At 25.4% G+C, this 57,671-nt stretch carries 51 protein-coding genes and 1 tRNA gene; 9 read left to right on the forward strand and 43 right to left on the reverse strand.

Annotated elements, in window-relative coordinates; genetic code table 4:
• From AAHM99_RS00200 to fib, 15 genes are all read right to left on the reverse strand, one after another.
• On the reverse strand, window positions 1-705 hold a 705-nt coding region (locus tag AAHM99_RS00200; RefSeq protein ID WP_342274799.1), incomplete at its 3' end, for a DNA topoisomerase.
• Between the two features lie 136 nt (window positions 706-841).
• Entirely contained in the window at window positions 842-1,429 is a 588-nt protein-coding gene (locus AAHM99_RS00205; protein ID WP_342274800.1) for an ATP-binding protein, read from the reverse strand.
• A gap of 19 nt (window positions 1,430-1,448) precedes the next feature.
• The gene (locus tag AAHM99_RS00210; protein WP_342274801.1) at window positions 1,449-1,766 is read right to left on the reverse strand and encodes a hypothetical protein; all 318 of its coding nucleotides are present in this window, start codon (window positions 1,764-1,766) and stop codon (window positions 1,449-1,451) included.
• Window positions 1,767-2,001: 235 nt separating this feature from the next.
• On the reverse strand, window positions 2,002-2,565 hold the full coding sequence (locus AAHM99_RS00215) for a DDE-type integrase/transposase/recombinase (protein ID WP_342274793.1): 564 nt from the start codon (window positions 2,563-2,565) through the stop codon (window positions 2,002-2,004).
• A gap of 278 nt (window positions 2,566-2,843) precedes the next feature.
• Complete coding sequence (locus AAHM99_RS00220) at window positions 2,844-3,140, reverse strand: transposase (protein WP_342274802.1); 297 nt, start codon at window positions 3,138-3,140, stop codon at window positions 2,844-2,846.
• A 506-nt stretch (window positions 3,141-3,646) separates the two neighbouring features.
• On the reverse strand, window positions 3,647-5,089 hold the full coding sequence (locus AAHM99_RS00225; protein ID WP_342274803.1) for a hypothetical protein: 1,443 nt from the start codon (window positions 5,087-5,089) through the stop codon (window positions 3,647-3,649).
• A gap of 157 nt (window positions 5,090-5,246) precedes the next feature.
• Window positions 5,247-7,568: a RelA/SpoT family protein gene (locus AAHM99_RS00230; RefSeq protein WP_339031161.1), complete on the reverse strand. Its 2,322-nt coding sequence runs from the start codon at window positions 7,566-7,568 to the stop codon at window positions 5,247-5,249.
• A 132-nt stretch (window positions 7,569-7,700) separates the two neighbouring features.
• On the reverse strand, window positions 7,701-8,213 hold the full coding sequence (locus tag AAHM99_RS00235) for an adenine phosphoribosyltransferase (protein ID WP_342274804.1): 513 nt from the start codon (window positions 8,211-8,213) through the stop codon (window positions 7,701-7,703).
• 13 nt (window positions 8,214-8,226) lie between these two features.
• Window positions 8,227-11,991 carry a protein translocase SecDF, variant type gene (locus tag AAHM99_RS00240; protein WP_342274805.1) on the reverse strand — a complete coding sequence of 1,255 codons (3,765 nt, stop codon included), beginning with the start codon at window positions 11,989-11,991 and terminating at the stop codon, window positions 8,227-8,229.
• 8 nt (window positions 11,992-11,999) lie between these two features.
• The gene (locus AAHM99_RS00245) at window positions 12,000-12,386 is read right to left on the reverse strand and encodes a post-transcriptional regulator (RefSeq protein WP_342274806.1); all 387 of its coding nucleotides are present in this window, start codon (window positions 12,384-12,386) and stop codon (window positions 12,000-12,002) included.
• Window positions 12,387-12,950, reverse strand: coding sequence for a DDE-type integrase/transposase/recombinase (locus tag AAHM99_RS00250; protein WP_342274807.1), 564 nt, complete (start codon window positions 12,948-12,950; stop codon window positions 12,387-12,389). It lies immediately after the preceding gene.
• Window positions 12,951-13,228: 278 nt separating this feature from the next.
• Window positions 13,229-13,525: a transposase gene (locus AAHM99_RS00255; protein ID WP_342274808.1), complete on the reverse strand. Its 297-nt coding sequence runs from the start codon at window positions 13,523-13,525 to the stop codon at window positions 13,229-13,231.
• A gap of 89 nt (window positions 13,526-13,614) precedes the next feature.
• Window positions 13,615-15,330, reverse strand: coding sequence for a YitT family ABC transporter (locus tag AAHM99_RS00260; RefSeq protein WP_342274809.1), 1,716 nt, complete (start codon window positions 15,328-15,330; stop codon window positions 13,615-13,617).
• Between the two features lie 48 nt (window positions 15,331-15,378).
• Window positions 15,379-15,813 carry a hypothetical protein gene (locus AAHM99_RS00265; protein ID WP_342274810.1) on the reverse strand — a complete coding sequence of 145 codons (435 nt, stop codon included), beginning with the start codon at window positions 15,811-15,813 and terminating at the stop codon, window positions 15,379-15,381.
• 100 nt (window positions 15,814-15,913) lie between these two features.
• A complete protein-coding gene (gene fib / locus AAHM99_RS00270) occupies window positions 15,914-17,449 on the reverse strand; it encodes a cytoskeletal motor fibril protein Fib (RefSeq protein WP_342274811.1) in 1,536 nt (511 codons plus the stop codon).
• A gap of 238 nt (window positions 17,450-17,687) precedes the next feature.
• On the opposite strand from fib, the gene AAHM99_RS00275 reads away from it, so the two are divergent.
• A complete protein-coding gene (locus tag AAHM99_RS00275; protein ID WP_342274812.1) occupies window positions 17,688-19,091 on the forward strand; it encodes an ISNCY family transposase in 1,404 nt (467 codons plus the stop codon).
• Window positions 19,092-19,140: 49 nt separating this feature from the next.
• Here AAHM99_RS00275 and AAHM99_RS00280 read toward each other — a convergent pair whose 3' ends face one another.
• The 9 genes from AAHM99_RS00280 to rdgB form a co-directional block, all read right to left on the reverse strand.
• Window positions 19,141-21,144: a lipoprotein gene (locus AAHM99_RS00280; RefSeq protein ID WP_342274813.1), complete on the reverse strand. Its 2,004-nt coding sequence runs from the start codon at window positions 21,142-21,144 to the stop codon at window positions 19,141-19,143.
• Window positions 21,145-21,146: 2 nt separating this feature from the next.
• Window positions 21,147-22,451, reverse strand: a complete 1,305-nt coding sequence (locus AAHM99_RS00285) for an SGNH/GDSL hydrolase family protein (RefSeq protein WP_342274814.1) — start codon at window positions 22,449-22,451, stop codon at window positions 21,147-21,149.
• A 23-nt stretch (window positions 22,452-22,474) separates the two neighbouring features.
• On the reverse strand, window positions 22,475-23,371 hold the full coding sequence (locus tag AAHM99_RS00290) for a hypothetical protein (protein ID WP_342274815.1): 897 nt from the start codon (window positions 23,369-23,371) through the stop codon (window positions 22,475-22,477).
• A gap of 95 nt (window positions 23,372-23,466) precedes the next feature.
• The gene (locus tag AAHM99_RS00295; RefSeq protein ID WP_342274816.1) at window positions 23,467-23,829 is read right to left on the reverse strand and encodes a PCC domain-containing protein; all 363 of its coding nucleotides are present in this window, start codon (window positions 23,827-23,829) and stop codon (window positions 23,467-23,469) included.
• A 15-nt stretch (window positions 23,830-23,844) separates the two neighbouring features.
• Entirely contained in the window at window positions 23,845-25,512 is a 1,668-nt protein-coding gene (locus tag AAHM99_RS00300) for a vWA domain-containing protein (protein WP_342274817.1), read from the reverse strand.
• Between the two features lie 18 nt (window positions 25,513-25,530).
• Entirely contained in the window at window positions 25,531-27,096 is a 1,566-nt protein-coding gene (locus tag AAHM99_RS00305) for an AAA family ATPase (protein ID WP_342274818.1), read from the reverse strand.
• 60 nt (window positions 27,097-27,156) lie between these two features.
• Window positions 27,157-28,524: a DEAD/DEAH box helicase gene (locus tag AAHM99_RS00310; protein ID WP_342274819.1), complete on the reverse strand. Its 1,368-nt coding sequence runs from the start codon at window positions 28,522-28,524 to the stop codon at window positions 27,157-27,159.
• A gap of 39 nt (window positions 28,525-28,563) precedes the next feature.
• Entirely contained in the window at window positions 28,564-29,082 is a 519-nt protein-coding gene (locus tag AAHM99_RS00315; RefSeq protein ID WP_342274820.1) for a tRNA (cytidine(34)-2'-O)-methyltransferase, read from the reverse strand.
• 13 nt (window positions 29,083-29,095) lie between these two features.
• On the reverse strand, window positions 29,096-29,701 hold the full coding sequence (gene rdgB, locus AAHM99_RS00320; protein ID WP_342274821.1) for an RdgB/HAM1 family non-canonical purine NTP pyrophosphatase: 606 nt from the start codon (window positions 29,699-29,701) through the stop codon (window positions 29,096-29,098).
• Window positions 29,702-29,765: 64 nt separating this feature from the next.
• On the opposite strand from rdgB, the gene AAHM99_RS00325 reads away from it, so the two are divergent.
• On the forward strand, window positions 29,766-30,557 hold the full coding sequence (locus tag AAHM99_RS00325) for a phosphotransferase family protein (protein ID WP_342274822.1): 792 nt from the start codon (window positions 29,766-29,768) through the stop codon (window positions 30,555-30,557).
• Here AAHM99_RS00325 and AAHM99_RS00330 read toward each other — a convergent pair.
• The 8 genes from AAHM99_RS00330 to truB all read right to left on the reverse strand — a co-directional run bounded on the left by AAHM99_RS00330 (window position 30,554) and on the right by truB (window position 36,260).
• Window positions 30,554-31,261: a DxFTY motif-containing membrane protein gene (locus AAHM99_RS00330; protein ID WP_342274823.1), complete on the reverse strand. Its 708-nt coding sequence runs from the start codon at window positions 31,259-31,261 to the stop codon at window positions 30,554-30,556. The two genes, AAHM99_RS00325 and AAHM99_RS00330, sit on opposite strands and share 4 nt — an antisense overlap.
• A 72-nt stretch (window positions 31,262-31,333) precedes the next feature.
• Window positions 31,334-31,407: transfer RNA gene (locus AAHM99_RS00335), tRNA-Gly, on the reverse strand.
• Window positions 31,408-31,493: 86 nt separating this feature from the next.
• On the reverse strand, window positions 31,494-32,246 hold the full coding sequence (locus AAHM99_RS00340) for a MurR/RpiR family transcriptional regulator (RefSeq protein WP_339029338.1): 753 nt from the start codon (window positions 32,244-32,246) through the stop codon (window positions 31,494-31,496).
• A 35-nt stretch (window positions 32,247-32,281) separates the two neighbouring features.
• A complete protein-coding gene (gene miaA / locus AAHM99_RS00345; RefSeq protein WP_342274824.1) occupies window positions 32,282-33,202 on the reverse strand; it encodes a tRNA (adenosine(37)-N6)-dimethylallyltransferase MiaA in 921 nt (306 codons plus the stop codon).
• A 195-nt stretch (window positions 33,203-33,397) separates the two neighbouring features.
• A complete protein-coding gene (locus AAHM99_RS00350; protein ID WP_339029342.1) occupies window positions 33,398-34,075 on the reverse strand; it encodes a hypothetical protein in 678 nt (225 codons plus the stop codon).
• Window positions 34,076-34,222: 147 nt separating this feature from the next.
• A complete protein-coding gene (gene rpsO / locus AAHM99_RS00355; RefSeq protein WP_339029344.1) occupies window positions 34,223-34,489 on the reverse strand; it encodes a 30S ribosomal protein S15 in 267 nt (88 codons plus the stop codon).
• A gap of 120 nt (window positions 34,490-34,609) precedes the next feature.
• Window positions 34,610-35,347, reverse strand: coding sequence for a nucleotidyl transferase family protein (locus AAHM99_RS00360; RefSeq protein ID WP_342274825.1), 738 nt, complete (start codon window positions 35,345-35,347; stop codon window positions 34,610-34,612).
• Complete coding sequence (truB, locus tag AAHM99_RS00365; protein ID WP_342274826.1) at window positions 35,340-36,260, reverse strand: tRNA pseudouridine(55) synthase TruB; 921 nt, start codon at window positions 36,258-36,260, stop codon at window positions 35,340-35,342. The genes AAHM99_RS00360 and truB overlap by 8 nt, the downstream gene beginning before the upstream one ends.
• Before the next feature lie 131 nt (window positions 36,261-36,391).
• On the opposite strand from truB, the gene AAHM99_RS00370 reads away from it, so the two are divergent.
• From AAHM99_RS00370 to AAHM99_RS00390, 5 genes are all read left to right on the forward strand, one after another.
• Window positions 36,392-36,688 (forward strand): transposase, encoded by a 297-nt coding sequence (locus tag AAHM99_RS00370; RefSeq protein ID WP_342274827.1) that lies wholly within the window; start codon window positions 36,392-36,394, stop codon window positions 36,686-36,688.
• A gap of 278 nt (window positions 36,689-36,966) precedes the next feature.
• Window positions 36,967-37,530, forward strand: a complete 564-nt coding sequence (locus AAHM99_RS00375; RefSeq protein ID WP_342274807.1) for a DDE-type integrase/transposase/recombinase — start codon at window positions 36,967-36,969, stop codon at window positions 37,528-37,530.
• Window positions 37,531-37,640: 110 nt separating this feature from the next.
• The gene (locus tag AAHM99_RS00380; protein WP_339029349.1) at window positions 37,641-38,171 is read left to right on the forward strand and encodes a hypothetical protein; all 531 of its coding nucleotides are present in this window, start codon (window positions 37,641-37,643) and stop codon (window positions 38,169-38,171) included.
• 110 nt (window positions 38,172-38,281) lie between these two features.
• Window positions 38,282-38,647, forward strand: coding sequence for a helix-turn-helix domain-containing protein (locus tag AAHM99_RS00385; protein ID WP_342274828.1), 366 nt, complete (start codon window positions 38,282-38,284; stop codon window positions 38,645-38,647).
• On the forward strand, window positions 38,626-39,501 hold the full coding sequence (locus AAHM99_RS00390; protein WP_342274829.1) for an IS3 family transposase: 876 nt from the start codon (window positions 38,626-38,628) through the stop codon (window positions 39,499-39,501). The genes AAHM99_RS00385 and AAHM99_RS00390 overlap by 22 nt, the downstream gene beginning before the upstream one ends.
• A gap of 131 nt (window positions 39,502-39,632) precedes the next feature.
• Here AAHM99_RS00390 and AAHM99_RS00395 read toward each other — a convergent pair whose 3' ends face one another.
• From AAHM99_RS00395 to AAHM99_RS00415, 5 genes are all read right to left on the reverse strand, one after another.
• A complete protein-coding gene (locus tag AAHM99_RS00395; RefSeq protein WP_342274830.1) occupies window positions 39,633-42,605 on the reverse strand; it encodes a lipoprotein in 2,973 nt (990 codons plus the stop codon).
• Between the two features lie 169 nt (window positions 42,606-42,774).
• Window positions 42,775-45,762: a lipoprotein gene (locus tag AAHM99_RS00400; protein ID WP_342274831.1), complete on the reverse strand. Its 2,988-nt coding sequence runs from the start codon at window positions 45,760-45,762 to the stop codon at window positions 42,775-42,777.
• Window positions 45,763-45,882: 120 nt separating this feature from the next.
• A complete protein-coding gene (locus tag AAHM99_RS00405; RefSeq protein WP_342274832.1) occupies window positions 45,883-47,217 on the reverse strand; it encodes a hypothetical protein in 1,335 nt (444 codons plus the stop codon).
• 1 nt (window position 47,218) lies between these two features.
• Window positions 47,219-48,400 (reverse strand): hypothetical protein, encoded by a 1,182-nt coding sequence (locus AAHM99_RS00410; RefSeq protein WP_342274833.1) that lies wholly within the window; start codon window positions 48,398-48,400, stop codon window positions 47,219-47,221.
• A 2-nt stretch (window positions 48,401-48,402) separates the two neighbouring features.
• Window positions 48,403-49,119, reverse strand: coding sequence for an RsmE family RNA methyltransferase (locus AAHM99_RS00415; RefSeq protein WP_342274834.1), 717 nt, complete (start codon window positions 49,117-49,119; stop codon window positions 48,403-48,405).
• Between the two features lie 97 nt (window positions 49,120-49,216).
• Here AAHM99_RS00415 and AAHM99_RS00420 point away from each other — a divergent pair, with 97 nt between their 5' ends.
• The gene (locus tag AAHM99_RS00420; protein WP_342274835.1) at window positions 49,217-49,891 is read left to right on the forward strand and encodes a hypothetical protein; all 675 of its coding nucleotides are present in this window, start codon (window positions 49,217-49,219) and stop codon (window positions 49,889-49,891) included.
• A gap of 33 nt (window positions 49,892-49,924) precedes the next feature.
• Here the strand turns inward: AAHM99_RS00420 and rbfA are convergent, their stop codons facing one another.
• From rbfA to nusA, 5 genes are read right to left on the reverse strand one after another with little or no spacing between them, the layout of a single operon-like run.
• Window positions 49,925-50,269 (reverse strand): 30S ribosome-binding factor RbfA, encoded by a 345-nt coding sequence (gene rbfA / locus AAHM99_RS00425; protein ID WP_339029362.1) that lies wholly within the window; start codon window positions 50,267-50,269, stop codon window positions 49,925-49,927.
• Window positions 50,270-50,271: 2 nt separating this feature from the next.
• Window positions 50,272-52,137: a translation initiation factor IF-2 gene (gene infB / locus AAHM99_RS00430; RefSeq protein WP_342274836.1), complete on the reverse strand. Its 1,866-nt coding sequence runs from the start codon at window positions 52,135-52,137 to the stop codon at window positions 50,272-50,274.
• Window positions 52,138-52,153: 16 nt separating this feature from the next.
• Window positions 52,154-52,462, reverse strand: a complete 309-nt coding sequence (locus tag AAHM99_RS00435) for a L7Ae/L30e/S12e/Gadd45 family ribosomal protein (RefSeq protein ID WP_342274837.1) — start codon at window positions 52,460-52,462, stop codon at window positions 52,154-52,156.
• Window positions 52,453-52,722 carry an RNase P modulator RnpM gene (gene rnpM / locus AAHM99_RS00440; RefSeq protein WP_342274838.1) on the reverse strand — a complete coding sequence of 90 codons (270 nt, stop codon included), beginning with the start codon at window positions 52,720-52,722 and terminating at the stop codon, window positions 52,453-52,455. Before rnpM ends, AAHM99_RS00435 begins: the two co-directional genes overlap by 10 nt.
• A 9-nt stretch (window positions 52,723-52,731) precedes the next feature.
• Window positions 52,732-54,081 (reverse strand): transcription termination factor NusA, encoded by a 1,350-nt coding sequence (gene nusA / locus AAHM99_RS00445; RefSeq protein ID WP_342274839.1) that lies wholly within the window; start codon window positions 54,079-54,081, stop codon window positions 52,732-52,734.
• A gap of 210 nt (window positions 54,082-54,291) precedes the next feature.
• Between nusA and AAHM99_RS00450 the strand changes: the two genes are divergently transcribed.
• Window positions 54,292-54,867: a DNA-3-methyladenine glycosylase I gene (locus AAHM99_RS00450; RefSeq protein WP_342274840.1), complete on the forward strand. Its 576-nt coding sequence runs from the start codon at window positions 54,292-54,294 to the stop codon at window positions 54,865-54,867.
• A 10-nt stretch (window positions 54,868-54,877) separates the two neighbouring features.
• Here AAHM99_RS00450 and AAHM99_RS00455 read toward each other — a convergent pair whose 3' ends face one another.
• Entirely contained in the window at window positions 54,878-57,595 is a 2,718-nt protein-coding gene (locus AAHM99_RS00455; protein ID WP_342274841.1) for a DEAD/DEAH box helicase family protein, read from the reverse strand.
• Between the last annotated feature and the right edge of the window lie 76 nt (window positions 57,596-57,671).

The following is a 57,671-nucleotide window of genomic DNA, read 5'->3' on the forward strand; positions in this document are numbered from 1 at the left end:
GAGTTTGCTTATTTTATTTATCTCATTTTCATCATAAATTTTATTTATTAAAAATTTGTTTTCTTTATTATAAAAATAATTTTTAAAAACCATGTTTTTATACTCGTCTTGAAGATAAAAGTATTTCTTTTTATCAAAGTTACTAATTTGCTTTTGTCTGTTACACAAAATTCTTAAAACAGCACTTTGAACCCTTCCAGCACTTGCTGCACCAATAAGTTTTTGTAAAATAGGTGATATTCTAAAACCAACCATTCTATCTAATATTTGTCTTGTTATGGCACTATTTACATAGCTTTGATTAATTTCACTTAGATTTTGTAATTCCTTTTGAACACTCTCTTTTGTGATTGCGTTCAATCTCATTCTCTTAAAATTTTTAGAATAATTCTTTAATATCTCAAATAAGTGAAAGGCAATAGCTTCTCCTTCTCTATCTGGGTCAGTTGCAATTATAACCTCGTCTACTAATTTAGCTTGTTGGATTAAATCTGAAACTACTTGTTTTTTATTAAGTGAAATTCTATAAATTGGATTCATTTTCTCAATATCAATTCCCATGTTATATTCATTTTCATTTGAAAGTTCTCTTATATGTCCAATTGAAGCTTTAACAATATAATTGTTAACTTTATCAATTTCTTTTAAAAATTGACTTACTTTTTTAATTTTACCTGGTGATTCTAATATTACTAGTTTATTCATTCAATTATATTCTTTCTATATTTTATTTTGTTAAAATTTAATTAATTAGAGGTTATTTTTGTTTTATAAATTTTATGTTTGCAACCATTATACGTAAACATACTTTCACCTATTATCTCTTATTTTTTTATTTATATTATCTCTCTAAATTATTTTTTTCTTTTCTTTTATCTTTACCAATAAACCTTATTTCCTTATCAATAACACCATCAATTCTGGAAAATAATCTTTCAATAGCAGCTTTATCTTGAACAAGATTTGAATATTTATCTTTTAATTCATCCAAAGAATAATTTGATGTAATTAGTGTTATAGAATTATTTCTATTTTTTTGAACATGCTCATATCTTTCTTCAAATAAATTTAAAATTGAGGGCATGGTAGACTTATGAAAAAACTCACTACCTAAATCATCAATTAATAAAATATTAGCTTGTGTATTAATTTTTATTGATCCTTCGAAAGTGTTTTCTTCTTTTCATGTTTTTTGTACGTCTTTAATTCAATCATTAACATTAAAAAACATTATATTAAATTTTGGAACTTTATATCCTGAAATTTCAACCTTTTGATTATTAATTTTTTTAGAAAAATCATATAAAAAGGTGGTTTTACCAACACCAGGTTTACCATAAATAAAAATATTTTTATTCTGAGTTTGTAAAGTCAATAATTTATCAAATGCTTGATAATTTTTATCTAAATCAACATTGAATGGTTCCATAATTACTCCTTATCTAGTACTAATCATCTTTAAACTGTGTTTTTCTAGATTCATAGCTGCTTTTATATCTAAATGAAATAATTCTAATTTCCTTAGATATATCGTTAAAATTGGTTTCTTTACAAATATGAGTTAATACTGCAAATTGGTTTCTTTCCAATTTATTAGCAATATTATAATCTTTATACAATTCTCATATTTCAGTTTTTCTTTTATTCAAAAATAAGATTTTTGCTACAATGTCTAAAAGACTTTGAATATCTTTTTTAAACCAAAAATCTTTTACTATGAGACAAAACATTTTGTAATCTTTTCTTGTTATATTTTCTTTATTCATATTTTTTCCTTTCTTTTATTGTCAATAGGTTGAATAATTCTTTTAGTTCGTTCTGAGATATGTAAATATATAAATATTTAAGCAACAATGATTATTGACAACAAAAAAAGTACTCTCGCAAGTACTATCATATTTTATTTAATTTTGCAACTTTTTACCCCCCACATTTTTTATACAACCGTAAGTACGGGTTGTATAAAAAAAATTTATTGTACTGTTCCTTTTTTTCGGACACCTATATTTTATAACTAACTCTATTATTATTATAAAAATATTGATACATTTTCAAATTATAAATATATTCATTTACAACATTGTATTTATAACCTTCCTTGATCGCTTCTCTTTTAAGAGTACTTCAAAAACCTTCAATATATCCATTGTCCGTTGATCTACCAATTCTAGACATACTTAAGCCAAAATCAAATCACATTGTAGCTAAGCGATATTGATAAGATTTAAATTCTGAGCCATTATCAGAGTGAATAATTGAGTTTGGTTTAAATGTTCCAAATTCATTAACCATATTAAAAAATGACTCTAATACTAATTTCATACCTTTAATATTTTTAGTTACCAAACCATAAACTTTTTTAGTGTTTACATGATAAAAGGCGCAAGTGTATAGTTTGCATCCTGCTATTATTTTCTCGGTAATATCAACAGAGAAAATATCTCCATAATTTTTCAAATCTGTTTGATATTTAAATAATCTAGGATACTTACCATTTTTTTCTGGAGTAACTGATTTATTCTTTTGTATTTTATAGTTATTAGGTTTTAACTTTAAAAACTTCATTATTCGCAAAACTTTTTTATGACTACAATTTAGATCTAAATACTTCATTAATCTTCTAGAACCATAGATTTTAACTTCATTTTTATAAACATCATTAATTCTCAAAACCAAACCTCAATTAATTGCCTTAATTTTTGGTTTACCTTTTGATAATCAATCATAGTAAGTACTTTTTGCTAAGTCAATTATTCTACAAAGTCTTCTAATTGCAATATTTGGGTATTTAATTGTAAAGTTATAAACTACTTTTGATTTAAATGTATTTAACTCTCACTTATTTACTTCTTTCTATCAATCATTTCTCTTAATTCTTTAAACATTTCATCTCTTAATTTTAAGTCTTCACTCTCTCTTTTTGATTTTTTAAGCTCTCTTTTTAAATTTATAATCTCCTCATTATTGGCTTTAAAGGATTTTTTAAATCCACTTCTTCCATTTTCGTCATAAATTTTTATTCAGTTTTTCAATCTTGATTTATCAATTCCTACTGCTTTTGAATACTGTGCTAATAACAAATTAGATTTGTAAAAATTTAATACTAATTCAATTTTTTGATTGATTGAATACTTAGTCAAAATAAAACCTCTCTTCGTTCACAAATATTTTATATCAATATATAAAGTATTTTTAAAATGTGTCCGAAAAAAGGTTACACTACAATAAAAAAAATTTAACTCTATATATATCTGGACTTCAATTTCTACAAATCATTAAATATTTGGTTAAAATATTCATTTAATTATAATTAGATAATATATATTTAATTTATTAATAATTTATTAAATTAGAAATTAATCTAGTAATACAGATTAGAACCATACATCTTTAATCAATATTTATATATATTTTAGCAATAAATATTTTATTTAATTAGATAAATTTAATTTAGTTATAGTTAACCTTGTATTTTAAAAAAAACCTATTTTAAATGTTTTTAAATACTATATAAAAAAGATATGGAATTAAATTACTAAAAATATTTTTTCAATAAAATGCAAAATTACAAGAACTATTTATTAATTCTTGTAATTTAAATTATAATTGCTTATTGCTTAAAAAAATGCTTTATATACCCTTTGAATTATTGTCAAGGTTCCAAATAATATACAGTTTCAGCACCTCCATAAGTTCCAGTTCTAAATTCTAAACCATAATTTGAACCAACTCATTGAGGATTTTGATAATATGCAGCAACTAATCCTGTAATTCCTCTTCCAGGAAAGTGATAATCTAAATTTTCTGACATCATATTAATAATGATATTTCTTTCAGATTCTGTGGAACCGACATATTGAGAAAATAACTTTCTAAATATTTGATCAAATGCTAGTTCTGTTGACAAATTACTTACTACACATAAAGCTGAACTCAATGTATGAATAATTGCATGATTTAATTTAACACTAATTTTTCTTACATCATTTGGATTACTTACTTGAAAAAAAGCTGTTGATAAAGCACTGCTTCCACCAGTAGGGGGAAGTTGTCTTTGAATTAATGATTTCTCAAGATTATTATAATTTTCTAAAATTGATTTTACTTCTTTATGATTTAATAAAACAAAGTAGTCACCAAAATCAATATTAAGACCGTATTTTGTATTTGCAGGCATTAATGCAAGGACATCTGCCTCTGTAACTATATTTATTGTCTCATAATCTACCAATACCTTATAAGTTGTTTTAAGTCTAATTCATTGGTTACCATTCTGATCAAAGTTTTCTTGTTTAAAGTATGTGGGTTGATCAAAATTAAAGACAGTTGTTGGAAAAATATCATGTTTTCATTGAAGAAACATTTTTGTTTCATGATTTATATGATATGAGACATTTGCAAATGGTAATGTAAAATATTCAAAATCTCTTTTTAACTTATTAATATCACCATATCTGTTATATTTTGGCATTCCATATTGTCTTGTTGTTTCTATATCATTTTCTACTTTTTGTTGTCAAAGAAATTGTACTTTATAAGATTCACTAGGCCTTTGTCCTCCTTCTAGAGGACTATTTTTCCAAGTATCAAATATACCATATCCAACAGTTCGAATTGAACCAGGTCAAGACATAAATCAGCTTAATGAAATATACATACCACCAATATTTTTATTTGCATATTGTAAAGACTCTGTCATAAAAGTCTTTACAAATACTTCTTTTGCCCTCTCATTCATTTCCTTCTTAAAATTAGGAATAGAAGATTCTAAAAAAAGTAAAACACTTTTATAATTATATTCGCCACTTTCAGGACTTTGACTTCAATCATAATGAGAATTTACAACTCACTCATCAATATACATAGTTCTTACTTCATACCCAATTTGAATTTCTTGCCTAATCTCATATTTAGAAGTATTTTCATTGTTACAAGTTTGATTAAAATTAGCTAATTCATCTGTAATATTACATTTATTTTTTGAAAAATTATTATATTTTTCAACTTTACTAATTGAACCACCTAATATTGAAGCTGATGAAGCAACTGCAATACTAAATATTCCAAACAAAGACAATGTTTTTTTCATTGTTTTTCCTTTCTTCTAACACCCTCCCTACCAACCTTTATTTTATACATTTACTTTTATAATTAATTATAAACTTCAGGGAATTAAAGTACTTTAAAAAAATAAAAGCACTTTGAAAAGTGCTTTTATTTAATATTTTTTTATAAATTAAAAATAATTATGCCATTGGATTTTCTGATGAAGTTGCTCTTGTAACTCCAATCACTCCAGGTATTTCTGAAAGTGATTTTAATATCACATTTAACTGATCAGCATTATTGACACTTATAATCATACTTCCCTTACCTGAATAATCTTCTTCTTGAGAAATAACTTTAACCTCATTTAGATTTACTCTTTGAGCATTAAAAACATTAATTATATCCAATAAGATTCCTGGTCGATCATAGGTTGTCATTCTTATTTTAGCATTATAGTTTCTATCCTCAGTTTTTGCTTCAATTCACTCTGTTTCTAATAAGTTTTTTACTCTTTTAATATTGGTAATATTTAAACAATCACTGCGATGAACTTGAATTCCTTTTGTTTTTGACATAAAACTAGTAACTGGTTCAACAGGAACTGGATAACAGCATTGTGCAAGAGTACAATTAACTTTTTCAATTCCATTAATTCTTAAGTCATCTCTTCCCTTAGCTGACTTATATTTTCTAGTTTTCATATCATTGATTACTTCAATATCTTTTAGTTCTTGTTTTGATACATATACAATTTCAACTGCTTCTGGAATAGTAAAGTCACCATTACCAACTGATAATAAAAACTCATCAATATTTTTATAATCTAAAACATTTAATTTTTTTTGAATTTCATCAATTGATTTTACTTGTCATTTTAAGTTATGAGCAATTATATATCTATCAACTTCACGTTTAACATTTCTAATAATTTTTTGATTCGTAATTTGTTCTTTTGCTTGTTCTTTTACTTTTTCAGTATTTAAATAATCTTCAATAGCTCTTCGCGCTGTTGAAGTACGTACAAAACGCAATCATTTTTCATGAGGATTTGTTTCTTTTGAAGTTTGTATTTCAACCATTTCTCCTGAGTTTAATGTTGAGTTATAAGGTGAAAACACCCCATTAATTTTAGCTCCAATAGTTTTATTCCCAACTTCAGTGTGAATTTTATATGCAAAATCCAAAACAGTTGATCCAAATGGTAAATTAACAACATTTCCATCAGGAGTTAAAATATAAATCATTGGTGCTAAATAATCTGATTTAAAAGCTTCTTCAACTACTTCTCCACTTAAATCAATTTTTTGTGATTCTTCATCGTAATCTAACTCTGCAGCTTCTGATGCTAATTTTTCTAAGTCCATTAATCTTGTAAACATATCTACTTTTAAATCAATTTCCTTTTGTTTCTCAGCAATATCAATATTTTTTTCACCCTCTTTATATTTTCAGTGGGCAGCTGCTCCGTTTTCAGCAATATCGTCCATTTCATATGTTCTTATTTGTGCTTCAAAAATAACTCCATCTTTACTTGCTAATGTTGAATGCAATGATTGATATAAATTGTTTTTTGGTGTTGCAATATAGTCTTTAAATCTTCCTGATAAAGGTGTAAATAGTTGATGTAATCAACCAAGAATTCTATAACAATCATCTTGTTTTTCAGTAATAATTCTTACAGCCAAAATATCGTGAATATCACTAAATGACTTACCAAATTGAGTTAATTTTCTATAAATTGAATAAATTGTTTTTGATCGACCAAAAATTGTAACATTTGAGATACCACCAGCTTTTAATTTTTTATTAACTTCAGAAATAATTTCAGTAATTATTTCCTTTCTTGTACTTTTGTCTTCTTCTAAAAGACTTTTAACCCTTTTAAATTCTTTTGGATTTAAATACTCAAATGAGTAATCTTCTAAAAGATTTTTAGCATTTTTCATACCAATTCTATGAGCAATTGTTGAGTAAATTTCTAATGTTTCTTTAGCAATCACTTTTTGCTTTTCAGGTTTCATATGTTGAAGAGTTAATAAATTATGCATACGGTCAGCAATTTTTACAATAATAACTCTAATATCTCTAATCATTGATAAGAATAGTTTTCTTAAATAATTAGCTTTCATTTGCTCACGATTTTCTTTTGTAAAGTAACTTACTTTTGTTACAGCTTCAACAATATCTGCAACTTCAACACCATATAATTCTTCAATTTCTGAGAAAGTAACAGGGGTATCTTCAATTACATCATGTAAAAGACCAGCAATAATAGTTTTTGGTCCCATTCTTCATTGAGCTAAATAATATGCAGTTGAAAGTGGATGTATTATGAAAGGATCTCCACTTTTTCTTTTTTGATTTTTATGTTTTTCTTCAGCATAATAGTATGCCCTTTTAACTTCATCAATTAATTTTTTATTTTTAATATATTTTTTCATTTCTGAAACAAGAACTTCGACATCACGACATTCAATAAAATTAAATTCTTGTTCACTCATTGAGGCTCTTGACTGCATAAAATTCCCCTTGTCTTTGATAATTTATTATTAACTATATTATATATAAATTAAACTAATAATAGTAAGTTGGCTATGATTTTTTTACATTTAAAAAAAAGACAAAATATTATAATATTTTGTCTTTTTATACTAATAAGTTACTAAACTTTTTGAATCAAATTCTTTAAATAAATCTGGTTCATGTAAGAATGATAAATCAGCTACAAATACTATTCCTCCAACTTTTGCTTTTTCTTGATTAACAAGCTCCACAATCGCTTTCATAGTACCACCAGTTGCTAAGACATCATCTACAATAATTACATTATCGTTTTCTTTTAAGTCTCCCACATGCATTTGAATATGACCTTTACCATATTCTAAAACATATTCAACATCTTTTACTTTTCTTGGTAATTTTCCAGGTTTTCTTACTAAAACAAATCTACAGTTTGCTGCATATGCAACTGCTGATGCAAATAAGAAACCCCTAGCTTCTGGAGCAACAATAACAGTTGCTTTTTTTGCTTTGACATAATCAACCATTTTATCAATTACATATTTAAAAGCATCTTTATCATTTAATAACGGAGTAATATCTTTAAAGGTTACTCCCTCTATTGGGAAATTATGAACATCTAAAATATATTTCTTTATATCCATATTTATTTACCTCTTAATCATTTATTCCTTCTATGATTTGTTCTTCTTTTGAAACATATAAACCATTTATGAAACGTTTTCTTGCTAATTGATTTCTTATTCTTATTTGTTCAAATACTACCCACAATGGTAATGAAATAAACAATACAAATACACTTGAAACAAAAATCCCAATTATCATTGAAGCTCCAAATGATCAAATACTTGACATTGATGAAGCTAAGATGATTCCAAGACCTGTATATAAAACAATTAATAATAAAGATCTTACTAACCCAAATCTAAATGTTTTTACTAAAACTTCTGATAAATAGTTATTTTGTTTTGCAACTCTATTTATTTTAATTTTATTAGCTTTTTTAACTTTTCTAAACTCTATTTTTTTAGCATGCTTAATTTCTTTAAATTCTAATTTTAATTTTTTCTTCTCTTCTTTTGGTAAATTATTAGTTCTAATATTTAGTCTCATTTCATTTTTAAGATTAAATAACTCATCATTCATTTTTTTCTTAACTGACTTTGTATCATAAATAATTTCAATTTCTTGTTTAAAGAAGTTTATTAATGATTTTTCATCTTTTGATGCAATTAGAGTTCTTGCTTTACCAAAGATAATGAATAAAGAAATAATTGTAAAGAATATTGAACCTACTATTGCAATGATTGCAACATTTCCTAAAGGAATTTGCAATGCTGTAATTGCTGCAACTGCAACTAGTGGTGCCAAAACTATTGATATAATCATTGCTATATAATATGTTCATTTAAATCTAATAAGTATATAAATAACTAATGCTGCAATAATTATTAAAATAGAGATTGCTATTTCTTTAATTGATCAGAACATTGTAGCAGGTTTAATAGATTTTGTTATAAATCCATTGTTTGAAGTTGAATTTATATTTTTATCCACACCTAAATTATTAAACATTTTTTTAATAATTGCTGATTGTTTTAAATCTTGTGTAAATACTGTCAATGTTATTCAATTTTGATTTTCTTCAGTTATTGAAGAAGAATCATTAAATATGAATTTATCTCCATAAGAAACTGAATAATTTTTACTTTTATATGACTTCTTATCTGATAAATTTTGAGCTAAGTAATTAACATAAAAACTATCATCGAGTACAAAGTTTAAGAATTCACTAACTGTTCTTGTTTCATCTAATTTAACAGCTTCTTCATTGTATTGATTATTAGATTTAAAGCTCTCATGTTTTTCAACTAAGTCTTCTTTAAATTCATAGATTTCTTTTAACTTTTGTTCATTACCATAACTTGTATCTTCAAAACTCTCTTCTCTTATTTGAGAATAAAGTGTTGAAGTATTATCTCCTCATAAAGTATAGTCTGTTCTTCCACCAAATGTATCATCAAAACGTAGACCAAATAAGAAACCAATACCTAGTGATAGTGCAAGTAGAATTACTCCAAATAATGAAACAAACTTAGTTCCATTTTTAATATTTCTTTCAACTGTCTTTATTTTTAGTTTTTCATTAGTAGAAGTAATAATTTGTCCTTCTTCTTCAATAATATTTTGAGTATTATCATCTCTAACAAATATTAATTCATTTACTTTAAAATTAAGTGACTGAATTTTTTTAGCATCTTTTTCAGGATTTAAACTATTAATTTTTTGTGTTATTAAATCAATTTTTTTATTTAGTTTTTCCTTAGCTAATTCTTGCTTCTTATTATTTTTTTCTATATCTTTTAAATTAATTTCACTTAATTTATCGTTTAAAGATTTAAGATCACTTTCAAGTTTTGTAATTGCTTCTTTGTCAATTTCAGGTTTTGAGTTTAGTTTAATAATTTTATTTTCTATTTTTCTTATTTTATAATTAATAAAGAATTTACCTTGAGATGCAAAGTCTGTATTTAAAGCGAATAAATATGATTTATTTGCAATTAATTGAGAATTAATTATTAATTTGAATAGAATTACACCTACCAATATTGTAAATAATACTGTAAAGAACGACCCCATTGCTAACATTATTGCCATTGAAATAATTGCATTAGATGAAATTCAGAACATACACATTGATGGAATTAACAAAGCAACAACTAAATCTAATGCTATTCCAACATTTTCTTTAATAGAAATATTAAAACTAGTTTTTAATCCCCTTTGTTTTAGATAGTAACTCTCCTTCATATTTTCAAATAGAGAAGAGAAGATCTCAATATTTAGCCCAAGTAAAATAAACGAGCAAATAATTGTTTCTGGTCCAACTGCCAGATTGAATCATGATAATGACAATAAAGTCATTCCTATAATTGCTAATGTAATTATCATTGAGAAAAGACCAAGTAGTCTATAAAAGAATCCCATATAAGCAATTAAACATAAAGCAATAATTAATATAAATACTAATGATGAAATTAACATTACTTGTGTTACTTTTCCATCAATAGTTGCAACAGAGTTAACTGTAAAAACAAATCCTTTACCAGAGGCGTTAAATAAAGAAGCACCAATTCTAGCCTTTGCTTCTGAATCAACTTTAGTTATTAAATTGTTTCCATCAATATATCCATTAGAAGCTTGCCCTTTTGATTCAGTAACATTTCCATTAAATAAGAAATAATTAGTTACTAAGTTATTAGCAAAAGTTTCATTAAAAAGGATTTGATTTGAAATAACAAAATTTAAAAGCACTGGATTTATTAAAGAAAATATTTCATTAACTTTATATTTTTCTGTTAATGTATTCGAAGAATCTCATAATTTTACATTCTGTGAATATCTTCCACCTGTTTCAAAATCTTTTGTTACAGCATTTGAATCATAAACATATTTTGAAGTTTCTGATAAATAGTTAAATGAATCTACAACCTCTAAGAATGAACTTGCATCTTTTAAAGATTCATTTGAACCATTTCTTCTACTCATCAATGATCCTCTATAAGTTGTACTAATTCCTGAAGATGTCTTTTCAGTTCATTGACCATAAAATAGGTCATATAAAACTTCTTTTACTTTTGTAGGAGTACTACTTGCATCATAGAAAGTTCTTAAAGGTTCAACAATAACTTTAAAGAATTCTTCAATTCTATCTTTTTTCTCACCTTTAATTAAATTGTAATAGTTTCTTATATCATTATAAAAACCATCAGCATCTAAAAGGATAAATAAAGGTAAAGTTCCTGCTTCACGAGTTTGTCCTTCAGCTCCTTCTTCTGTTTTAAATAATGCTTTAAAATTATCACCATTTAATGAATATGAAATTGCTGGGTTTTTTGAATTTGATTCATTAATGAAAGTTGAATTTGCTCCAGTAAAATATTCATTAATTCCTTTTCTTTCAAGTTTATTACTTTCATTTGTAATTTGTAAATCATTAAATTTACCTTCTGTTGAATCTAATAAAACAATTCCACCATTTTTTTGGATTTGATTTTTAAAAATTGTTTCACTTTGATATGCATCTACTGGAGATAAAACTTTTAAAAAGTTTTTACCAGCCTTTTCAATTATTATTTGATTATTTCCCATTGGATTTAAACGTTCATTTAGAGCTTTAGCTCCTTCTGTTGAATCACCATTTGGTTGACCATTTATTGATTCTTTTTCATTTAAATTACCAACTGAAACAAGAGCTGAGTAATAACCTTTAAAGTCTGAACCCAACTTAATATTTTCTGAGAATTTTAAATTAGAGAAAACTATCCCTAATACCAAAGAAGAAATAATTATTAATATAGCAAAAATCTTTAAAATTGGCTTTTTAGGCTTATTGCTTATATTTTTTTCCTTGTTATTCAAGTTAACCACTATCTTTCTAAAATAATTTTTAAATCCATTTCAATTGAATTATTTTCATCTAAAATTGCACTAACATTTAGATATTCAAATATTTTGTTAATTTTAATGTTCATAATAAAGAACGATAAATCATTTAAATCAACTATTTTATTATTCTTAAATACTACATCCTTTAAATAGCAGTATAAGTCTTTCAAAGTAATTCTACTAAATTCTTTCCTTATTTCTGTTAATTTTAGATCTAACATTTCATAAATAATTTTTTTAAGATTTTCCTCTTCCATTAAATCACCACTATAATCATAATTATAAACAAAAAAACTAATAAATTTAATAAATTTACTAGTTTCTTTAAAAAAATTAATCTTTTTGTACTGTTCCTTTTTTTCGGACACCTATATTTTATAACTAACTCTATTAGTATTATAAAAATATTGATACATTTTCAAATTATAAATATATTCATTTACAACATTGTATTTATAACCTTCCTTGATTGCTTCTCTTTTAAGAGTGCTTCAAAAACCTTCAATATATCCATTGTCCGTTGATCTGCCTATTCTAGACATACTTAAACCAAAATCAAATCACATTGTAGCTAAACGATATTGATAAGATTTAAATTCTGAACCGTTATCAGAGTGAATAATTGAGTTTGGTTTAAATGTTCCAAACTCATTAACCATATTAAAAAATGACTCTAATACTAATTTCATACCTTTAATATTTTTAGTTACCAAACCATAAACTTTTTTAGTGTTTACATGATAAAAAGCGCAAGTATATAGTTTGCATCCTGCTATTATTTTCTCTGTAATATCTACAGAGAAAATATCTCCATAATTTTTCAAATCTGTTTGATATTTAAATAATCTAGGATACTTACCAATTTTTTCTGGAGTAACTGATTTATTCTTTTGTATTTTATAGTTATTAGGTTTTAACTTTAGAAACTTCATTATTCGCAGAACTTTTTTATGACTACAATTTAAATTTAAATACTTCAATAATCTTCTAGATCCATAGATTTTAACTTCATTTTTATAAACATCATTAATTCTCAAAACCAAATCTCAATTAATAGCCTTAATTTTTGGTTTACCTTTTGATATTCAATCATAGTAAGTACTTTTTGCTAGATCAATTAGTCTACAAAGTCTTCTAATTGCAATATTTGGGTTTTTAATTGTAAAGTTATAAACTACTTTTGATTTAAATGTGTTTAACTCTCACTTATTTACTTCTTTCTATCAATCAATTCTCTTAATTCTTTAAACATTTCATCTCCTAATTTTAAATCTTCACTTTCTCTTTTTGATTTTTTAAGCCCTTTTTTTAAATTTATAATCTCCTCATTATTTGCTTTAAAGGACTTTTTGAAGCCACTTCTTCCATTTTCATCATAGGTTTTTATTCAGTTTTTTAATCTTGATTTATCAATTCCTACTGCTTTTGAATATTGTGATAATAACAAATTTGATTTATAAAAATTTAATACTAATTCAATTTTTTGATCGATTGAATACTTAGTCAAAATAAAACCTCTCTTCGTTCACAAATATTTTATATCAATATATAAAGTATTTTTAAAATGTGTCCGAAAAAAGGTTACACTACAAAAAATTAATCTTTTTTATCTTTATTTTCTTGTTTTTTAGGATTTGGCTTCCTTCTTTGACACTTTTTGTGTAATTTTTCATGTTCTTTTTGAGCTCTTACAATTGCAATTTGTCTAATTTTTTCTAATTCAAGTTCATTCTTTTCAATTTTGGTTCTTATAATATCTCTGTCATCATTTTTTTTAATTTCATAGTTAAATAAGCCCCGTACACTTTTTGTTATAATTGCATTAATTTTAACTTGAGGATCAATCATAAAGATTTCTCTTTCAATTTTATCTCAATCCATAACTGACATTGCTACCATAATAACACTTCTATGAAGATAATTTCCATTAATTCTATTAATACTATCTCAATTTAAAATATCATTTTGGAATCCATTTTCCAATAACATTTTGTTAATTTTCTTTGGATTATTTGTTGTTATCATATATGTTCTTACTGTATATTTTGGATAGAAAATATTAGTTGACATTCCTGCAAAAATTACAAGTGAAAAAGAAGCAAATAGTGATGGTCCAAAAATAAATAAAAATTTAATATGTCATACTAATCCCTGATTTATATTTACTAAATCATCACCATAACCTTTTTTACAAACAAATTGAACTAAAAATTCATATTGATCCTTTGTAAGTGAGGCTGAGCCGTCAAATAAATTCATTGCAGATTCTATTGAAGTGTAATCATTAGAATAAATGATATTACTAAATCAGGCTTCAAATACTGGATCTCATTGTAAATTATTATTATCACCCACTAATGCACCATTTTCAATTGCAAAATCTCACATTGATTTTAATAGATTATTATCTTGATAATAACTACCACTTTGAAGAATGCTAATTTTTATATCAGAATTAATAAGAGACATAGGAATAATAATGGTATTCAAAATAATAACAATTGCTAAAATAATAAAATTAACTTTTCTATTTAGTGAACCAACTGGCTTGTTTGTTTTATTAGATAAAAAAACAGTTAAAAAATCCAAGCCTCCAGTCGAAGAACCAATTTTATATACAATTGAATATGAAAACCCTAGTAAAAAACCACCCAATGCAGCAAAAATAAATAATCAAATACCAGTATTTCATGAACCTGGCATTGAGCCAATTAATTGATAATTTACAAGTAAATTAAATTCTCTTGGATTAATAAATGGAATATTTTGAATAATCTGGTCAAAACCAATTTGCATAATTATAAAAATAAATGTTGTAAATGTAAATCTTTTTCCCAATTTAATGTATCCAAAAATAAAAAGAGGAATATTTATAGCAAAATAATAAATAAAGTAAAATGATGACTGTAATTGTACTTGATCTTGACTTGGAAAAGTTAAAGTTGCAAAAAAACGTGCAATTGCTCCTGCTCCTGCGGGGAAAAGACCTGCTCTTCCTGTTGGAGTAATAAAGTAATCAAAAGTAATAGTTATTAACAAGGCAGCCAATATAATTTTAAAGAAATCTCTAATAAATTTAGTTCTAAAATATTCCTGAACAAGTAGTTTTTGTTCTCTTTTAGACATAATTTTGCTTTCGAGGTTACTTAAAAGTTCACCATCAATATTTCCTCCTCTATTTAATTCTTTTGCTAACTTATTAATTGATTTTTTTTCTTCACTTGATTGGAATTTAACAACTTCTTCTTGCATAATTTCTTGAGTTGCTTCTTGAATATCTTCAATTATTTCGTTTAAATTATTCTTCTCCATTATTTTCCCTCCCAAGTCTTATAAAATTTTTTATTTAAAAAATAAATATTATTTTCTTTTTTTTGCTTTATTTATTATACTTGATAAACCAAGTGATTCTTTCTTTTTCTTTTGCCTCTCCAATATTAATTGACGTAATACATCTGAATCATATGCTGATTTTCCTTCTTTTTTTGCCTTTTCAATAATAAATTCTTCTTCTTCAACACTATTATTAATTCATTTTGATTTGCTAAATATATTATTCATTTGTCTTGCGTTTTTAATTATTGAATCTAAATTTTTTACTTCACTATTTTCTAAAGGCTTTATTTTTTTAATAATAGTTTTATTATCTATATCATTAGCAATATTTGGTATTTGGTATTTATTTGGCACTGGTTTATCATCAAACTTTATTAAAGATAAATCTAGTAAATCCTCTAAAATTTGGCTTACACTATCATTATCTTCAAAAAATGCTTTCTTTTTTTTATATGCCATTAAATTCACCACTTGCCCTTACTAAAATAGTATATACTAAAATTCTTTATATTAAAAAATAAAAAAATCACTTTAAAAGTGATTTTTTTATTTTTTGTTACTATGAGTTTTTTAAACGAACTGTAACTTTGAATGATCCAACTTTCAATGGGTCGTAATCATTTCTTGTAATATCAACAACTGTATAAGTTTTTTGATCTTTACTTGAGTATCCACCAAATACAACAGCTTGATTAGCTTTTGATTTAGTTTTAATAATAACTGGAAGTTTTGCAACTCCTTCTGCAGGAACTTTACAGTATACTATTATTTTTTCAAATGGAGATTCAACTTCTGCCAATTGTTCATTTAAGTATTTTGTAAATTCGTTTGCTACTAATTGAGATCCTTGTTTTGGAGCTTCAACAAATTCATGAGTAACATTATGAGTAATGTAGAATGAAATTGGAGCATCTACTGCAACTAGTAAATGTTTTTTCAATACTGTAGCACCATCATATGTATATGCTGATTTATCTTGTGAACGATCAGCAATTGCTTTTGAAACCGCTCTTGCAACATCTTCAATTGAAACAATTTTAGTTGATTTAAGATCATATTTAGCTGATTTATTTCATAACAATTCATCATCATTTACATGAATATTTGTTAAGAACATCATTTTACGTAATCATTTTTTAGGAGCATTTTTTCATTCATCTTCTCCTAAAATAATTTTACTTGGTCCTTCATCTTCTAATTTACTTTTTAAAACTTCAACAATATCAACAGCTTCAGGTTTAGCTGCTTTTTTATCAACTAACATCAATGATGGTCCTAAACCAGAAATAATTGATGTAACATCACTTTTGAAAAGTGACACTCATTCATCATGAGATAATTCAAATAATTCATGAATTACTTCTAATTCATCATTTGTATTTTTTGTAAAGTCAATAATGTATTTTGATGATAATAAGTTAAATAATCTTGCCAATAAGTATTTTAAAGTATTAGCTGTTTCATAAATTTTAAACTTATGTAATGGATCATTATCTCATGGTGATAATGCATTATTATACATAATTTTCATTGCAACAAAGTTAACACTTGATTTTTTAGCTATTTGAGCTAATGCTCCAGCTTCTGAATCAATTACGTCAATTGTTTGACCATATTTGTCAACCATTTCTTTAAATTGTTTTGAGTTATAAATTAACATATCAGCAGTACCAATAATACCATCTGAAACACCTAATTTAAAGTTTTTAACTTGTGTTACAAATTCTGTATTAAAAGTATATGCTTCTGGTTCATGTACGATTTGTCCATATTTAATATCTTTGAATACTGTTAAATCAGCATCTCTATAAATAAATTTTGTAGCCATAACTGTATCTGTTGTATCAAATTTATCATTTGTTGATAAAGCTAAGTCTATGTTTAGAACTGTTTCCAAAGTTGGATATTCTTCCATTAAATAAGTAATTGCCATTGCAGCATTTGCTTTTCCATAACCGATTGTTGCGATTATAAAAAATTTCCCTCTGTATTTAAGATGTTGAATAACCATATTTCTTCATCAATATTTTTTTACAGTTTTAATCCCTTCACGATCTTTAACTGTAAAGTAAGCTGTTGAAATAATACCTATCATTTCTAGTCTCCTCTTTTATTTTCTCTATACCTTTAATTTTTGCATAATTATACAAAAATAAAGATTAAATTAATTATACTAAAAAGTTCCTAAAAACACTACTTTTTTTATTAAAAAATTGAACTAATTTGTAAATAACATATGATAATGTCTCAATGTATAACAAATAGAAATGTCCCAATATTTATATAAATATTGATATCCTCCAATTACAATTAAGTATTAGAGGTAACAAATTATGAAATTAAAAAGGAAATTAAGTTATATGGAGAATTTAAAATATAAAACAATTAAAAAAGTTATTTCTGGGGAAATAACAAAAATGAGAGCAGAGCAAATTCTTAACTGCACACGAAGAACAATTAATAGAAATATTAAAAGATTATCAAATGAAGGTATATCTGCATTTATACATAAAAACTGAGGTAAATTATCAAATAGATCTACACCCTATGAAATTGAACAAAAAATATTAAATTTGAGAAATGAAAAATATCATGACTATAATCTAGTTCATTTCAAAGAATCCTTAGAAGAATATGAAGATTTAAAAGTTAGTTACACTTACTTAAGAGATTTATTATTTAAAAATGAGGTTTACTCCCCTTATATGCACAGATCAACTAGAAAAGAATTAATTAGACAATTAAGACAAAAGTCCTTAGAAAATAAATTAACAAATAAGGAACAAGAGTTTTTTAAAGATAAGATTATTAGTTTAGAAGAATGTAGACCCATGCAAAATAGAAAGGAATATTTTGGAGAAAGAATTCAAACAGACGCATGTAGCCATAATTGAGTAACCAATGAAAAATGATCGCTACATGCTTTCATTGATGACTCAACAGGAAAAGTATTAGCAGGTTATTTTGATTATCAAGAAACATTATTTGGATATTATACAGCTACAAAACAAATGTTTCTAAATTATGGAACTCCTGAGGAAATACTTACAGATAAAAGAACAGTATTTTATTATAAGACAAAAGAAAAAGAGTCTACTGAAACAGACTCTAATATACAGTATGCCTTTACGTGTCAACAACTTGGAATTAAGCTAACAAGTACTAGTTGCGCGCAAACCAAAGGCAAGATTGAACGTCTTTGAGGTTCTTTTCAAAAACGACTTCCCCAAGAACTAAGACAATTCAATATCAAAACTATTGAGCAGGCCAATGATTACTTAATTAATGTTTTCATACCTAATTTTAATCACAAGTTCTCTACTCAAATTGATAATAATAAAAATAAAATGAAAATTTGAAATAAAAATACGGATATTAATTTTGTTTTAGTTAGAAGAGAAGAAAGACAAGTTCATAAAGGTGGAATAATTAAATATAAAACAAAAACATATTTAACATATGATGGATACGATATAACAACTTTTGCAAGTAAAACAAAATTACTAATAACTGAAACATATGATAATGAGCTCTATGCAAATTATACAGATAAGTTCTATAGATTAGTGGAAGTCAAAACTAAAAATACACCAGTTGGTCAGGTTAATGAAGTTAAAAAAACTGAGTCTAAAATTAAAAAACCTAGTGTTCCATCTAATCACTTTAGATATACAAATTATATTTACTTTTCTAAAACATGAAAGGAACAATATAAAAATCGTAGATTTACAGTTTAATAAATCTACGATTTTGAGACATTTTCATTTGTTATTGACACTTTTTTTATTAAAAAATTGAACTAATTTGAAATTTATTGTTACTTTTTAACATTTTAAGTTTAATAGTATATTTTTTGTTCTCAACTTCAACCTGGTATGAATAATTTTTTAAGTCAATAATACTTATAATTTCTTGATTTAAAATATCATCATTTATTTTTTTATTATACTTAGATTGTTCTTTTCTATATTTTTCTCATAAACTAGATTCTTCTTCATTTTTTGGATTTGTAACTCATGATGTTAGTTTTTTACTACCTTGTAGATTTACAAACAATGTCTGTAAATTAGTTTGAAATTTATAAAGGTCAGCTTCGATTTTTTCACCATTTTTTAAGTCTAATATTCTTCGCAAATTTATTATTACTTCTGAAATATTAGTAAAGTTGAATTTAAATTCACCTTCAAAGTCTTCATTATTAATAATGTTTCAAAAAACCTCTTTATATGTAAATTTTTTCCCTAAAAATGTTATATTAGTATTTTCTATAATATTTTTAATATTAATATCTTCTTCATTTTCTTTATTATTTAATACTAATAAAAATTTGTTAATAAATTTTCCACTATAAAGTTCATCTCATAATGAATTTTTATAAATTTCTTCAATTATTTTCAGACTTTTTAGTTTTTCTTTTAGATTCTCATCTTTAATAATAGAACTAACTAAGGAATGATTCATAATATCAATAATTCCTTTAAAATTTGAACCAGATGCTAATGAATTAAGTAACTCAATGCATACACTTGCTAAGTTTACTCTGTCAATTTTAAATAGTTTTAAAAGATTTGCAATTATTGGAGATAATCCTTCAGTAATATAAAAAGTTGGAAATATAGCATTCATTGAAGCTTGTAGCAAGGGATTTATTCCTTTTAACTGAATATTTTCATCTGCAATTACTCCCAATCTTGGCAATCCTCAACTTACTTTTAGTTTAGGATTCTCATAACTTTGAAATAATAAAGCCAATATTAATTTTAAACCATTACCATTTTTATATGTACTTTCTAACAAGTCAAGAAAATTCAAAATATTTACTTCATTTTTAGTATCATCAATTTTTGTATTTCTAAATACTTCAATTTCTTTAAAATAGTTCTTACTTCCATTAGATTCACTTTTTGTATAAATTGTTTCTACTCCATTTGCAATATATACAATTAGAGTTCTTACAAATCTAATCATTTCAGCAATTGCAGGCAGGTCAATTATTAAATCTAAGCTAATTAATTTTTCACTATTAAAAATTGACTTCAAATTACTTGTTAATTTATCTATTGAGTTTAAAAAGTATTCCCCTTCAACTTCATCTTTTGTTGGAATTTCTAATTTATTTTTATTTCCAATAAGATAATCAATTGAGTTTGAAAAACCAATAATTGCTGAATTTAAAGACTCTTGGTTTGTAAAATCATCATAAGACTCATTTGAAAAGGCATTTGAAAAGGCATCACTATTTTCCTTTGAAAGAATTTTATCTAGATAACTAACTAAATAGTTATCACTTAAATTTACAATAAATGATGGAATTATTGTAAATAATTTAAATAGTAAAGTAATAATTTTACCATTACCTAATAATTCCAGCAAATTAGGAATTGTTACAAGAATTGTTTCTAGACTTCCACTATTTTTAGGTCTAATATTTCCTTCAAAATTTATTTTCTCATCAACTTTTAAATTATCATTAAAAAGATTTTTATCAAAATAATATTTATATAGTTGATCAAATCTTGAATAAGAATTTAAATCATCTTTAGTATAATTATCACTTCCATATACATTTGATATATCTTTTATTCTTTTATTCTTTAATACACCATTCATTTGATAATCAAAATTATAGTTTTTTGTATCAGTTAAATAAATTGATTTACCAATTTGTTCAACTGCAGTTTGCAATGAAATATCATCAATTACTTTTTTATTTTTAGTACATGAAACTACTAAAAAAGTTGAAGAAACCACTAATAAAGAGGATCCAAAAATAGCTAATAGCTTTTTCATAATTATTTAAACTCCTTTAAGACAATTTCTTTTATTATTTCTGAAACATATTCATGAACCAATTTAGTTGGGTGAACAATGTCAGTAAAAAAGTATGAAATCATTATTTCATCTCTCTTTTTCAAGTCATCTCCTCATAGATTTTCATCTAAAGGTTGACCTATAACCTTAACATCCAATTTAGTTTTGTTGAATGTATTATTAATTTTAATTGTTTCAATATAATTTTTAAAATTAATTCTTGAAAGCTCATTAAAATTAAAAGTTTCTTTACCATTTACTTGTATTATATTTTTTTCAGAGAACGGAGATGAATTATTATATTCACCTTCAATTTGATTACTAATAGCTTCCCCATATCCTTCTATAATATTTGAAAAATTATTGTCCCCTTCATATAGTGAACTATAAAATAAGTTTCCAGAATAATAGGTGTTTACTTCATTGATCAATTTATTGATTTTAAGTTCGTATTCTTTTCCAAGATCGATAATATCTTGTTTTTCTTCTCTATTAATATATCTAGGAACAATATCCATAATTGGTGGTCCCATAAATAAAATATTTTTTATACCATTATTTAAAAGTGTAAATAATGTTGCTCTAATACTTTTAATAGATTCATTCATATATTCTATTACAGCTTTATCATTTTGACTATCTTGACTTTGAATTAAAGAGAACATATCGTTACCTCCAATTTCAAAAAAGACTAAATCATTTGTTCCAATTTTTTGTTGTTTAACTAAAGTTCTTGCTTGTTCTTCTGTACTAAAATCATTAATAATAATTCCATTTACAAGTTCTGATGACTTCCCAGCTGTTGCACCACCAACAGAGTAATTTTTACCATAACCTTCTTTTGGATTACTTAATTTTGAGTATTTATTACTAGGTTTCATTGCTCCAAAATTTAATTTTTCAGATAATAGATAACCTGTAGTCTTTCCATTACTAAAAGCACTATTATAAACACCATCTTCTTCAAAACCATATGCTCCTCCAAGTGTTAAATTGAAATCAAAATATTGATCCAATGATGTATTTACTACAAATTTATCTTTAACATAAGTTGTTAAACCATTAACATCGCTCAAAGAGTCACCTACTATAAAATAGTTGGTAAAACCAAAATGATCATTTGGGTTTAAACTTGTATCAATAGCTTTACTTTTATCAATATCCAAACCAATTTTTAAAGGACTTGTTTTAATAATATTTGGTTGCTTTGGCATGCAAGAAACTGTTGAAGTAACTGTTGATATTGAAAAACTAAAGACAGTTAATAATGATAATAATTTTTTCATATTATTTTCCTTCCCTTATTTTTTTAATTTTCTCATTTCTTTTTTAGAATCAAAAATAAACCTATTCCACCAGGAATAACTAAAATATTGAAAAATATAAATACAGCACTAAATCTTAAAAAAATTAAAGTTGCTGTAAAATTTGGTAACTTTAAATCATTAACTGTAACATATCTTATATTTTGATTTTTACTTAAAGTTTTATCTACAAATGGATTTGTTAATTTAAGTGCAAAGTTAATTGAATCTATTTGAGTATTTAAAAATCATACTTTGTTATTTACAATTTTAGTTCCAATAGAATGTTTAACTTTTATACCATTTAATCCTGGTCCACTATATTGCATTTGTTCATCATAATCATCTTGATTAAGAACTGTTTGTTGTTTCAAAGACATTTCATATGTATTTTTTGAAAATATTTCTTTTAAACCACCACTTTTAAATATTCATTGAATTCCGGTGTTAACAAAGCCAAATGATTGAAATTCTTCAGCTACACTCTTATCAAATTCAATAAAATTTATTCCAATATCGTATAAATCTATTTGCTCTTTATTCTCTACTTTTTTTGCTCAATATTTTTCATACCATTCATCTGAATAGTTAGAATATTTTAAGTAGAACTGTTCTTTTTCTTGTGAATCTTCAAAATTTATTGTTGACAATGCATCTGCTTTAAATGAGGATTTAATAACGTGTTCCATCATTTCCTCAAATAAAGGATGATTTGGATCAAAAACAAATTTATTTTTAGGCATTATTCTTTTAATTTGTTTTTCAACACTATTGATAAAAGTTAATGATTCAATCCCCATTCCAGGAACTGTCATAATAATAGTTAATATTGGAAAGAAAGCTACAAAAGATAAAATTAAGATTAAGATTATCTTTCTAGACTTACTTTTAATATTTTTCATGTTTTCTCCTTCCACTTGCTTAAAGTTCTATTTAAATTTTATATTATTTTTTACAGAAGAACCAACTAAGAATAAAATAAGAAATAAAACAGATTTTACTCTGTTTTATATATTTCTAAAATTATATTGAATGAATTTGCTACAACCCCACTAATTAGTCTTCCTTGATGTCTTTCAAATTTATCATCAACAGAGCTAACCATTATTGTTGATTCACGATTATCTACCATACCATTTAAATTTGTAACAGTAATAAGTCCCTCTTTTAATAATTTTGATAAGAAAAATGGATCAATTTGAGAAAGTACACCATATTCTAATCTTTTTAAATAACCATATCCAGTAATTTTGGCATCAATAAGTTTATATTCTCTTATTATATTTTGAATTTGTTGGTCAATATCTTCCCCATTCTCCAAAAAAATAACTAATAAATTTGATTTTTCTTTTACTAACATTATTATTTCCTTCCCCTATTGATTAACTTGTTGTTTCTTATTTTCTAATTCTTTTAATTTTTGTTTTTGTTTTGTAAGTTTTTTTGCCTTTGGATCATCTAAGTGTTTTTCTCTGAAACGCTTTTTATCTCTAATTGTATTTAAATTATTAATTTGCTCGCTACGATATGCAACTTCTTCATCTTTTAATTCTCTTAAATCCCTTAAAGTTTCATTTAATGACTTAATAATTTGATTTGTGGCAAACGGATCATTTGGATCATAGTACATAATATTATCAAATATTTCTTGTGTTTCAACATTTGGCATTGTTCCTACTATTAGAGAGTGAAATCTATTATAGTTTTCCTTTAAATCTGCAATTTTTGCTCTTGTTGAATTTGGAAGAGTTTCCATCATAAAATCTGAAATAAATAATAAGTCAGCTCTTTTAAAATCTTCTGAATGCATTTTTTCTATAATTTTTTCAAAGGCTGGTTTAGCGTTAGTTTTACCATAAAAAGATTTAGCTAAAAACTCTAGCATTTTTTGAATATTTACATTTTTACCATTAATGGTAAATTCTTCAACATGTTGATTTGCAAAGTTTACAAAGACTAAATCTCTATATTCTTTTAAAGCAACTTTAGATATTGCAATTGATAATGCTTTTGCAATATATTCACCAGCACCTTCCATAGAACTTGAAGTATCAATACAAATTATAAATTTTCCTTGTTCTAATGGTATTGGCGCTTCATATTCTACTTCTTCAATTTCATGTTCAATGACTCTTTCATTTGATTCAAATAAAAAAGTTTGAAGTTGTGATTCTACAAATTTCTTATAAAATATAATTTCCAAGTCCTCATCAAATAGACTTGCAAATTCCATTGGAAGTAATCTTTCAAGATCTTTTGAGACAGTTAATCCTACAATTTCTTCTGGATTATATGGTAATTTAACTTCTGTTGGATATGTAACAACTTGTTCTGTTATATTTATTTCCATTAAATCATCTTCACCATTTAATCGCCCTAACATCTCAGCTATCATTAAAATTGAAGGGTCTTTATATAAGAAGTCCGCAAATCTAGCTATTGATTCAATGTTTTGATTTCTTAGTTCATCTTCAATATTGGCTACTTTTCCAAAAACATCATACATTGTTTTATAAATTTTTGCATATTTTCCATAATTTTTTATTATTGAATATATTTCAACTAAATAGTTATATCTTAAGTCCTCTACAGCTTTCATTCTATAGTCAACAATTCTCTTTGTTAACATAAAAGTTCAAGTCTTAAAAAATTCAGTTAATCAATCTCTACCTTTTAACTCTAAATATCCATTATCAATTTTTCAACTCATTGTATCAATATACGTTGAAAAAGGAGAATCAAACTCGACTAATTTATTTTGAATTAGTCTTAAGTTCTGAGCAAAACTTACTTCATCATAATATTCAGAAATATAATTATAATAGATTATTTCTTTTCTGATTGGTTCAGGAAGTTTTATTTGTCTTATTGTAGAGAAATTTGAAGCCGAATAAAAATTATTAATTTTATCATCTAATTGTTCAGCTGCATATTCATTATTTTTTTTAAATGTTAAAAATTCACTATTATGAATATCTTTTCGTCTAAGTTTTTCAATCTCTTTTTTGATTTCACTTACTGGTTTTTCTAAGTCAAATTTCATAATAGTTTCCTTCTTTACTTAAATTTCTAATTTAAAGTCTAAATCATCAATTGGATTTTTTATATTATCATTTTTTTCGTTTAGTTTAACTTGTTTTTCTAATTCAGCTTCTTGTTCTAATTGTTTTTTAGTCTTTGCATCAAATGCTTGTGCAATTTTTTCATCATAAATTTCTTCAAAGAAAATGCAATTCATATTCATATATTTTTTATACTCTTTAAACATTTTTGCTGACAATGCTTTATATTTAGTTTCAAGTTCAACAATATTATCAGCTAAATTATTCATTTGTTGATTAAATTCATTTGGACTTTCATTTTGTAATAAGTATTTTTTGTTTTCATTTACAAAAAGAATTTGATCTGCTTTATAAGCTTTAACCAATGTTTTTTGACTTCCTGAATATTTATTTAAATTTACTCCAAAATGTAAATCAATTTCAAATGACTCATTTGTTAAGTTTCTTATTTTATTTCAATCAGCTGCAGATATGAAACAAATTTTATAACTATCTCCACCATCTGTAAAATTAATAAAATAGTATGTTCCATTAATTGCGCCTTTAAATGGATCAGTATACGGTGTTAATCTTAAAAATTGTGCTTCAACTTGACCAATTTGTGAGTTTACTAAATCAATTTGATTCATTAAATTTTTCTTTTCATTTCTTCATTCTAAACCAAATTGTTCCAAAAATGTATTAAAGAAAATTTCAGAATATTGCTTTTCTTGTTCTTCGTTATCTCAAATACAGTATGGAATTACAAATAAATCAGCAACATCAGTTTCTGATCTTCCATTATAAAATGCACTTGTTTTCATTAAACCTGATATTTTTTTTCAACGTCTATCAGAAATATAAGCTTCTCCATTTGTTTCTTTTAATATTTTTTTTCTAAAATAGTGAATAAAGTCTAAAGTTTTTCTACTGATTTTTACTTGTTTTGATTGTTTTTTTCAAATTTCTAATTCTTGAATTGTAAGTTGAAGTTTTGGATCTACATCAACATCAAGTGATGATTCACCATCTAAAAGTTGTTCAAAATTATCATCACTTTTTAAACCTTCAGCTATAAATCTAATAATAAAACGGTCAAATAAAGCTTCTAATCCTTCACCTTCTGCAGGTAACTCATTTGAAGCTGAAATTAATAGCTTTAGTGGAACTTTTATATCTGTTCCACCATTTCTAAAAAGCTTTTCATTAATAATTGTCAATAATGTATTTTGAATACTTGGTCCAGCTTTTCAAATTTCATCTAAAAAACCAACATTTGAAGCAGGCAGATAATTTTCAACAACTCTAACATATTTACCTTCTTTTAATAATCTTAAGTCAATTGGTCCATAGATTTCTTCTGGAGTTGAAAACTTACTCATTAAGTATTCAAAGTTAGTACCACCCTTAATTGCAAATTTTAATCTACGTGAAATTAATGACTTGGCAATACCTGGTTTACCTAAAAGGAAAATTGACTCTTCTGCTAAAAGAGCTAACATTGCTAATCTAAATATTGTTTCTTTTTCATAAACTTGAAATGAAATTGCTGTTATTAATTTTTTAATTCTTTCTGTAATATCCATAAAATTTCCCTCTAATAATTATTATAAAACATTAAGCCTCTTTTTAAAAGAGTTGTTGGCTTAATTCTCAAATAATTCTTCTCTACGTTTTTTGTACTTATCCTTTTTAATTTTTGCTATTGACTCTTTAATATGCTTTCTTCTAATATCTTTTTTGAGTTTATCTACTTCAGCTTTTCTACGCTTTTTATATCCCGGTTTTACTTTTTGCCCCTTATATTTATCAATAATTTTTTTAGTTTCAACATTTACTGGCAAATTTGTATTAAATTCTTTCTTCTTTTTGATAGTATTAATTTCAATTAATTGATTATTTGCCAATTTAAAGTTAGAAAATGAAATACCTTTTGACTTTAGTTCATCAATTTGGTGCTGATTTGTAGAGTTAAATAAAACATAACTTTGGCCAGAATATTGATTTCTTCCAGTTCTACCACTTCTGTGAATATAATAATCTAAGTCTTTTGGCAGGTCAACTGAAATAATATGACTTACTCCATCAATGTCAATTCCTCTTGCCGCTACATCTGAAGCTACAATTCATTTAAAATCCCCATTTTGAATTCTTTTTTGCATATTTGTTCTTTGTCTTGAGTCCAAATCTCCATGTAACTCACCTACATTTTTAATGCCAAATTCATTTAGTCAAAAGATAATCTCTTTTATTTGATCTTTTTTATTTAAAAAAATCATACAAACATAAGGGTTAATTTCACTTACAATTGTTCTAAGAACTTCCTTATTTTCCTTATTTTTTGTTCAAACAAGAACATGCTCAATATTTTTATTAGTTGGATTTGAATCCTTATTTTCTATAAAAATGGATTTTGATAAATATTTTTGTAAAAAAGGTCTTAACCCATTATTAATTGTTGCAGAAAATAAAGAGATGTTTACATCCTTATTAATTTTTGAAAGCATAAAGTCTACTTCTTCAATAAAACCAAGATCAAAAATCATATCACATTCATCAATTACTACATATTTTGCAGTAGTAATAAATAAATTACCTTCTTCATACATTTTTTTTAGTCTTGTTGGTGTTCCAATTACAACAGTCGGTTGTTTTGTTTTAACATTTTGAATTGATTTTTCAATATCATCTCCACCAACAAATAATCCAACTGTTCCCTTATCATTTAACTTCAAAATATCTTTAGTATTTTCATAAATTTGTCTAGCAAGTTCTCTTGTTGGAGTTACTATTAAAAATTGAATTTTATTTTTTTCATCATATGCAATATTATTTAATATAGGCAATAAAAAAGAATGAGTTTTTCCAGTTCCTGTGTGCGACTGAGCAATAACTGATCTATGTTTCTTTATAAGTGGAATAACTTTCTCTTGAATTTTAGTTGGATAGACAAATCCAATTTCTTCTAAAGCATCATTAATAAATTTTTTAAAACCAAAATCTGAAAATTTCATATTATTTCACCTATTTCATACAACATATATTATATATTATTAATCTATATCTAGATAGTCCTCTCCCTTTTCAACTTCAACTTTTGACAGATCTAAATAATCTCATTGTCTTAAAACTTCATAAGTGGCAATTCCCACAGAGTTGGCAATATTAAGACTTCTTCCTGAACTTACCATAGGAATTCTAAAACATTTGTCAATGTTATCTTTTAAAATTTTTTTTGGAATACCTGTTGATTCTTTTCCAAACATAATAAACACCTCATCATTAATTTGGCTAAATTGAAAATCAGTAATTGGTTTTTTACCATATCTAGTCATGCAAAATATATTAGCATTTGGATTGCAATTTATGAAGTCATTTCAATCATCATATCTTACATATTCACAACCTTCAAAATTATTAGCACTACTTCTTGCAAAATTTCTTTTATCGAAAATAAAACCAAATGGTTCAATTAAATGTAGTTTTGAGTTTGTAAGTGTGCAAGTTCTCATTATAGCTCCAACATTATCAGCAATTTCTGGTTGAAACAATACTATATTAATTTTTCTCATTTTTTCGCCCTCCTTAAAAATAGTTATTCTTTTTTAAAAATTCTTTTAGTAAAGTTATTGAACGGTTACGATGTGATATAGAGTTTTTTTCTTCTTTGGTCATTTGGGCAAAAGTTTTATCAAAATTATCTGGTTTGAAAATTCTGTCATATGCAAAACCATTTTCTCCAATTTGACTGTCCACAATAACTCCTTTTACTATTCCCGTAAATACTTGCTGAACACCCTTATTCTTGTCAATTAGGGCAATTGAAGATGTAAAAAATGCTTTTCTTTCTTCGCTTTTCATTAAATTTTCTCGCTTTAACTTTTCCAATAATAAATCATTTATTTTCATCCAGTCTGTTTCTGGTTTAACTCATCTTGCTGAATAAATTCCAGGAAAGTTATCTAAACATTTAATACTCAGTCCTGAATCATCTGCAACAACTACTCCCTCAACTATCTGCGATAATGTCTTAGCTTTAAATAAAGCATTTTTTTCAAATGTTGGTTCATCTTCAGGTATATCAATTAAATCAGGAAGATCTTTTAACGATTTAATTTCCATTTCAGGAATCATTTCTTTAATCTCTTTAATTTTATTAGAATTTTGTGAAGCAAATCATAAAACGTTCATATAAATAACTCCTTTTAATTTCTAATTAATATTATAATAATAATAGCAATAAGGAGTGAAATAAATGAAATTTAATGGTTATACAAACAAAGTAACCCTAGAAAATGATATTTTGAAAAAAGAGTCAATACCTTTTCATGATATTTATCTAGATAAAAAAAATGAATATAATTTTTTGCAACAATTAATTAAAGCTGAGCAAGATGTATTATTAACTCCGTTAAAGTTCTATTGAAAAGATAATAAATTATTTTCAGAATATAAATTTTTAAGCAATTATCAAACCCTTAAAGATATTAAAATAACTAAGGAAATAATTAATAATGTAACTAATTTAATAAAAAAACTTCATAAGCTTAACTCAAAAGAATTTAAAATAAATAAATTTAATTATCAAAAATTTTTAAAAATTTTTAAAAATAACATTGATAATCCATTAATTAATTTTGAACCTTATTTTAAGGAAATAAATAACTATATTGATAAATTTGATAAGTTAAAATTGGTTTTAAGTCATAATGACTTAGTGCCTGGAAATATTTTAATAAATAAAAATAAGATGATTTTAATTGATTACGACTATATTTCCTTAAATAACAAGTTCTTTGATATAGCAAGTTTTATCAGTGAAACTTTAAATGATGATGAAGAACTAATTAACTACTTTATAAAGAAATGTATTGAAGAAAAATTAGTAAATATTAACGAAATTGAAACTTTAAATTTAATGATTAAGTACCAAGACCTTTTATGAACATTATGATCGAATTTTATGTTTGAAAAAGAGAAACAAAATATTTTTAAAGATATTTTTGATCATAAATTAGAAAGATTAAAAAACAGAAAGATATACTAATCTTTCTGTTTTTTTTGTCTTTGCTTTTCTTCTTTTTGATCCAATTTATCTATTATTTTTTTCATTTTAAGATTTCTTTTTAACTCTTGTTCTTGTAGTTCTTTTGTTATTTTTTCATCTAATTCTATTTTAAAATTCTTTAATTCTTCTATCTTATTTTGTTTTTTAATTAAATAACTTTGATATCTTTGAGCTCTTAATAATTTATTACTCGGTATAATCTCGCCTTTTTTATAAGCCTCTAGCGCTCTTTCATAATCCTCTATTTTTTTGTTTTCCTTGTTTCTAAATAAAACACTTATAAAAACAAAAAATGGAGTTGCTATTATAACAAAGGCAACTATAGCAATAAATCTAACAAATATTCAAATACCTGAAGTATTCATAAAACTACCAAATAAAATTAATATAATTAAGATCAAAGTAATTAAGGAACTAAAAGTAAACATATCGGCTTCATGAAATTTAAACTTATAAAATAAATATGTTATCAAAAAACTGTATAAAAAGTACACAGTACAAATTAGTGAAACATAACCTACATTTGGATATGGCAATTTACTTGTAAGAGAAAAATTAAAGTCAAATCCAACACAAAATCAAATAGTTAAACCAGGAATTATTGATTCTATAATTAAAAAAAGTAAACTCTTAAAAAATGGAGTTCTTGATTCATTAAAGTTTTTAATTTGATTATTTAACATTAGAACTTCTCCTTTAATACTTATTATAAATACAAAATAAAAAAATCCCTTAAGGGATTTGAATTTTCATAATGGAGCGGGTGAAGGGAATCGAACCCTCACAGTCAGCTTGGAAGGCTGAAGTTCTACCATTAAACTACACCCGCGTATAATCACATTAATAAATATATATAATTACTACGCAGATGTCAATACTTTTAAAATATTTTTTATACTTTAAGATTTTATATTTTTAACTTATTTTTTCACTTAATGAAAAGAACAATGAAATTAATGCATAACATCTATACTTATAAAAGAAATTATTATCTTGAAAGTTAATTAACATATGTTTTTGTTCTTTAATCTCAGGTAGCTCTGATATATTACTTGGAGTAGTTATAATAAAAATTTCATTTTTGGCTTTTATTAAATACTCTAAAGCAATTACTGTAGTATCAGTATCTCTCCCAGTTAAAAGAATAACAACTAATTCATTATGAAACTCTAAGTGTTTCCCAACTTCTAAATTTATAGAGATGTCAATTATTTTGGTTTGAATTCCAACATTGGTTAAAACATCCTCTAAAAATTTAGCTGAATACATCGATTGATATGATGGACATATTCATACTTTCCTTCTTTCATTTATTTTACTAGCTAAGTCATATAAGAAACCATCATTTTCAGTAACTCAGTTGTTTATGACAGCTCTCATTCCTGTCATATCAGCTTCATTAGGTTGATCTGCTCTTATTTTATTTTGCATAACATTTTCATATTCTACTTTTAATCTAATTGATAATTCTTTATATCCTTCACAATAGCAAGCCTTTGCAAATTGTGTAGCCGTAGCTAAAGAAACAAAACACATTTTGCTAATTTCACTTTGACTTTTAAAGATTCCAACAGATCAATCTGCTAGAATTTGTTTTCCAATTAATTTAAAAGTAGTATTTTTATTGTCCTTAATTAAGTTCTCTACTCTTTCGTAAACAGACAACATTATTAAGTCTCCTAACTTGTTATTCAATTTTTAAGTTAAAGATTTGATCTGATATATTCAATAATTTCATTAGATATGTCTTCAAAATTTTTATAATCATGTTCAAATCATTTAACGTTATTTAATTGATTTTTGAATCAAGTTAACTGCCTTCTTGCATAATGCCTATTATTTTGTTGCATCAGTTCGATACATTTTTCATAATCTATTTCTTTTTCAAAATATTTTATGATTTCTGGACCTCCAATACATTTTAAAGATTGGGCTCTTTTGTCAAAATTATTAGCCTTATAAGCCAATTGTATTTCTTCAAACAAACCCTTTTCTATTAAACTAAGTACCCTATTGTTTATTTTACTATATAATTCCTCTCTTTTGGCAGATATTCCAATAATTAATAAATTATTATAAAGATACTTTTTATTGTCCTTTGTTAGTTTAGTTTTTGTTATTCCTGTTAGTTCAATAAGTTCCAAAGCTCTAATTAATCTATATCTATTATTCATATGAATTTTTTTGGCCTCTAAACTATCTTTTAAATTTAAAACATCTCAAATCTCTTGATTTGATTTTGTATCATATTTTTTTGCATAATTATCAATATGATCATCACTGCTAAAGTTATAATCCATTAAAACCGAATTAATATAAAGTCCTGTTCCACCAATAAGTATAGGAGTTTTTTCATTCTCCAATACTTTTGCAATTTTTTCTCTTGCATGCTTTTGAAATTCTGCTACTGAGTAGCTTTCATTAACTTCTTTTATAGAAAGTAAATGATGTTTAATCCCTTGCATTTCTTGAGTTGTTATTTTATTTGTTGCTATATCTGTTCCTTTAAAAATTTGAGTAGAGTCTGCATTAATACATTCTCCATTAAATTCCTTTGCAATTTTAATTGATAGGTCTGTTTTCCCACTTGCTGTTGGTCCAACTATAACTATTATTTTATTCATAATTATTACTACCTTTCAAAAATTGACAAAAAAAAATATTCCCACCCGCTATCAAATGCATGAGAAAGGAAATACTTATTTATTGAGCGGTCTTTAATATCTCACGCAAACATAAAGAATAACAAATATTCTTGGCGTCCCTAAGGACATAATAATTATATAATAAAAAAACCTTACATAAATAAGGTTTTTTTATTATTTTTTTGTTACTGCTGATCTAATTTTAATGTTTACTTTTCTTGGTTCAACTATTGAAGGTTGGAATAAAACAGTTTTTCTTGTTTTTCCTAGTTGATTACCAGCAATTTTTACTTCTTTTTTCTGATTAAAAAGACCTGAAATATCTCTTCCACCAGTAACTACAGCTACTCAATTTTCGTCTAATTTACGTTTAACTTTTGCATTTAATCAATGTAAAGCAACAACGTTATTTACATCATCTCTTTCACCATCTTGATCAATTAAACAATAAACTCAACCGAATTCTGATGCTTGTCCATATTCGCTAACTTTAATAATTGCTCCAGCTATATCTTGTCTATAAATAGATGAATTTGTTGCTGAAACTGGATCTGATTTCTCTCAAATAAATTTTTGTTGTCCATCTGTTAATTTGATGTCTTTATTTATAATTTTCTCTGGTTTTGGATCTGAAACTTTTTTTCTTGTTTGAATATGTTCAGGTCTCATTTTATTTGAAGCAGCTCTTTTAACAGCTGTTGTTTTAGGTTTTTTTGCAGTTGTGCTTTTTGCAATTAATGATTTAGTTGTTGATTTTTTAGCAGTTGTTGATTTTTTTACTGCTACTTTTTTAGCACTTGTTGCTTTTTTAGCACTTGTACTTTTTCCTGTTGTTGATTTTGCAGTTGCCATATAGTAACACCGTCTTTCTAATAAAAATACTAAATTTTGATAATAAAAATTATATTTTTATTATCAAAATATGATTTAATTATACATTATTTTTTAAAACTATTCTACTCAAATAATAATAGATAAAAAAATAATATAATTACTACACTATTTTCTTATTTTTAATTTTTCAATAATTGTCTTATATCTTTCAACATCTTTTTTAAACAAAAAGTTTAACAAATGTCTTCTTTGAGCTACTTTTTTTAATAAACTTCTTCTTGAAGTAATATCTTTTTTATGTATATTCAAGTGCTCTGTTAAATTTTGAATATCTTGAGTTAAAATAGCAATTTGAACTTCAGCTCTACCTGTATCATTTGCATTAACTCCGAATTCTTTAACAATATTTTCAATTTGTGTTTTAGAAACCATGTCTATAACCCCCTATTAATCCTTGATTGAAAATTGTTTTATCATAGAAAAGATTTAGGGTAAATCAAATCAAAGACAAAACATCAATACTTAAAAAGTATATCAAAAATAAAGCCTTTTTTATACTTTTTTTAAAAATTCAATATCTAATAATTCCTTTTTGCATTTTAATTTAATAATATTGTTTTCTAATTCTATTTGCAGAGTTTCGCCCTCAATTAGAACCAAATATTTTCCATTTGCGATGTTTATATTATAATCTTCCATCAAAAAACTATTTTCCCTATTTCTTTTAAATCTAGCTGAAAAGTTACCATCAATTATTTTATTAACCTCACTAATTTCTCCTTTTGCCAAATTACTCTTTAAAAGTGAAGTTGAAATATTTAGAATTCTTTTAAAAACTATAATATTTTCAACTCCAAAAAAGTCCTGCAAATGAGAAATATTTCCCTGACCTTTATAAGCAAATCTAAAATCATCGCCTATAACTATTTTTTTAACATTTAGTTTCTCTTTTAAAAATAAACAAAATTCATTAGGATTTAATTTGATAGTTTCATTATTAACTTCTATCTCAAATATATAATCAGGTTTATAATGCTTTTCAATATTTTCATACTTATTATTTTTTGACTGTAAAGTGTTTTTTATTCCTTTTAAAAAATCTGAAACTTTTTCTGAAAAAGTGATTATTGATCAAACAAAATTTTTTTCTTTTGCAATTCTTTTTGCTTCAGAAAAAATTGCTTTATGCATTTTGTGAATACCATCAAAAAAACCAATACAAATAACATTTCCTTTTTGCTCCAAGTTGAAATTTTCATTATTTTTAAGAAAGGTTTGATATTTAATCATAATAACCATTTCTTTCAGCTTCAGTTAATTGATCCAATGGAACCTCATCTCATAATCCTCTTTGACATTTATAAAGATCATGTGCAATGTGCTTATAAATTGCAATTACCTCTTTTAAATCATTAATAATAAAAATTATTGGGTAGTTAATGCCACTTAAACTAATTGCCTTACCTTGTTTAATATCTCTAATTCTATGATACTCAATTAATGTATGTTCATTTTTCATTAAAGCATCATACATTGACATTAAATCTTTTTGCTCTATTTGCTCAATTGTCTTGGCCTCACTTAAATTTAAACCTCCAGAAGATGTTCGTTCTAATTGAGAAACCGTAGCAATTGTTTCTAAATCTTTTGCAAAATCAGTAACTAAACTTCTAATATATGTGCCTTTACTACATCTAACATTTAATTTAATTGTTCCCAATTTTTGATTAAATTCTATTAACTCACAACTTTTAATAGTAACCTTTTTTGGTTTAATTTCAACTTCTTGTTGTTTTCTTGCATATTCATATAGTTTTTTACCATCAACTTTAACTGCTGAATATATTGGTGGATACTGGTCATAAATATAGCCATTATATTTATTAACCACTTCTTTTACTAGTGATTTTGAAATTTTTTTATAGCCCTCTTCTTGTACTACTTTTCCTGTAATATCTTGTGAATCAGTATGTATAAACAGTTTCATGGTTACAATATAACTTTTATCACTACTTAAAATATAGTTTGATATTTTTGTTGCTTGATTGATTAAAATTACCATCAATCCTGTTGCTAGAGGGTCCAAAGTTCCAGCGTGACCAATTTTTTTAATATTAAATTTTCGCTTAATATTTTGAATTAAATCATTTGAAGTAATTCCTTCTGGTTTACGTACTAAAAGTACTCCTGATTTGCCATCCATTTTATTTCCTCCAAAACATTTCCTATATTTATTATTACACATAACCCTGTAGTGTAACCTTTTTTCGGACACATTTTAAAAATACTTTATATATTGATATAAAATATTTGTGAACGAAGAGAGGTTTTATTTTGACTAAGTATTCAATCGATCAAAAAATTGAATTAGTATTAAATTTTTATAAATCAAATTTGTTATTATCACAATATTCAAAAGCAGTAGGAATTGATAAATCAAGATTAAAAAACTGAATAAAAACCTATGATGAAAATGGAAGAAGTGGCTTCAAAAAGTCCTTTAAAGCAAATAATGAGGAGATTATAAATTTAAAAAAAGGGCTTAAAAAATCAAAAAGAGAAAGTGAAGATTTAAAATTAAGAGATGAAATGTTTAAAGAATTAAGAGAATTGATTGATAGAAAGAAGTAAATAAGTGAGAGTTAAACACATTTAAATCAAAAGTAGTTTATAACTTTACAATTAAAAACCCAAATATTGCAATTAGAAGACTTTGTAGACTAATTGATCTAGCAAAAAGTACTTACTATGATTGAATATCAAAAGGTAAACCAAAAATTAAGGCTATTAATTGAGATTTGGTTTTGAGAATTAATGATGTTTATAAAAATGAAGTTAAAATCTATGGATCTAGAAGATTATTGAAGTATTTAAATTTAAATTGTAGTCATAAAAAAGTTCTGCGAATAATGAAGTTTCTAAAGTTAAAACCTAATAACTATAAAATACAAAAGAATAAATCAGTTACTCCAGAAAAAATTGGTAAGTATCCTAGATTATTTAAATATCAAACAGATTTGAAAAATTATGGAGATATTTTCTCTGTAGATATTACAGAGAAAATAATAGCAGGATGCAAACTATATACTTGCGCTTTTTATCATGTAAACACTAAAAAAGTTTATGGTTTGGTAACTAAAAATATTAAAGGTATGAAATTAGTATTAGAGTCATTTTTTAATATGGTTAATGAGTTTGGAACATTTAAACCAAACTCAATTATTCACTCTGATAACGGTTCAGAATTTAAATCTTATCAATATCGTTTAGCTACAATGTGATTTGATTTTGGTTTAAGTATGTCTAGAATAGGCAGATCAACGGACAATGGATATATTGAAGGTTTTTGAAGCACTCTTAAAAGAGAAGCAATCAAGGAAGGTTATAAATACAATGTTGTAAATGAATATATTTATAATTTGAAAATGTATCAATATTTTTATAATACTAATAGAGTTAGTTATAAAATATAGGTGTCCGAAAAAAAAGGAACAGTACAATTACACATAACCCATTATTGCTATAAAAATTATTTCTAAAAATATGTTATAATATACTAAGTTAAAGAATTTAGGTGATTATTATGCGTAGAAAATCAGATTTTTATAAAAATATTGAAAATGAATTTAAGATTATTTCTGAAAAGGAACATTTGAATAGTTCAGGTAACCCTGTAAGTAATCTCAATACAAAAATGTTTTATTTATTAAAGCATCACTTTAACTCATTTGAAGAATTCGATCAAGCAATAATAGAAGAAATTTCAAATACACTACAATCACTTGAAGAAGTAATTGTAAAAAAAGCGCTTTCTTTTCAAAGACTGGCAAAAGAGGTATTCAGTGAAAATATTAATCCACAAAAATGAGTTGATTTTGCTCAAAAAGAAGCACAAGCTTTAAGTTATGAAATGTATGATGAAAGTGAAATTAAATATTTAAGACATTTTCATATTGTTTGACTTACATGAGTTTATTGTGATGAAGAATTAAAAAAACTAAGAATTAAAGCAAGTAGAGATGTTTATAATAATATTGGTCAAGTTGAAAAAGATTATATTAGAAAACGTGCACAAATGTTAAAAGACCATAATGGTGGAACTGACAAGTGATAATTTATAAGTAATAAAAAAAGTTGTATTTATTTAATATGAATATAATCCTCTATGTATAGAGTTAGAATAAAAAAATTCTAATATAATCTATATAGAAGAGGATTTTTTATATGGCAAATTTTAAAGGAAATAAATCAAATATGGTATCTTTGGAAACTAAAATAGAAGTTGCAAAGGATTGAGCAATTAATCAACAAAGTTGAAAGAAATTAGCAAAAAAACATAATGTTTCATATTCTGCTGCAAGAAAATGAGCTTTAGGATATGAAGAATATGGAATTGAATATCTCAAGAAGATTTCTTCAAGAAAGGGACAAACCGCAGGAATTAAAAAAATTGATATAGAGCTAAAAAATAACCCATTTAGAAAAGAGATTCTGGAACTTAAAAAGAAAAATAAACTTTTAGAAATGGAGAATGAGATACTAAAAAAGTTCAATCAGTTCCTGGAGGATTGAGAAAAAAACAACAATTAAAGTATAACTATATTGAGAAAAATAAATCTGATTGATCAATTATTTTTTTATGTAAAGCACTTAAAACAACACAATCAAGTTATTACAGGTGAGTAAAAAAAGAAAGGCCCTCATTTAATTATAAGTTTGATGAGGTTTTAGCCGATTATATTTTAGAGATATTTAATTATTATAATCATATTTATGGTTATCCTAGAATCAATATAGTTTTAAAGCGCTTTTATAATATCAATGTTTCAAATAAATTAGTTTATAAATATATGAAACTTTTGGGAATAAGATCAAAAATTAGAATAAAGAGAAATATAAAACCAAAAGAGATCAAAGTTAGAAATTCTAAATACCCTAATATTGTTAATAGGCAATGAAATAGTTTTGATAAAGGTGAATTATTTGTAACGGACGTTACATATTTGCCTTATGGTTATAATAAGTTTGCATATTTGAGTATTATGAAAGATGTTAATACTGGCTTTATAGTTGGATATGATATATCTATGAGAAATGATAATAAAATTTATTTTAGAACATTGAAAATGGCTGAAGGCTATATGCTAAAAAATAAGAACTTAATAATTCACTCAGATAATGGCTTTCAATATACATCAATTTTTAGTCAGATGTATTGTAAGATGAATAAAATCTCTATATCTTTAAGTAGACCTGGAAACTCACTAGATAATGCTGCTTGTGAAACTTTTTTTTCTTCTTTAAAAACAGAGTGATATCAAAAGAACTTGAACTCTTTTCAAGAAGTATACAATAATGTTTTGGAGTATATTCAATTTTATAATTTCAAAAGAATAATGGTAAAGCATGAAAAAACACCATGAGAAACATGGTGTTCTAAATAGAATAAAAAAGCTATTCTATACTTGACATAATATGCTTAGTATTTATTTAATACAACTTTTTTTATTACTTATAACTTAAAAAGCCCTTTTGAAAAAAGGGATATTTAAGTTATCTTTTAAAGAAAATGTGACTATCCTTTAATTTTTCTATACTCAGGTTTTGGATTTTTTAATGAACTTGTTCAATCCCCTGCAAAGGCTCTAGCAAAGTCATATTCTTCTAAATAAGCTAAACCATGAGTTAATAAACTTTTATTTATTGGTTTATTCGTATGCACATCTAAACCTCTATCATCATTCATTGATCACATTCCAATATATCCTAAACCAACATTATGGCTTCAATTATACAATTCTTTTGCATCTTCTTCAGTAAAAACACCTCAAACTGTATCATTAACACCAATCATTGGTGTTGCACCAATTAATTTATAAAGACCATCATTACCAATTGAAACTTTTCCATAATTACTTTCAATTGAAGTTGCTAAGTTATTTTTTGTAGCATTTACTGCTTGTCTTGCTAAATCAAAGTTAGTTAATCCATCTTTAATTGCCTGTACATAAATTGGATCACCATAATCCATTAACATTAAGTTAACAACTGGTAAATCTTTTTCACTTAATCCAGCTTTTTTAAATTCCTCAACAAATATATTCATTACACGATAACCAACAGAAGTTAAACCAGTTGGCAATACTGGTAAAGTTAATGAGAAATCTCAATCCTTATCTTCTTTTTTCATTTCAGCAATTGTTGCTGCCAATAATCTATTATCATCATCTAATTCTTGAGCATGTCCCTCAATATCAAAGTCAATTGCTTTTGGCATTTTAACGTTTTTACCTTTTTTATTAGCTAATTTTACCAATGATTCTTGATATCCAATTAAAGCTTCTTTAAGGTCATTTTTTGCTTTTTGAGAATTATTAGGATTTAATTTATTTGCTAAAGTTCAAGGATTTTTTTCTGTAAATCCTCCTGTAGTTGCTCCACCATAAGCTACTTTAATATTTTCAAATTTATTTTGTTCTGCCATAGGTTTTAAAATCTTTTCTCAGAATTGACTGCTTTCTCATCATTCATAACCTTCAGTACCTGTTTCACTACCTGCAATTGACAAGTCTAATTTATCTCCATGATTATTAACTTGTTGTACAAATGCTAGTGTTAAGTGATCCATTCCATTAACACTGGAAATAATATTTTTCATATTATTTCCTTCATATAACCCAGCATCTAAATAAGGTGAGAAATATGTTGATTTATTTGCTTTTGCTTTTTTAGTAATTGAAGATTTTCTATTTGGATTTGCTTCACTTCATTTTGTATAAAGACTCTTACCTTGTCCAGTTGGAGGCATAATTACTTCTCCACCACCAGTTCCTGCTCCAGGTCCAGGGTTTGTTCCCCCTCCACCTTCTCATGAAGGTCCTTCTCAATTACCAGGGTTTTCTAAATTGTCTAATGCTTTATTTGCTTGAATATCATTTTTATAATCAATAGCCTTTAATTGACTAATAACTTCATCTTTATCTGTAATTTCCTTTGGAATATCATTTTCTAATAAAGTTCCATTTAATGCTTCTGCATATGTGAATTGTTTGAAACCTGAACCAGATCTAATGTTTTGATCTAATGCATTTTGGTCAGCTTGAGCTGCACCTGTTAATCCATTATCTTGAAAATGACTTGGTACATCTCTTGAGATATAGAACATTCCTAAACCACCAAATCCCTCTTTAACAGCTCAAGTTCTTAATTGGGCTGAATCTTTTGGAGTAAAGTTATAAGCAGCAGCTTCAGCTCTTCTTCCAATTCAAGGAGTGATTTTAATTCTTTTTTTCATGTAACCTAGATCTTTTATATCTCCATTTGTCACTTCATTTATTTTCGCTCAGTTTTTAGCTGTTTGTTTAGCTCCATCTTGAATTTGTTTTAATTCTCAATCATCATTAGTATTAACATCATTGGGTATAGTCAAATAACCTGTAACTAAATTTAATCTAAAATTAATACCCAAATATTTTGTAAAGTTATACAAAGGATAAATTTCATCACCTAATAAATTTAAATTATTAAGTCCCTCTTGACCAAATCCCTCAGCTAATGCCACTCCATATTCTGTTGACATTACAAGTGATAATTGGAAATCATAAGTTGGATCACTTTCAATTAATATTTTTAATGCACTGGCTAGTAATTTTTGAGAATCAGCATAATCTCCTTGACGTGATAAGTATGGTGCTGCAAAATAGAAATCAAATTTTTTAGTGCTATATTTATCCCCAACTTCTTTAATAACTTCTGCTAATTCTTCAGGAGTCTTATTATTTTGTCATGCAGTATGTCATAAAGAATTGGCAAAAGGCCCAAATGAAATTCTTACATTTTCTGGATTTAAATGTCCGCCATTTTCGTGACTTGTTATTTTAGTTTTAGAACTTTTTTTTGTTCAATCTCTATATCTATCATTAAATCACTTAGCATATTCAGTTTCTTCACCTTCTTTAGCTAAAATACCTTGTCCATCACCTTTTGCAGGCCCAGCATTTCACATTGGAACTAAATCACCAGTATCTGCTGCATTTTGCATAAATCCTAATGTTACTTCTGAATTTTGTGTAATAACATTTTCTTTACCAGCTATTTCACCTAAGTCATTATAAATGATATTTTTTCCATTTAAACTTTTTTCTGCTTCATCTCTTGTACCTTGACTTTTTCCTTTATCTTTCATCAAGTATTCTGCTGTATCTTCAACAATTCCCATATCTGCATAAGGTGAAAATACAAACTCACCATCATTAACTGTTAATTTTTCAACACCTGCTAAAGAAGATCTTTCTCCCTCTTTAATAACTCCATAATTTGAACTATTTTTATTTGTATTTTTTGTTAATAAGTCTTTTGATATTTGCTTTTTAACACTATTTTGTTTTATACTATTAATTTCACTATTTATGTTTCCATTACCTTTTCATTGTTCACCTGTTTGAAATGTTTTGTCTTTTGCATCAATTACTTTTCCACAAGCTACAACTGAACCACCAGCAGATACAACTAAACTTGTACTTGCTAATAAATTTAATAATTTTTTCATATTTTGCCCTTATCTATTTAGTATAAATTATTACTAATATTTTTATTATATCTAAAAAATATTTTTTTAGCAAAAATATTTTTATATTTTAAAAATATTTTTATAAAGATAATTGCCTTTATAGCTTGAAAAAAAACTCTTTTTAAAAGAGTTTTTTTTCAATACTAAACTAGAATTTATACTTATTTCTAGCTATTTTGTGTTCTGGTTTTGGACTTTTTAATGAACTTGTTCAATCTCCTGCAAAGGCTCTAGCAAAGTCATATTCTTCTAAATAAGCTAAACCATGAGTTAATAAACTTTTATTTATTGGTTTATTAGTATGCACGTCTAAACCTCTATCATCATTCATTGATCACATTCCAATATATCCTAAACCAACATTATGGCTTCAATTATACAATTCTTTTGCATCTTCTTCAGTAAACACACCTCAAACTGTATCATTAACACCAATCATTGGAGTTGCACCAATTAATTTATAAAGACCATCATTACCAATTGAAACTTTTCCATAATTACTTTCAATTGAAGTTGCTAAGTTATTTTTTGTAGCATTTACTGCTTGTTTTGCTAAATCAAAGTTAGTTAATCCATCTTTGATTGCTTGTACATAAATTGGATCCCCATAATCCATTAACATTAAATTAACAACTGGTAAATCTTTTTCATTTAATCCAGCCTTTTTGAATTCTTCAACAAATATATTCATTACACGATAACCAACAGAAGTTAAACCAGTTGGCAATACTGGTAAAGTTAATGAGAAATCTCAATCCTTATCTTCTTTTTTCATTTCAGCAATTGTTGCTGCCAATAATCTATTATCGTCATCTAATTCTTGAGCATGTCCTTCAATATCAAAGTCAATTGCTTTTGGCATTTTAACATCTTTATAACCATTTTTATTAGCTAATTTAACTAATGAATCTTGATACTCAATTAAAGATTTTTTAAGTTCTTCTTTTGCTGTTGGTGTATTTTTACCAAATAATGTATTTGCTAAAGTTCAAGGATTTTTATCTGTAAACCCTCCTGTAGTTGCTCCACCATAAGCTACTTTAATATTTTCAAATTTATTTTGTTTTGCCATTGGCTCTAGAATTTTACCTCAGAATTGACTGTTTTCTCATCATTCAAAGCCTTCAGTACCTGTTTCACTACCTGCAATTGATAAATCTAAGTAATCACCATGATTATTAACTTGTTGTACAAATGCCAATGTTAAGTGATCAAATCCATTAACACTAGAAGTAATATTTTGCATATTATTTCCTTCATATAACCCAGCATCTAAATATGGAGAAAAATAAGTAAAATCATTAGATTTTGTTTTTTTACTAATTGAAGAAGTTCTATTTGGATTAGCATCACTTCATTTTGTATAAAGACTTTTTCCAGGTCCAGTTGGAGGAGAAATGACTTCTCCACCATTTCCTCCACCTGTTCCAGGTCCAGGGTTTGTTCCCCCTCCACCTTCTCATGAAGGTCCTTCTCAACTACCACCAATTTCTAAATTATCTAAAGATGTATTTGCTAGAATATCTTCATGATAATCAATTCCACCAATAGTTTTGATTCCATCTTTATCTTTTGCTTCAATTAAAGGTACTGTTTCACCTGAAATTGTTCCATTTAAAGCTTTTGCATATGTAAATTGTTCAAATCCTGAACCTGATCTAATATTTTGATCTAATGCATTTCTGTCAGCTTGTGCAGGACCTGTTAACTCATTATCTACAAATTCACTTGGTACATCTCTTGAAATATAAAACATTCCTAAACCACCAAAGTTTTGTTCTTTTGCTCAAACTCTTAAATCTGCTGCATTTTTAGGTGTAAAGTTATATGCTGCTGCTTCAGCTCTTCTTCCAATTCAAGGAGTTATTTTTATTCTTTTATTTACAAAATTTATATCTTTTGATACACCATTTATAATTTTATTTAATTTATTTCAATTTTGTGCTGATTGTAAAGCTCCACTTTTAACAGTTTCTAGTTCTCAATCACTGTCAGTATTAACATCATTTGGTACAGTTAAGTAACCTGTAACTAAATTTAATCTAAAGTTCATTCCTAAATATTTTGTAAAGTTATATAGTGGATATATCTCATCACCTATTAAATTTAAGTTTACTTGACCATGTTCTCCAAAACCAGGAGCTAATGCAACTCCATCTTTTGTTGACATTACAAGTGATAATTGAAAATCATAAGTTGAATCACTTTCAATTAATATTTTTAATGCACTTGCTAGTAATTTTTGTGAATCAGCATAATCTCCTCTAGCTGATAAGTATGGAGCTGCAAAATAGAAATCAAATTTTTTAGTATTGTATCTATCTCCAACAGCTTTAATAACTTGTGCTAACTCTTCTGGAGTCTTATTATTTTGTCATGCTGTATGTCACAATGAATTTGCAAAAGGTCCAAATGAAATCCTTACATTTTCTGGATTTAATTGTCCACCTTTTCCTTTTATTTTTTCGTTACCTTTTATATCTTGTCCAGTTCAATTTCTGTATCTATCATTAAATCATTGAGCATACTCAGTTTCTTTACCTTCTTCTGCTAAAATACCTTTTCCATCACCTTTTGAAGGTCCAGCATTTCACATTGGAACTAATTCTCCTGTATCTGCTGCATTTTGCATAAATCCTAATGTTACTTCTGACTCATTAGTTATAACTGTTGAATCTTCAGCAATTTGTCCTAAGTCATTATAAACAATATTGTTTATTAAACCTTTTTCTGCAGCTTCTCTAGTTGCCTGACTTTTTCCTTTTTCTTTCATCAAGTACTCTGCTGTATCTTCAACAATTCCCATATCTGCATAAGGTGAGAATACAAACTCACCATCATTAACTGTTAAAATATCTTTATTTGCTAAAGAAGATCTATCATTTTCTCCAATAGTAGCATAAGTTGAAATTTTACTACTTGTATTTTTTGTCAACAAATCTTTAGATATTTGTTTTTTAATGTTATTTTCCTTTAATTTATAAACTTCTTGCTTAATAGCACCATTGCCTTTTCACTTTGCACCAGTTTCATAATCAACATCATCTTTATCTAATATACTTGTACAAGCCACAACAGAAGATCCTGCTGAAACTGCTAAAGTTACAGTTGCTAATAAATTTAATAATTTTTTCATAGATTGTCCATCCTTTTCATATGATTAATTTAATTATATAAAATAACAAGGTCATAACTAGGAACATTTAAGATATAAAAATATTTTAGTAAAAATGTGAAAGCTAAAAGGATTTTAGAGCTAATTATCGTTTTTTATAGTTCATTGTTCTTCATCTATCTTATTAATAGACTCAATTATTAAAGAAACTAACTGTTCTATTTGATAATTTGAATAAAAAGGATATTTTCTATCAAAATAAGGTTGAAGATATTTTAATTTCGTATTATATTTTGTAAGTCATTGATTGGCAATATCATTAAGTTCTGACATTGCTTCTCTTTGTTTTGTAGATTTAATTTCACTTTTTAAGTCTGAGTTTAAATGACCATATAATTCATTTGATTTTAATGTTAATCACTTTTGAAACATAGCGTAATTTGATACACCGCTTTGAATAACGGGAGAAACTATATATCTATGTCTGTAATTTTTAAATTTCTCTCATGAGGTATTTGAAACTCCATTTTCATTCGATAAATTGTTTTGAATATATGTCTTATGTTCTATCAAATCAGTATCAAATATCTTAAAAGATGCTAAATAATCAACAGGTAATTTAAAATTAGAGTTAGTATTTACTGAATATCGAGAAATACCTTCAAAAATTTCTTCATTTTCAAAATTAAATTGATTAAAGTAATAAGTATTTATTGAGTCTAATTTTATAAAAATAAAGTTAGTTAAATCAAAAAAACTAATGTTTCTTTTTATTCATTTTCTTAAATTTTCGGTTTTCATAAATTGATCGATATTCATTTCTAACTCTCTTTTTATATATCGTTCATAAATAAATGACTCTAATGATTTTGAAACATATTCATTAAATCATCTTAATAGATAGTAATCAGCATCATATGAATAATTAAACTCATTTTTCATTGTATAGTTTATAAGTCTTTTTAAATTAACTAATAACCCTGAACTTAATTTATTAACTTCTTTAAAGTCCTTTGTCAGTTTTAAAACTATATCATTTTCTTTTATCCCATTACGATTTACCCAATATATAGACTCATTATTTACTATGTTGGCAATTACAGAAACTATTCTAAAATTTATTTTTACATTTTTATAATTAAAAACTAGATTTATATAATTTTTATCCGTATGGATTTCAGGAATAACCTTATATGTCTTTGAAACTCTTAATATTGTTTCACTTAAATCTGATATTTTAATTAAGGAAGCACTTATATATTTAACTGCACAAAGATCAAGATTAATTACATTATTTATTTTCATATATGAATGATAAGCAAAATCACCAACTTTTTTTAAATGAATTTTTTCATTTAAAAAAAGTTGTCTTAATTCATTAAAATAAGAGTTTATCTTAGTAGTAACTGCTTGCTCTTCTAGAGTTAATATTTTTACTGTTTTATTAAATTTTCATATATCTTTATTTAATTTCATATTAATCTCTTTCTATTTCAAAAGTAAAGTACTGTAAAAAAATTAAAAATAGACCATTCTCCTTATTTGTTGGATAAATTGTTCTTGAATGAATTTGTAAATCTAAATTATCATATTTCTGACTTTCCTTTTTTATGGAAATAGTTGTGGAACCTTTAGTATTTTTTAAATAGGTAACAGAGTCATATCAAAAGAAAAAATTACCACTAATATTCCTTTCCTTATTTTGTAAAAATTTATTAATATATTCAAAGTATTTTTCTAGAAAACCTTGAAGGATTGGATATGTCATATGAAAAACTCAACTTAGACTTTTTAATTTAAAAGAATTATAAATTTTTGCAATTTTTTTGCTTCTTTTATAAAAAATATACTTTGATTCCAAAACATTATCTACCTCTTTTTTACTTGAAAAATTATAATCAAAAGCAAAATCTAATCACCTTTGTAAGTAAATGTTTTTAGTTAAATCATATTGTATTTCAGACATAATACTTATTTTTAAAAATAAGCGCTCTTGTTTAGTTAATGAACCTCTAAATTTTATTCTTACATAATAAAAAAGAATTTGTAATTTTTTTACTAACAGCTTATTTAGTGTACGAAAACTTTTTACATATTCTAATGTAAATGACCTATTATACATTGTTTTGTTACAAATTATTGGTAAGAAATTATTATGTCTAAGTGATGTTCTAATAATTATTGAAAAGCCAATTTTCCCCTCTTTATAAAAAGCAATTTTAATTGCGTCAGCAAAAGTAACTATTTTTTTAGGATTATTACATCTATATTTTTTTTCAATTCAACTAACTTTAATATCATTTGCTACTTTGTAAAAGTCAGTAACAAGTTCAAATATTTCTTTATTAATTTCACAAACTCAGCAATCATCAAAATGTTCTCTTGTTTCAATTTCTTTTTCATACATTTTATACATACTTCTATTTACATATTTTATTGCTAGTAAATCAATATTAAGTTCTTTATCAAAATCATAAAGTTCTCCCGTTGCAAAACTACCATGAGTCTTTAATTGAACAATATCTTTTAATTTTCTTTTCAAATAATAAATGTTTTTATCAATAAACTTCTTAAATTTATTATCAATATAAATTTTTTTTAGTTGTCTATTAATTTGTTCAATATCAGCTGTTACTAATTTACTTGAAATTTTATCCATAATTATCACCCACTTTTTTCATAGTTTAAACAACTTAATACAAATAGAGAAGCTGTTTCAGTTCTCATTATATTTTCTCCCAAACCAATACTTTTATAACCTATTTTATTTAATTGCTTTACTTCTTGAGGTTCAATTCCACCCTCGGGTCCAATAATTATATTAATAGTTTTAAATTTCTTAATAATTTCCTTTTTGATAAACTCACTTGTTTCTTCTTCTCAACAAACTAAATTAATATCTGCCTTATAGTTTTCCAAATCTTTCAAATTTCTAACAATTGAATTTATTGTTGGAATATCAACTCTTTTTGATTGCTTTGCAGCGCTTTCACAAATTGTATATCAGCGAGTTAATTTCTTTTTCTCATTTTTAGTATCAATTTTTACAACATTTCTTTTAAATTCAACGGGAATAATATTATCAACACCAAGCTCTGTAGCTTTTTGTAAAATAAAATCTCATTTTTGTTCTCTAATAATGCCCAAAATTAAATTTACCTTATAGTTTTTTTTAGTTAGTTTTTCTTTCGAAATTATTCTAGCTCTGCAAAATTTTTCACTTATTTGAAAAATTTTACACAAATACTTCTCATTTTGATAAACACAAAATATTTGTTCTTCTTCTTTTAATCTAACAACATTTTTTATATGATGAAGATCCTCATTAACTATTTCAAAATAATCACCTATAATTTTATCTAAAAAGAAACTATGCATAATAACTCCAATTCTTTATATATTATAATATAATATTTCTTGAGGTGAATATTATTTGAATTCTATAAAATTGTTTGTTTAAAAGGAGAATTTGACAATGAAGATGACTGATAATAATAGTCAAGATCAAGAATTGATTCAAACCATGGAACCAATTGATATTGACTATGAATTCAGCAAACTAAATAAGTCAAACAAACATGCGAGATTTAAGAGTGAGACTCTAAAAATAACTCTTGTCAGTTTGTTACTAAGTATGTCCACAGCTGTTAGTTTAATAAATGTAATTATTCCATTATATATTACTGGAATAAATTTAGGTTTTGTCCTAAAATACTTTGTTATTGCTATAAGCTTTCAAGTGGTAGGCATATACTGGGGTATGATAATAGGTTTGTTAGATGGTCTACTACAATTTCTAATCTGAGGTTATAGTCCTTTATTTAGGCTAGCATCTGGAATTGGATTAGCAATTTGAGTAGCACTATTTTGATTAATATACGATAAAGTATTTCGAGTTTATAGTAAGAATGCCTCTTTTAATAGAAGCGTATCGCTAATATTCTCAGGAATGTTAGTATTTATTTTTGGGCCATTAAGCTCAGCATTTTTAAATTATTTAATATCATATATTGAATATGGTGAAATATATGATATATTTAAATTTTTTCACTCATGGTTAAGTTTTATGGTATTTGATCTATTTGCAATTATTTTATTCACACTCACTACTAATAGAATTCAAATATTAACTAAAAAATTGCTATATTAAATAGAAAAAACCTGCATTTTATGCAGGTTTTTTCTATTTAATATCTTTTAGTATTTTTTCAATTTTATTAGCGTTTTCTAAAGTTTTATCAAATTCAAATGTTAATTCTGGCACACTTCTCATTTCAACTTTACTTGCAAGAATCATTCTTATTTCCTTTAAATTCTCTTCAATTTCAGTCTTTACTTCATCTTTATTTGAATTAACATCCATTGATGAATAAAAAATCTTTGCGTGACTCATGTCATTTGACAATCTCACTTCATGAATTGTAAGTGAATTTAAGTATTCACTATCTGGAAATTCTCTTTGTAAAATTAAGTTTAATTCTCTAAGAATAGTTGATTGATTTCTTTCAATTTTTATATCATTTGCCATAATTATTTCACCTCTTCTACCTTGTATGCTTCTATAATATCATTTTCCTTCAAATCATTAAAGTTTTTAATTGTAATACCACATTCTTGTCCTTCTTTAGCTTCTTTTATATCTTCTTTTTTATTTTTTAAAGAAGATATTTCTCCACTATAAACAACTATTCCATCTCTTAAAATATGAACTTTTGAAGAACGTGGTACAACTCCACTCATAATTCTACATCCTGCTATTGTTCCAACTTGTGAGTGTCTAAATAATTGTCTTACTTGTGCCTCTCCCAGAGATTTTTCCTCAAAAACAGGATCTAACATACCTGTGGCAGCTTCTGCTATTTCTTCAATTAATTTATAGATAATATTGTGTAATCTTATTTCTACACTATCTTCTTCTGCTTTTTGTCTAACTTGTGATGTTGGTCTTACATTAAAACCATAAATTAGAGCATCAGATGCTAAAGCCAAAGTAACATCACTTGCTGATATTGCTCCTACTGTTGCACGAATTACATTAATTTTTACTCCTTCAATACTAATTTTTAGCATTGAATTTCGAACAGCTTCAACTGTACCTTGAGTATCAGCTTTTAAAATTACATTAATTGATTTTAATTCACCAGATTCAATTTTATTTTTAATTGAATCTAAAGTGAATGTTTGATTTTTTTGTCTTGCTTCATTTTGTTGTTTTTCAAACTGAGCTTTTGCAATATCTCTTGCCATTTTTTCTTCAGTAACAACAATAAACTTATCTCCTGCTTTAGGAACTTCGTTTAAACCAATAATAACTGCTGGTTGGCCTGGAGATACTTCAACAAGTTTAGCCTTATTTTCATTTTCTAAATCTTTAATAGTTCCAAATGTTCCTCCAGCAATAATAATATCTCTAATTTTTAAAGTACCATCTTGTACTAAAATTGTTGCAACAGGACCCCTATTTTTATCTAATTTAGCTTCAATAACAGTTCCTCTTGCAAATTTATTAGCATTCGCCTTTAAATCCTTTAATTCAGAAATTAATAAAATAGTCTCTAATAATGTATCAAGACCTACTTTTCCTTTTGCAGAACCTTCAATAAATGGAATATCTCCACCATATTCTTCTGCTACAATTCCATAATTCATTAATTCCATTTTAACTTTATTTGGATCTGCACCTTGTTTATCAATTTTATTTACAAAAACAATAATTGGAACACTAGCTGCTTTTGCATGGTCAATTGCTTCTTCAGTTTGAGGCATTACACCATCATCTGCTGCAACTACCAAAATTACTATGTCAGTAACTTCACTTCCCCTTGCACGCATCTCTGTAAAAGCCTCATGACCTGGAGTATCAATAAAGGTAATTTTATTTGACTTTATTGTTGTTTGATAAGCACCAATATGTTGAGTAATTCCCCCAAACTCTCCATCTGTAACATTTGCATTTCTAATTGAATCTAATAATGTTGTTTTACCATGGTCAACATGACCCATAATTGTTACTATTGGAGGTTTTGCTGTTAAGTCCTTTGGATCGTCTTTTTCATTAAACGTTTCAAAAATATTTTCCTTAGTAACACTAGTCTCTTTTTTAAAATCATAGCCGAATTCAATACATAATTCACCCATTTGTTCTTCTGAAAGAATTTGGTTTTGAGTTACCATTGAACCATTAGTAAAAAATCATTTTACAATTTCTGCTGGTCCTTTATTTAGTTTTTTTGCAAAATCTGCAATTGATAACGGTTCTGTATAAACAAAAATACCATCAATCAAACCAGTTTCTGTTGTTTGTTTTAGCTGATTTTTTATATTTGCACTATGTGCTTTAGATTTATTTTTAGACTGTTGATTCTTATTATTCTCTTGTTTTATATTTTTTGCCATAACTACTTCTCCTTTCTTATTCAATGTTTTTTAAAATTAACTTTACAAAATTATCATCATTAATTCCAATACTTTTAATATTGTTTCTTCCAATAGCCTTGCTTAATTGTTCGGAATCAAATAAATTATTAATAATTTTGACATTATAAAATTTTGCCTTATCATTGATTTTTTTTAATTGACTTTTTCCCATGTCAGAAGTTGTTAGTACAATTTTTACTTTTGTTAGTTTAATTTGATCAAAGAGTTTTTCTCCATAAACTAATTTGCCTGCAGATGAAATCATTCCTAAAGAACCTAATAATTTATCTATATTTAGTCCCAATTTAATTTTACCTCTTCTAAAAGTTTTTCATAGAATTCATTTCCCAAACTAGTCTTTAAATTTCTTTCTAAAGCTTTAGTTTTTTTTACTTTTTCAAGTGCTTCTATAGTTGGTCTTATATAAACACCTCTGCCATTAGCCTTCTTTGTATTATCAATAAAAACTTCACCATTTTTATTTTTAACAATTCTAATTAATTCAACTTTTGGATACATTTTATTAGATGCAGCATCTTTTCTAAGACTTATATCTTTTGACATTTTTTAAAACTATTTTTCATAGTATGAATCATAACTGTCATCAACATTATCAATACTTTCTTCGAATTCAAAAGTATTATCTTCTTCACTTAGACTTTCAAATGCTGCAATTGATGCTTGAATTTCATCAATTGATTTATCTTCTTCAATAAAAGCAATTTCTTCTGCTTCTTCTTGTTTTTTGATAAAGTTTTTATCTTTATTAAAGTTACCTGCAGTTTTTTCTCTTCTTTTGTTAACTTTATTTAGGAAATCTGGATTACTTAATTCTGCTTCATCAATATTTCCATTTCATTTAATTTCAATTTCTTTTTCCTTAGCATTTTCCAATGAAAAAATATTAATTTTCATATTTACAAGATTTGCAACTAATCTAGCTGCCATCCCTTTTTTACCAATTGCTAATGATAATTGTTCATTTGGAACAACTATAAAACACTCATTATTTTCTTCATTAATATCAATACTAATTACTTTAACAGGTGCTAATGAATTCATTACAAATGTCTTTTTATCTTCATTTCATAAAACTACATCAATTTTTTCACCATTTAATTCCTTAGTAATATTTTTAATTCTGCTTCCTGATGCACCAACACAACTTCCAATTGGATCTACACCCTCTTCGTGTGAAAATACAGCAATTTTAGCTCTATGTCCTGGTTCTCTGGCAACTGATTTAACTTCAACTATTCCCTCAGAAATTTCTGGAACTTCAGTTTCCATTAATCTTGTTAAAAATTCTGGATGAATTCTTGAAGCTTGAATTTGTGAATGCTTATTATCTCTTGAAACTTCTTCAATATAGAAACAAATTCTATCATCAATATCAAAATCTTCTCCTGGAATAATTTTTTTATTTCAAATTGGAATGATTGAACCGTTAATATCGACTAAATAACTATTCTCTGTGATATCTTTAACAAATCCACCAACAATTTCATGATTTTTTGATAAAAATTCTTGATAAATTTTATTTTTTTCACCTTCACGAATTTTTTGCTTAATAATTTGTCCTACTTGCATTACAGCTATTTTTGAGAAATCTTCTTGAAATTCCACTGGTTCATATACATTGTCACCAATTGAAACATTTTCTCCATAAAGTTCTTTAGCTGTATTTAAGCCAATTTCTAATCATTCATCTTCTATTTTTTGAACAACAGTTAAAATTTTAAATACCTTAACTTGACCAGTATTTTGATCAATATCTACTCTTACTGTTGCTTCGGGATCAAATGATTTTTCATATGCTTTTTGAAAACCTTCTTTAATACCCTCCAAAACAATATCTTTGTCTATTTTTTTATCTTGTACGATTTCAAAAATCGCATCTAATAGTTTTGCACCATCTGTCATGGCTTTTAATCCTCCTATAAATTTTGTCAATTATGTTTTAACAAATATAAAAGAAGACTTGCGTCTTCTTTTACTTTAAATATGACACTTTAATTATAACTAAATTATCTAAAAATTTGTATTTTTTTATTAATTTAAGTAAAAAAAATAAATTAAAGCCTATTTTCATATAAAGCATAGACCTTTTATATATAATTTGATTGTATTTAAATGAAAAAAGGAAATGAAGTAATGAAAAAAAGATGTCAATGAGCTAATAAAAATGTATTAAATGAGCAATATCACGATAATGAATGAGCTAAACCAATTTATGACGATAAATTGCTCTTTGAAATGCTTATTTTAGAAATAAATCAAGCTGGACTAAGTTGAGATATTATTGTGAAAAAAAGAGCTAATTTTAGAGATGCATTCGATAATTGAGATTATCATAAAATTGCTCTTTATGATGAAAAAAAGAAAGAAGAATTAATACTAAATAAAGGAATTGTTAGAAATAGACTAAAAATAAATGCTGCTGTAAATAATGCAAAAGCTTTTATTAAGATTCAAGAAAATTATGAAAGCTTTAGTAATTTTATTTGGTCTTTTACAAAAAATAAAATAATCAATAACTCAATTGAAGATGAAGAAATTACCCCTTCTTTTTCTGAATTATCAATAAAAATAGGTCTTGAATTAAAACAAAAAGGTTTTTCATTTTTAGGAAAGACAACTGTATATTCTTTTCTTCAAGCAATTGGCATTGTTAATGACCATTATAATTATTGTTCATTTAAAAATTAGAGAATAAAGATTAATTTACATCAAATTCTGCTGTTAGATATTGTTCACTTAACATCTTATTATAAGTTCCTATGCCCACAAATTTATATAATTTTAAAAACATATTCTTCTGTTCATAATTTTGTTTATCATGAAGAAATAAGAATTTCTTAATAGAATCATTATTAAAATCCTTAATTATCTTATGTTCTATTGACATAGTCTCGGGAATAGATCAATAAAACTTATTTGTGGATTTATTATATTTTGTTAATTTACCATAACTAGTTGAGTCTTCATCAGCCAAAATAACTTGTTTGGAATTATCAAAAGTTAAGTAACCAGCTTGAAAGGTTAATACTTTCATCTCATCTCTATAATGTAAAAAATTAGTTCTTCCTAAGACTGATAAACATTGCTTTACAGTATAAGTAGAATTAGCTACTAATAACTTATCAAAATTTCCTTTATAGTTTAAAATTTCATGTTTTAATTTATATTTTAAAATTAATATAAGTTCTTCTATTATTAATTTATTATTTATAATAAATTCTTCTACAAGGTCGCCTATTTCCAAATAGTTAGGATATAAAGATAAAAACTTTTCCATACTTGTTATCTCGTATAAAAAGGAAGTCATAAGTAAATTATCAAAGTCTAAATCTATATTGCTTTTATTAATTTTTCCCTCTAAACGATTTAAGAAATAACTTATTATTTGATGATTATCTAAAAAAATAAATTGCTTTAGTATATTTTTATTTCTGTTTGTATTATTTTCTTTATCTTTAAATTTTGATATTTCTTTCGCTGTTTTTAAAAATAGATCATCTAAAACATTATAAAAATTTTGTAAAGAGAATTCATAGTTTGTAATTATTTTTTCTAAAGAGTCATTACCATATTTTTTATAATATTTTATAACTTTGTTTTTTATAATATTTTTGCTTCCATATCATTTTTTCAAACTCTGTAAAATTATATTCTCAGTATGCTTTTCTAATGTTATTGTTGAGTTATAAGGCAACCCATTTTTAATTACATTAAAATTTGTTCCAATTATTTGAGAACTAAATAGGTTTCTTATTCCTAAAGTAAGATCATATTTATTATCTATATTTGATATTAAATCATATACTTCTAACTTATTTTTTAATTCTGTTTTTCTAAGTCCTCTACCCAATTGTTGCAAATATACAGTTTTTGAATTTGTCGGTCTTAATAATATTATTGTATTGATCTCAGGTATATCTATACCCTCATTAAAAATATTTACTACACATAAGTAATTAATTCTACCAGTTTTAAATTCATACAATATTCTTTTTCTATCTTTATTATTTTCAGCTGTTAATGATTCCGCTCTTAAATTTTTTGATTTTAAAAAATTAGAAATAATATTAGCATGTTCTATTGTAATGCAAAATATTAAAGCTGTTGGTCTAGCAAATATACCCAAGTACTTTTCAATAGTCTTATATAATAATTCATTTCTAGACTGTGTATTAATTTTTTTAAATATCTCCCTATCAGAATTTATATCAACTCCCTTTAAATCAGTTGACGTATCATCAATACAATAATAATCAAAAGGACATAATAACTTTTGATTAATAGCATCTCATAGTCTCAATTCAGAAGCAAATTCATTATTAAAATATTTTTTTATATCTTTTCCATCTTCTCTTTCAGGTGTTGCAGTCAAACCAATAATTTGTTTAGGTTGAAAAAAATTAAAAGTTTTTTCAAATGAGTTTGCTGCAATATGATGGGCTTCATCAAAAATTAATATATCAAACTGGCTCTTTGAAAAATCATTTATCTTATTTGAAAGAGATTGGATAGTTGCAAAAAGATGTAAAGGTTTCTCACTAATTATTTGACCATCATATAAAACCTCTCCAAAATTAGGATTATTCAAAACCTCTCTATAGGTATTTAAAGCTTGATCAATAATTTCTCTTTGATGTGCTAAAAACAAAATACTTAGATTTCTATTTGAGGTTTCTCATTGTCTTTTAAAATCAAAAGCCGAAACTAAAGTTTTTCCAGTTCCAGTTGCCATTACAATAAGATGTCGATTCTTTCCTTGAAATCTTCTATAGTAAAGTTTATCTATAATATCTTTTTGAAATTTATATAAATTTCTTTTTTTGTAAATAAATGAGTTATCTAATTCCAAATTATTTTTTTGATCCTGATTCTCCTTAATTTTTTGAATTAGTAAATCTCTTTCATAAGCATCTGAAAAATCAACTAAATTATCATCTCATAGTAAATTAAATTCATCTATCATTTTTTGAACTAAATTATTATTTTCTTTTGAAGCAAATTTAATATTTCATTCTCTTCCACTAATCATTCCCTTATAAGTTAAATTAGAAGAACCTACTATTGCACTATTAAAATTTGTTTTTCTTTTAAAGATTGCAGCTTTAATGTGTATTCTCTCACTATGTCCTTCCAAATTATCTTCTATTCTTATTTGAATATTGTCATAACTCTCAACTAATTTTTTTAGCTCTTGTAAATTATTGAATTGAGACAAATCGTCAAATGTTGTAGAGATTATTTTTATTGAAATTTTATTTTCTTGACAATAATTAAATGTCAATGAGATCTTATTTAAAATAGATTTTGATATAAAAGGATAAATTAAATATACTTCATCTGATGTTAAAATTTCATTTTGTATCTCGGTTAAAAGTTGCTGCTCATCTTTATTTGTAAAAAATTTATCTTCTTTCATAATTTTTATTTGCTCCTATATTTTAAATTAATAAAAAAAGATAACAAAATGTTATCTAAGCATATTATGTCAAGTA

The organism is Spiroplasma endosymbiont of Cantharis lateralis, from assembly GCF_964030855.1.
Lineage (GTDB): Bacteria > Bacillota_I > Bacilli_A > Mycoplasmatales > Mycoplasmataceae > Spiroplasma_A.